Raw genomic sequence first — 40641 nt, 5'->3', positions numbered from 1 at the left:
ATATTAGGGTATCAACGGATAAACAAACCACCGAAAATCAAAGATTTGAAATAGAAAATTTCGCAAAATCAAAAGATATAAAACACTTTACAATTCTATCTTCATATAATAATCATCCATTACATAACCTCTGCCAATATCTACACTATCTTCTCTATAGATTTTAAATCCTAATCTTTTATAGGCTTCTATTGAATTCATATTCTGTTTATTTACAGTGAGCCAAATGCTATTGCAAGATGATTTTTGAGCAATTCTTTTGAGATATGCGACTACAGATTTTGCTATTCCTTGATTTCGAGAGGTTTTTTGAATATAAAGTTTGCTTAAGAAAATAGAGTTATTTTTGCTCAAGTCACCAGAATCATTTTTTTGTACAAATGAAAAATATCCTACAAGCGTATTCACTTCTCTGCCATCAATTTCATTTTTTGATAAAATCTGGAAATATTGATACCCTTCTTTGAGTTGTGTTTCCATAGCATCTGGGCTTTGGAAATTACTCACCATATATTGGATTTGTCCATCTGTAAGGATATTTGAATAGTGCTCTTGCCAAATTTTTTGGGCAAGTTTATGGATATCTTCTAAATGTTCTCTAGTTATAGCTTCTGTAAAATGCACCATGATATTTTCCCTTTTTATTTCAGGTTTAGTTCGCTTTCTAGTTTTGAAACCAAATTCCAAGTAGATATGACAGAATCAGGATTTAAAGAAATCGAATCAATTCCTTCTCTAACTAAAAATTCAGCAATTTCTGGATAATCACTAGGTGCTTGACCGCATATTCCACAATATTTTTTATGTTTTTTACAAGCACTGATAGCTCTTTTGAACATTTCAAGCATTGCAGGATTTCTTTCATCAAAAATATCACTAACAAGTTGTCCATCTCTATCCACACCGAGCGTAAGCTGTGTGAGATCATTTGAGCCGATAGAAAAACCATCAAACATATTAAGAAAATCATCAGCTAGAATAACATTTACTGGAAGTTCGCACATTACATAAATCTCAAGGCCATTTTTTCCAGATTCTAGCCCATTTCTTCGAAGTATCTCTAAGACCTTCTTGCCCTCTTCTGGAGTTCTTAAAAATGGAATCATAATCTTCATATTGGTGAGTCCCATCTCATCTCTAACCATTGCTAGAGCTTGACACTCCCATTCAAACGCACCTCTATATAAGTCTGAATAATACCTACTCGCACCACGATATCCAAGCATAGGATTTTCTTCTTGAGGTTCATAAGCAGTTCCAGCTATCATTCCTCTATATTCATTGGATTTAAAATCACTTGTTCTTACGATTACAGGATTGGGGTAGAAGGCTGCAGAAATCATTCCCATGCCTTCGGCGATTTTTTTGATGAAAAAATCTTTTGGGCTTTCATAACCTGAAATGAGCTTTTCAATTTCTTGTTTTTCTTTGATATTTTTACCATTTTGAAGATCTAGAAGTGCTAGAGGATGGGCTTTGATTTGATTTAAAATGATAAGTTCCATTCTTGCTAACCCTACCCCGTGATTTGGAAGCTGTGAAAAACTGAAAGCTTTCTCGGGATTTCCTACATTCATATAGATTTTTGTTTTAGTTTGTCCTAGATTTGAAAGTTCGATAGTCTCTACTTCGTATTCATGGATTCCGGCATAGACATAACCCTCTTCTCCTTCAGCACAAGAAACCGTTACTTCCATTCCGGTATAAAGCCTATCGGTTGCCCCAACAGCTCCAACAATAGCAGGAACACCAATTTCCCTAGCAACAATTGCAGCGTGGCAAGTTCTACCGCCACGATTAGTGATAACAGCAGAAGCTTTTTTCATTGCAGGTTCCCAATCAGGATCGGTGTTATCTGTGACTAATATCTCACCTTCTTTAAAACTATTCATATGTGCAATATCATTAATGATCCTGACTTTTCCTGCACCTATTTTCCCTCCAATAGCTTTTCCATTAATGATGATTTCTTTATCCTCATCTGTATTTTTAAATCTAAACTTTTCAATCCTTTGACCATTTAGTTTTTTGATATTTTGACTTTGGACGGTTTCAGGCCTAGCTTGAACGATAAAAATTTCGCCACTTTCCCCGTCTTTTGCCCATTCCATATCCATCGGACGATATTCACCTGCTTCTTTTGTGTAATGTTTTTCGATAACTATGGCATATCTAGCCAAAGTCAAGACATCTTCATCAGTAATAGAGAAAGTTTCAAGTTCTTTTTGAGTTGTCTTAATGTTTTTGGTAGGATGATCACTTCCTTTTGGAGCATACACCATTTTGAGATGTTTAGTGCCTAATTGACGTTTGATAATAGGTCTTTTGCCCTGCTCTAAAGTAGGCTTAAAAACATAGAATTCATCAGGATTTACTGTTCCACCCACGACATTTTCACCCAATCCCCAGCTTGAAGTAATAAAAACAGCATCTTTAAAACCTGTCTCTGTATCTATAGAAAACATCACCCCTGCACTACCCTTGTCCGCTCGTACCATTTTTTGTATCCCTACACTCAAGGCAACTTTAAAATGATCAAAACCCCTAGAAGCTCTATAACTAACAGCTCTATCGGTAAAAAGAGAGGCAAAACAAGACTTGATATAATGGATCAACTCAGTTTGACCTTTTACGCTCAAATAAGTATCTTGTTGTCCTGCAAATGAAGCATCTGGGAGATCTTCGGCAGTAGCTGAACTTCTTACTGCCACATCAGCTTCATTCATTCCATATTCATCGCTTAGCATTTTGTAGGCTTGGAATATCTCATCTCTAAGATCTGCAGGAAATGGAGTTCCAAATATCAATTCACGGATTTTTTTTGATCTGGTTTTTAAAACATCTATTTCTGTAACATCTACATTTTCAAGTAAATCAACGATTTTTTGCTTGATGCCTCCACTATCTAGTAAATACCAATACGCATCGCTAGTGATAGCAAATCCATTTGGAACTTTAATCCCCACTGGTACGAGTTCTTGGAACATTTCCCCGATACTTGCATTCTTTCCGCCCACCAAGGGGACATCTTTGTTGTTCAGTTCCTTAAAAAACTTGATGTATTTCATATTCGCACTCTCCTAATCATCTCTTAATTCTTAGCATTTTAATAGATAAATCTTTATTTGATACTTAGGAAATACTAAAATTTGATAAATTTCTCATTTTTCTTTGTTTTATTTCTAATTTTGATAAAATTAGCACATTGTTAATAGCTAAAAACTCAAGGAAACTCAAAAAATGAATCAGCCATTAGAAAATATTTCTGAAATTCTCAAAAATCACAAACTTGATCAAAACGATTATGAACAAATCAAGCAAATACTGCATAGAGAACCTAATTTACTTGAAATAGCTATATTTTCAGCGATGTGGAGTGAGCATTGTAGCTATAAATCGAGCAAAAAATATCTAAAAGGATTTCCAACGACTGCACCTTATGTTATTGTTGGACCTGGAGAAAATGCCGGAGTGATTGATATAGGCGATGGATATGCAGCAGTATTTAAAATAGAATCGCACAATCATCCTAGTTTTATAGAACCTCGTGCAGGTGCAGCGACAGGAGTAGGTGGAATTATGAGAGATATTTTTACGATGGGGGCAAGACCTGTGGCAAATCTCAATTCTATTCGTTTCGGAGAGATTTATAGAGATGATGAAATAGGCAAAAAACATAAATATCTACTTCGTGGTGTGGTAGATGGAATTGCTAGTTATGGTAATTGTATGGGTGTGCCAACTATAGGAGGAGAGACTAGTTTTGAAGCCTGTTATAATGGAAATATTTTGGTGAATGCTTTTACATTGGGTATCGTAAAAAATGAGGAGATATTTTATGGAAGAGCTGAAGGAATAGGAAACCCTGTTATTTATGTTGGGAGCAAGACAGGGGCAGATGGACTTGGGGGTGCTGTTATGAGTAGTGATAGTTTCAACGAGGATTCAAAATCTTTACGTCCTACTGTGCAGATAGGCGATCCATTTACCGAAAAACTTTTACTTGAAGCTTGTTTGGAATTATTTGAAAAAAAATTGATAGTAGGTATTCAGGATATGGGTGCAGCAGGATTAAGTAGTTCAAGTTTTGAGATGGCTGGTCGCTCTGGAAGTGGTATGATAATGCATTTAGATAAAGTTCCTGTCAGAGAAGAAGGACTAGGACCTTATGAATTAATGCTGAGCGAATCTCAAGAAAGAATGCTTATTTGTGCAAAAAAAGGTTTCGAAAAAGAAGTGATGGAAATATTCCAAAAATGGGAACTTGATGTAGAGATTATCGGCGAGGTTACAGATACTGGGAATATGGAGTTGTTTTGGAATGGGGAAAAATGTGCTCAAATACCCATTGAGGCTTTGAGTGAAAATGCTCCTATTTTAGATAGACCTATTAGTAAACCAAAGTATTTAAATGAAATTAATAAAAATGAGTATAAAAGAAACACTTTTTCTCAACAAGAAATCTTTAAAAAATTGTTATCTAGTTTGGATATTTCTGATAAGTCTTGGATATATTCTCAATATGATAGTACTGTGCAAACAAACACAATTGTTTCAAGTGGTCAAACTGATGCTAGTGTAATTAGGATCAAAGAAAATGGTACTTCATTGGCGATGAATGTAAATTGTCCTGTTAGATACTGCTATTTAGACCCCAAACAAGGTTCGGCAATCGCTGTTGCAACCGCAGGAAGAAATTGTGTGACTAGGGGTGCAAAGCCTTTAGCAATCAGCGATTGTTTGAATTTTGGAAATCCTCAAAATCCAGAAGTGATGTGGCAGTTCAAAGAGGCTACTGATGGGATTAAAGAAGCTGCTCAAATACTACAAACACCAGTAATTAGCGGGAATGTTTCCTTGTATAATCAGACTGATTCAGTAGATATTTATCCTACTCCAACTATTGTAAGTGTGGGGCTAATACAAAAAGGATACACCCCTATCACTTCAGGTTTGAAAGAAAAAGGAAATCTACTAGTATTATTAGGTGAAATACGGGAGGATTTTGGGGGAAGCGTGGTCCAAAAAATAATCTATAACACCTGCGAAGGAAAACCTCCCAAAATAGATCTTGAAAAAGAAAAACATCTCTGGGAGTTGATGAAGGATAATTTTGATAGCAAAATCATCAAAAGTGCAAAAGATATCGGTAAAGGTGGGCTTAGCATCGCTCTGGCAAAAATGGCGTTATTGGGAAATATGGGCATAGAGATAAAAACTGCATTCAACAGCTCTGATGGAGTGCAAAAAGATATGATTTTTAGTGAATCTCAAAGTTGTATTGTTGTTGAAATAAACCCTGAAGATTTAACACTCTTACAGAAGAATTGCAAAAAATATCAGATCCCTTGCTCGGTATTAGGAAAGGTGGGTAATAAGAATGGTGATATTTGTATTGATTCCATTGCTATGAGTATGTCTGAAGCTAAAAAATTATTTTTCGATAGCTTTTGCGAAATTGTGAAATTATCTTAGCAATCTGGAGCATCAAGTGATAAAAAAAAATATTTTTGTCTTTATGTTGGTATTTTGTGGGATAATATTTGGAGATGATAGGGTATGTGAAACCCAGTTAGTTCCTTATCAAAAGCAATTTTTCAATATATTGAGCGAAAATGACGCCTATGTCAATCAATTCGTAGATAGATATTACACAGCAGGGACAATATTGGGATATACAAGCAAGGAATATGATTTTGACTGTCAAAACAAGGATTCTAAGATACATTGGCTTAAGTATATAAGTTTTTTCCCAAATCAACCAAAAATAAGTCGTTTTAAAATCTCCTTGGCTCAAGATATTTATACACCCTACTCTAGAACAAATCCTCCCGATATCGGAGATCATCCATATGGAGGATATTTGAGATTAAATTTTGGGCTCTCACACAGACAAGAGAGTTTGCTAGAGAATATTGTTTTGTCAGCTGGAATGGTGGGTCCTAGTTCTGTTGCTTATGAAACTCAAAAATTTATTCATTATCTTACTAATAATCCTATTTTCTATGGTTGGGGAACGCAGCTAAAGAGTGAGTTTATCCTCAATCTAGACTATCAGCTTATCAAAAAAATTTATTTATGGGATAGTAGATATATTTCTTCAGATATTCTACCTGCACTTGATGTGGCACTTGGAAATGCTGATACACATTTTTCACTAGGGGGTCGCTGGAGGATTGGCTATAACCTAGATTCTGATTTTGGAGTGAATAAGGTAAATTCTAGCTTTAGTGGAGGAATGCCTTATAATAATAGGTTTTCCTTCTATGTTTTTGGTGGAATCTCTGGAAGATATCAAGCTAGAAATATTTTTATACAAGGCAATAGCTTTGGAAAATCTACGGGTATTGATATGGAGTATTTGATTTATGATGGCGAAATAGGTGGAGCACTTCTATATAGAGGCTTTCGACTTGCCTATACATTCACACACACGAGCAAAACTTTCAGAACAGAACCACAAGGTGGGCATAATTTTGGAAGCGTTGAGCTTAATATAGCATTTTGAAAAAGTTTATTTTCCTTCAATACCGATATTTTAGGATATTTTTAGCATTTGGTTTGCTAGAGTGCTATTTTTATACACTAGAGGCAAAAAATGCACAGGATTATCTCTATGAAAATATCCAAATCCTAAAATCTTACTATAAACAAGTCAAAGTTCAATCGATCCAAAAAAAATATCCTATTTTTCGCAAAAGATATATTATCGAACATTCAGTGTATTCTGGACTTTCTGAAAATGAGAAGCAAAAGCTTAATGGGCAGCTTGTGCTGACTAATTTCATACTCAAGAATTTTATCAAATATAGCAATTTTGGAGGAATTGGTGTAGGAGGAATCCTAGCAGAACAATATGATGACAAAAAAGCAAAAACTTTTTATCTAAGCTTTGATGGAAGATATTTAACTGATTTGGAGTTCTTGGGACTTGGAAGTGAGTTATATGCCTATTGTGTTTTACCGAATTTTAATCACTGTGTATTGCTAGGTATTGGAGAGGATTGGAAATAATCCCCTCTTTTTTATTCCTAGAATACATATTTTAAAGATGCTAGACCTGTGGCGATGAATGTCTTTTTATTGGAAGCTTTTGTGGAGAGATTGAGATTGAATAATAAAGAATCATTGATATTCATTTCTCCGCCCAGTAATACTGAAGCAAACATTTCTTTAGCAGGAGGTGCTATGGAGATAGTGTTATTTAGAAAAACTACTTTTGTTTCAGTTGCATTGCTATAGATATTAGCTTCATAAGAAGGACGAAGGAAAAAATATCCATTTTTGAAAGCTCTCTTATATTCTATTCCGATGACCTCGCTCAAATACACGCTATCTTTGAAATCATATGAACTTGCAAACACCTCTGTATCTTCAGTCACATTTGCTCCTGTGTAAAAATTCAGATTGACTCCAACAAATGGTTTGATAGAGTTTTTACCCAAGATAAATTTCGGACCACTTTGTAAAAGCACATCAAAACTTTGAGTGCCATATCCTGAAGAGGTACTGTAGATGTTATCTAAGATGGTAATTTTTTTTGTATTTTTGTTATACGCATAGCCTTGATTGAGGATTAGATCTGTTTCTAATATGGAGGTTTCAAACCTTCCATACACTCCTATTTCAAATCCTTGAGTTTGATTTGAGAGCATATCAAGTTTTTGCCCTCCTCCGATATAAGCTAGATATGCCCCAATAAACATCTTATCTTCAAAGTTTCTATCATAACCTACAGAAAGTCCATAGCCGTATCCATAGCCACTACTAGAGGTTTGAAAAGCTCCTAAGACATTGACATAGAGGTTGTTAGGTTTTTGGGATTTTGTAGATTCTTTAAAGATATTTACCACATCAGTAGGTGGGGCTAATTTAGTATTTATGGCATAGCGATTAGAAGGATTGTAGAGTAATACATCTGATCTGGCTTGATGATAAGTCGCACTAGAACTACCTCCTCCTATCATACGAGAAAATACATTGGCTTTGATAGCTTCAAATCCTCCATTTAAAGCAGTATCTTTGGAATGAGAGTAATACTCTAGTCCATCATTGATATTTTTGGATATGGTTCTGATTTGATTCATACTCAAGTTTTTGATGTCAAATCCTGGAATTGGATTTTCTTTGCTAAATGCGTCGATGAAGGCTATTTCGCTAGAGGTATATTTGTCTTTAATGCCGGGTATTTTAGCAATGGTATCGGTGTTGTTGGTGATAGTTGTGCTGGTGGTGTTTCCTGCAATGGTGGTGTTATCTGTGTTACTGGTGGTGTTATTATTGCTATTATCTGAAATATTGACTTCTTTTTGAGGTTCGGTTGTTGCTACGTTGGTTGTGGTATCGGTATCACTGGTGGTAGTATCAGTGTTGTTATTGCTTGAAATACTCACTTCTTCTTTGGATGGTTGGATAGTTCCTGCACTGGTAGTATTACTAGCGTTTGTTGTGCTGGTATTATCTGAAATATTGACTTCTTTTTGAGGTTCAGTGTTTGCTATATTGGTGTTGGTATCAGCATTGGTTGTAGTGGTGGTATCGGTGTTGTTGGTGATAGTTGTGCTGGTGGTGTTATTATTGCTATTACCTGAAGTATTGACTTCTTTTTTGGGTTTTTTAGTTTTGTATCTATAGGTAACTTTTAGAGTTCTTGCACCATGATCGTCAAAGCCAGTTCCTACTACCGCTTCATAGAAATCATTCATGCTTCCATCATCTGAGATAACATCTTGCACCCCTAGTAGCGAAGTATCATAGCTGAATATACCAGTTGCAACTAGAAAATCATAAGGTCTATCTAATATAGTCTCTCCTTTTAAAAAATATACTGAAGCTCCTTTGATATCAACATCTGTGGCTTTTATGGCTCCATAATAGGTATATCCTCCAGTAAAATAAAGTTTGCTCCCTTCTTTGCTAATAAAATTTTTACCGACATAAATCCCATGATCATCCATTATTGCAGCTAAATGTATCTCCCCTTGATTGATCATATTTCCGTATACGCTAAGCTTAGATCTATCGCGATAATTATGAGATGGATTGATATAAACATCACTATAAGCTCCATTGATAAAATCTCCACTAACTCTTAATTCAGAGTTGTTACTAAGAATGACGTTTGAGCGATTGTCTTTATCTACCCCTTCAGAGATAAGATTTTTTTTTATAGTCAAAACTGCATGTTCTAGCACGATACTTCCACTAAAATATTCCTGGCTACTGCTGTGATCTACGCCATTATAAAAATCCCCTCCATTTATAGTTATGTATGGAGGTGTCTTATATTCGCTAGGTCCTGTGATATTAAGTTTTGAATCATTGCTGAACTTTCCTGTGAGATTGATAGTCACATCCCCATCTACACCGCTAATTTTTGTATTACTAACATTAATAAAATCTCTAAAGTTCAAATTGAGTTTATGATTTACTATAAATTCTCCTTGTGAATAAAAATCTCTACCATTTAAAATTATTCTCCCATACTGGATATTAAATAAACCACCATCTAAATAATAATCGACATCAGGCATATCAAAAGTAAAATTCCTCCCATTTGCAAAATTAAAATTTCCTAGATTATGAAATTCAGTGAATTGTGATTTTGGATTTTTGTATATCTCAACATATGTACTTGAAAAATAAGAATCACCCAAGTCGCTTTTGTTATAAACAGGAGAGGCTGAATCATCTTCTCCAATTGTGATACAAGCACTTGAATTTTCAGGTGTAAGGCTAGAAGGGAATTCATTTCCCCAATTCACAAAAGTAGCACTTGAACTATAACAGTCCCATGCTTCAAGCGAAAAAGGAAGAGAAAGTGTGCAGAGAGCTAGGAGTTTAAGAAGTCGCTTTTGAGTCCCCCCCCCCCATAGAAAAATTAGAATAAGACATTTTATAATCCTTTATAAGATAAATAATAATTGTATTTTATCTCAAAAGGCTTATCTCAAGCTTAAAAATATCTCTAAAGGTTGATTATTTTCTTATCAAAAAAGAAATCACACAACCTTCTTGGTTGATTTGTAGTACTTCATAGCCGTGATTTTTCGCATCTAGGGGGATGTTATTGATACTCTGAGCACAATCACTCAAAACTTCTAGCACTTCGCCTTTTTGAAGCTTTTCCATCGCATCTATCGTGGCTATAGCTGGATAAGGACAGGTTTCTCCAAACAGTTCTAATCTATAATTAGGAGTGATTTTTTTATTTTGCATTGTCTATCCTTTGGCTATTTCTAGCTTTAATGGCAAAAAATCTCTTTTGGAGCCAAAGGATCACAAGAAAACTCAAAAATAAAAGTACATAATTCACTATCAGCCCTCCATGGTTTCCAAAAACTTCAAGCAAATTGATCTTGGGCCAAGAGGTGGCTAATGCTTCGCCATAATAGTCCCAACTAAAGGCTAATAACATCGTACCGATGATGTTCCCAACACCTACTATCCAGTAATGCACCTGCCCTTCTACTGCTCGATACATCCAGCCACACTCACATCCTCCAGCTAGGACGATACCAAATCCAAAAAGCAATCCTCCTAATATGATATTGGGTCCCATCCAAGAGAGCTTAAGCTCAGTTCCTAGCATCACATAGCTAAAAACTCCTATACTAGAGACCGCCATTCCAGCAATCACCGCTTTTGCCATCTGGCTTCTTCCCATAATAAAAAGATCTCTAAAAGCCGAAGTAAAACAAATCTGTGCTCTAGCCACAATAAAACCAAATGAAATCCCAAAGCCTAGCGCCATTCCTAAAATAGGCATTGTTTTGTTTTTTGGAATAGGTGAAGTATAGGTGAGATAAATCATCCATGCTAATGAAAGAAGAAAAACTATACACCCAAGTGTAAATAAAATCTTCCCTCTTTTTTTATTAGATACGATGGATTTTTGAGAATCTACCTTAAATGGCGTAGCTTTTGGAAGAAAACAGGGGAGTTTGACGACTTTTGTTCCAAAATAAACACCTACAATCATACAAATGGTAAAAACCCAAGTATGGAGTGAAAAATAAGGGATTCCTGTAAAAAAATTTGCTAGATTACAACCCATAGCAAGTCTTGCTCCAAATCCAGAAATAATGCCTCCTATGAGAGCTTGGGCTATTCTGATAGGACTTGTAGGAAACCTGAGCTTAAAGTTATTCGCCCATAGACTTGCTATGAGGCAACCCAAAAACATTCCAATGACCATAATCCCATCGTTTCTAGTCAGTGGGGTTCCACTCATGTTTTGGATCTTGTAATATCCAAATCTACTAATATCTACGCCAAAAAACTGCAGTATATGCCCTCCCCAACGAGTAAATTCACCTGTAACTGCCCACAAACTTCCACTCAATCCAAAATAATAAGTCGATAATATTCCAAGTGCAATAACTGCAGGGAGTGGATTCCAAAATTTTACAAGATAAGTTTGCCTAAAATATTCCAAAATTTTTTCCTTAAAAATAATTTTACATATTGTCGCGTTCGATCACATCACACAAAATATGTATGATAAGAATATGAGCTTCTTGAATGCGGGCAGTATCATTGCTAGGAATAACTAGATTAATATCGCAGACTTCATTCATAACCCCCCCATCTCTTCCGCTTAATCCTATGGTTTTACAACCTATATTTCGACCTATTTTTAGTGCATTGACAACATTTTTAGAATTGCCACTTGTAGAGATTCCAAATACAATGTCAAAAGGATTTGCAAGTGCTTCAACCTGTCTGGAAAATATATATTCATAGCCATAATCATTTCCTATTGCTGTGAGTGCAGAGGTATCTGTAGTAATGGCAATTCCCGCAAATGCTTTTCGCTCTCTTTTGTATCTACCGCTTAATTCTGCGGCAAAATGCTGTGCATCTGCTGCACTTCCACCATTGCCACAAAATAGTATTTTTCCTCCACTGAAGATGCACTCACTTAAAGTAAAAGCAACTTTTTTAATGTCATCCTCTAGGACTTCTAAGGTTTTTTCAACGGTAGCTATATGGGTTGAAAATTGGTTTTTGATAAAGTCTTTCATTTTGTCTCCTTATATGAGCTTGGCTTTATTTAAAATATTAGTCGTAGATATTCCATCAACAAAATCAATCAATCTAGTTTCTTTGGCATATTTTGATCCTGCAATTTGCTTCCCTTCATAATCTTTGCCCTTGACCAATACATCTGGAGAAATCAAAGAAATGATGTCTTCTGGAGTATCTTCATCAAAAATCACAATAAAATCTACACATTCAAGTGCTGAAAGGATATAAGCTCTATCATCTTGAGGATTTATCGGTCTAGCTTTTCCTTTTAATCTTTTTACAGAAGCATCGCTGTTAAGTGCCACAATGAGAATATCTCCCATTTTTTTTGCTTTTTGCAAATATGAAATATGCCCTCTGTGTAAGATATCAAAACAACCATTAGTGAAGATAATTTTTTTATTTTTTAAAGACTGGAGGGTTGTTAGAAGAGAAGTTTTTGAAAGAATTTTATCACTTGAATCAGAGTATGCACAAGAATGCAGATGTTGAGCGATCTCTGCGTGTGTCGCGACTGCACTTCCAACTTTTCCTACCACTACTGCAGCTGCAGCATTGGCAAATTCACAAGCCTTATAAATATCAAGACCTCCTGAGAGTGCAAACCCCAAAGCTGCTATCACTGTATCCCCTGCTCCAGTAACATCATAAACTTCTTTTGCAATGGTTGGGATTTTTGTGAGCTTATTTTTTTTATCAAGCAAAGCAATACCATCTTCACTTAAAGTAATAAGTGAAATACTAAGATTGCAATCTTTTTTCAAACTTTTAAGGGCATTAGTGAGCGTATTATCGTCAGTAATAGCTGTTTTTGTGGCTATTTGTGCTTCATTTTTATTGGGTGTTAAAAGAGTTGCACCTTTATATTTTTCAAAATCATTTCCTTTAGGATCGCATAAAATAAGCTTATTTTCACTTCTAGCTAGTTTAATGATTTTTTGTGTAAGAAATGAGTTTAAAACCCCTTTATTATAATCAGATAAGATGATGCAATCATAATTTGAGATTTTGTGTTCAAGAGTAGCAAATATTTCTTTTGAAATCTCTTCAGAAATAGCTGATTTATCTTCTTTATCTACTCTCAAAACCTGCTGATTGGAAACAATAACACGTGTTTTTTTTGTTGTAGGACGATGATTTTGAATAAATATATTTTGAATATCAATCCCCAATGAATCCAAATTTTTAACGAGCCATTTTCCTGTGTCATCATTGCCTATCACTCCACACATTGAAACTTTTGCTCCTAGTGAAACGAGGTTGTTACCAACATTACAAGCCCCACCTAGTCGATTGCTTTCGTCTTTTACTTCAGCAATCTGAACAGGAGCCTCTGGAGATATGCGTTCACACTTTGCCCAGACATAATGATCTATCATTAGATCCCCTATAACCAAGATATGAGGATTTTTATCTTCAAGCCCAAACATTTTTTATCCTTTGATGAATTTTGTTTTATAACGATACTTTTAAATCACTTCCCTAATAAGCTAATCATAACTTCCAATGCCCCATTCACAGAAAATACGGTATGGACACCTTTGTCATTCAAAATACCTTCGTTGGTATTTTTTAAAAATATCTTGTGCCCAATATTGGCATTTTGTCCAGCCTCAATATCGGTGGATTTATCTCCAATGATGAAACATTCTTTAAGATCAAGATTATAATCTTTTTTTGCTTCATCTATCATACCTGTTTTAGGTTTTCTACACAGACAGTTTTCTTCAGGAGAATGTGGGCAAAAATAAATACGATCAAAGCCAAATCCAAGTTTCTTTTTTAGTTCATTTTGCATATAATCAGTAAGCTCTTCAAAATCTTTGAGTGTGTAATATCCCCTACCAATTCCAGATTGGTTTGTAATAAGCAAAAGTAAAAATCCTTTATCCTTGCAATATTTTAAGAGATTAAAAATATTATCTACAAAAATAAATTCTTTAGCTTCATAGACATATCCAAAATCTTGGTTTATTACTCCATCTCTATCGAAAAATACAGCTTTCATTGCATATCCATCTGATGAGATAAATGATGATCTGTATGATTCATATTCATTTGATGTTCCATAGTATGAGATTTTCCTTGTAATATAGAAATACCTTTATATACACTAATTCCACCAAAACCCAACATCAGAACAAATGAAATTTTTAAAAAAATATTACGAAAAGAAGAAGTATTTATTTTTCCAGTAATAAAACCTAGTGTAAACATCGGCAAAATAGTAGCAAGACCAAAGACCACCATTATGAGACCTCCAGCAACAGCACTAGGTGCAGTGAGGGCATAACTAGCAAAAAAATAAACCATTCCACAAGGTAACAAACCATTCAAAATGCCCAATCCGTAAAAACTACTCAAATTTTGAGATTGCATAAGATAAACAAAAAATCTTTTAAAGCTCTGTGATAATATATTTTGTGGATTTTTTGGCAAAGAAGGTTCGATATAAGAAATCGCTTTTGGAAAAAAAACATATAATATTGCAAATAAAATCAAAAATACCCCCACAATAATAAACAATATGCCCTTAGCTTGAATAGAAGCTGAAATCTTGTATCCAACATAAGCACTCACAACGCCAATTATTGTATAAGAACTTACTCTGCCTAAACTGTATAAAATGTGAGAAAAAATTTGATAAGCCTTGCTTGTATCTTTGTGAATTTTTGCACTTGAATACGCGATTACAATTCCTCCACACATTCCTACACAATGGCTAAAAGACATACTCAATGCCATCACAAATAAAGAAATCAAAGAGGTTTCCATCATCATTCTCCAATAGATTGATTCATAATGTCTTGAGCTTTTTTAATGGCTTCCATTTTGGAATCTTTTTTTTGAGAGGAGCTGGGTGTTTCTACAGAAATTTCTGGGGCAAATTCACTTCCTTGAGGAATCACTCCTTTAGGCATTTTAACAAATACATCTTCGTAATTTTTACCATTTTTCTTATAGCGAATATATACTTCACCTGTAATAGTGTTATAAAGATAGGTATCTGTTTTATCACTAAACATTTGCCATTGGGAAAAAAGTGGAGACAAAAAGAACAAAAACAGAAAAAATATTTTTTTCATTTTACTGCCTTTATTGATGAGTGTAATTGTGCTTGCAAATCAAAGATAGCTTGTTTTTTAGCATAGAAGCTATTTTTGTTGGCAATAAGATAGACACTTGATTCCATGATTACTTCATCGACCTTTAGGTTGTTTTGTTTCATCGTTGCCCCTGTCTCAACAATATCTACAATTCCATCAGAGAGCTGCACCAATGGTGCTAGTTCGATTGATCCATAGAGTTTGATAACATCTACAGGGATAGCTTTTTTGGAGAAATATTTAATGGTGATATTGGGCATTTTAGTGGCGATTTTTATTCTAGATTTTCGATAATCAATATTTTTTCCTATTTCAGATCCCACAACAACCTTGCATTTTCCGATACCTAAATCAAGTAAACGTAATAAATCAAGCTCACTTTCTTCCAATACATCTAGCCCTACCACACCAATATCGGCAGCCTGATAATGCACATAGGTAGGAACATCTTGACTACGTACAAGCAAGAATCTAAAATCCGAACATTCTAAAATAAGTTTTCGATCTTCAAAGACAAACTCTTGCTTCAAGATTTTTTGAAATAATTCTAAGGTTTTCTCGGCAACTCGACCTTTTGGCAGTGCAATAGTTATCATTTTTGCTCCTTGTGCTTTTTCAAGGCTTTGTCTATAGAGATTTGCATACCATTGAAGACTAACATTTCGCTATAAATAGCTTTTTCAAAAAACTTTGCTAGAAATTTCCCATCACCACCTGTAAAATAAGCTTTTTTATCGCCGACGATTTCTTTTATAGTCAAAACTACGCTTTTTATAGCACCATAACTGATAGCTGATTGAGTATTCAAAGGGAGTTCATCAAAGTCCATTCCAAAATTGATACGTTTTTCCAATGCAGGAGAAATGCTTCTATAAGCCTGTGTATAAGCCGCCAATCCTGGCAATATAATTCCACCTAAATGATTTCCAGCATCCATTACATCCACTGTAATTGCACTTCCAGCATCTATAATCACTCCATTTTCTACACCCAAACAAGCAGCTTTTCTATCTATCCCCAGTCCTACATAAGGAGTATCAAGATTGACAATACTAGCAATGTTATAAGAGTTTTTATGAGCCTTGAGAAGTTTTTTCTCGTTGATAGAATTCACGCTAATATAATAAACATCTGAAGAAAGTTCTTTTTTGTTTATTTCATCAGGAAGATTTTTCCAAATTTTATATGTATCACAAAAATGAATATAAGTATTTCCTATATCGCAAAGTATCATTTATTACTCTTTAGTAAAATCAATATAATATTGGTCGTAGTAAATTCTATTTTTGTCATAAAAATTTATTTTATCAAGTTTCTTTTTCCCAAACATGCCTTTGACCTCAATCACCTTATAGGTAAAATTATCAATATTTAGTTCAATAAGATAGCCTGTTTTTTCGATAGTATATAATTTATTACCTATCACAACTATGGCATTCAAAGTCGCAAAGGGTAGCTTGACTTTATTTGTTTCTCTTAAGGTTTTATCAAGCTGAATAATTTGACCTTCAAGAGTCAAAACATAAAGGTAATTCTTATCATATAATATATCCCTAATATCTGCATCATAGCTAAACTCTCGTCCAGAAATAATAGACATGATACGTTTTGGAGTAGCGGCAAACATATTTTCTCCATCTACCATTAGATAAATCACATTATTGAAAAATTTTTCACTATTAATAATAATATTTCTAACAATACTATAAGATTTTTCATCCACCACCAAAAGTCTTCCATCTAAGGTTGGAAAAACAACCAATGTATCCAAGAAAATTGGGGCACTTAAGAGGGAGTTGATGGCTATACTAGGGGTACCTTTTTGGGAAAAGAGAATTTCTTTTGTTTTGATATCATAAATGTTAGTAGAGTTATCAGCTAAAATAACTGCGAGTTTATCCGCTTTTATTGAAGCACTCAAAGCACAAGTATCTACAGGGATAAAAATGGACTCTTGAGTTTTTTTGTTGATGAGCTCTATTTGATCGCATTTTTGAGTAATGATATAATAATCATCAGAGTCATTTAAAAACAAAGAATTTTTATCTAGCTTGATATAACTAACCCCATTTTGGGTTATAACTGAACCATTTTTCAATACAGCCCCGAAACGATTAGAGGTTTGTATATGATCGGTTAGTTTGTCTTTAAATTTCATAAAACTATCTATTTTTGTAGGTTCAAAAAACTTTTTTGAACTGCATCCCACAAAAACAAATAAAATCGCAAATATAAGATAAACAAAACTATTTTTTATCACTTTTATCCTCGTTGTTAGTGGATTCTTTATTTAAATTATTTTTTATTTTTTCAATTGAACTAAAATCTTTGACGCCATAATGTTTCAATAGATTTGCTATCTGGAATGTGCTTGAAGAAGCACTTATTTGATTTAGCAAGTTTTGAGCTTCTTGTATTTTTCCATTTTGTTGTAGTAAATAAGCCTCTTGAAGTATCGAAAAGTCTTTCATTCCAGTATCTGTCATAGCTTGTAGTGCTTGAGGATTTTTTAAATAAGAAGCGTATTGATACTCTGCTAAGATTTTGATTATATCAGGATTTTTTTTATCCATAGAACCCCTAGAATCTATGATTTCTTTAAGCTCTTTTACATCTGCATTTTTCATAGCTTGTGTATACCTATAGAGATCATATAGGTCTTTTGATTTGGATTTTAAGTTATCAAGCAATGCTTGATTGTTTGGATCTTTTAATAACTGATTATAGATTTGAGTTATATTTTGAGCTTTTTTGTTTTCTTGATAGATTGAAAATTGGTAATACAAAAACCATACCAACAACGCTATGATAATTGCAAATAAAATATATTTATACTTATTGTAAAACCTCTCTAGTTTGAAAGCACTTTCTAAAATTTTTTCATCGCCCTTAAATTCTTCTTGTATTTGTTTGATATTATCTTTAATGCTCACTTTTTTTACTCCTCTTTATTTGATTCCACTGCTACCAAAACCACCTGAGCCTCTAAGAGTATCATCAAGTTCTTCAACTTCTATAAAATCAGCTTGATAAACCTTGCTAACTACTCCTTGTGCAATTCTATCACCTTTTTTGATTGCAAACTCTTGTGTAGAGTGGTTGATTAAAATTACCATAATTTCCCCGCGATAATCGCTATCAATAGTGCCTGGAGAATTTAATACACTGATAGAATGTTTGAGTGCGAGACCACTTCTAGGTCTGATTTGTAATTCATATCCATTTTGTATAGACATGCTCAATCCGGTTTTGATAAGCTTACTCTCTTGTGCTGCAACTATAGTATCCTCAATGGAGTGAATATCAAAACCTGCTGCTTGCAATGTTTGATATTTTGGCACAAGTGCATCTGGATGCAGTTTTTTGATTTTTATATTCATTTTTCAAACTTTATATCTTGATAAAAAACTTCCAAAATTTCAAAACTATTTTCTCCATTAGGAAGTTTTATATTTACTTCATCGCCAGGTGCTTTTCCGATCAAACTTTTTGCAATAGGAGAGCCAAAAGAAATAAGACCACTAGAAGGATCGCTCTCTACGCTTCCAACAATACTATAAATAAACTCTTTATCGTTATCTAAATTTAAAATTTTTACAGTACTACCAAAACTCACCTTATCGTGTGGAAGTTTTGAAGGATCAATAACTTGAGAGTTATTTAGAATTTCACTCAAATCATTAATTCTAGCTTCTATAAAAACCTGCTTTTCTTTTGCGGCGTGATATTCAGCATTTTCTTTGAGATCGCCATGCCCTCTAGCAATATCTATTTCTTTGACAATATTTGGACGCTCCACCTCTTTGAGGTTTTTTAGTTCTGCACAGAGCTTTTCGTACCCATATTGACTCATAGGTTCTTTATTCATTTCTACAATCTCCTATAACTTAAAAAATGTAATCATATAAAATTTGAGGTTAATTCAATGTTAATTTTATCCAATTCGCAATATTTTCTGCACTTCCATGTCTTAGATACTCTCTAATTTTTTCAGATTCTATCAAAAATTTTTCTCTATTTATGGATTCATAGGCGTTTATTAGATTTTCACAATTGAGATCTTCTTGAACTAATTCTTGATGTAGCCTTGTTTTTCCCTTGCCAGGATATTCATTATTTAGTGCATTGTAAAATATATTTGCTAGACCAATACAAGAAAGCTTTACAAATATTCTTGTTATAAAAAAATCAATTTTTTTCATTTTGTAACCCAACACAAAAGGAGTTCCAATCAATGTTGCTTCAAGTGTTGCTGTCCCACTACAAATAAAAGCAAATTCAGCCTCATAAAGACTTTTATGTGTGTCAAAGGAAATATCAAATTCGTCAACATCTTTTCCATAAATTGAATAAAGATCAGAATTCTTAAAGGAGTGAGGGATAATTAGAATCTTTTTTTTATTCTTTATTTTTTTTGCAACTTCTAGGAAAATAGGAAATATCCGTTTTATCTCCCCTTGTCTGCTTCCGGGCATAAAAACAATACTTCCATCACTTTGTTTTTTCTTATAATGTGGTATTTCATCTAGTAGTGGATGTCCTACATATTGTGCTTTTTTTTCATAAAAAGTTGTTTCAAAGGGAAGTATTGCACCAAGTCTGTCGCAATATTTCTCAATTTTTTTTGCCCTCCATGCCTTCCATGCCCAAACTTGTGGCAATATGTAATAGATAATAGGTTTATTCTGATTTATTTTTTTAATACCTTTTGCCAGTGGAATATTAAAAGAAGAAGAATCCAATAAAAGCACCAAATCAGCATCCTTGGATAATTCTATCATTTTCTTATTTGCTTTATAGAAAAATTTTATTTTTTTAAGTACATCCAAAAATGCCATAGTAGAGAATTTTTTTGGGCTATATAGGGGGGAACCTAAATCTTCATCAAAAATACCTATAAATTCAATATCCTTTAAATATTTCTTAAGTTCTCTTAGATGAATATTTGAACTAGGCTCAAGAGCACTGATTAGTATTTTTTTCATTTTAATCTTAATCCTCTTTTGATTTATTATTGGTTTTTAACATATCTTCGGTATAAAAATCTCTTAGTTCTATTTTTAATTTGGAATTTTCGAGTTCAAACTCCAATATCCGATCTTTGAGAGATTTGTTTTCCTTGAGAACCACTCTGTATTTTTTATACAAAGTATCCGTATAAACTTTTTTTGTAGGTCTTGCTTTTGCTACACTGCCATCTTTTAGATAAATATCAATCATTTCTACAGGTTTAGGTAATATCTCATCTTTTTTTTCATGCTGTATCTCATCTTTTTCAACCTTTAGTTTGGAAATTTTCTTTTTTATTTTTTGTTTAAAAACCTCTTCTCTAAGGGCTTGTATTTCTTGGATTCTTTTAAGTTTTAACTCTTCTAGTTCTTTGATTTCTTCTTTTATTCTTGAAGATTCTGCTCTAAAATCTTTTAAGAATTTTTTTGCTTGTTTGATTTCATTTTCATAGTTTAGGAGTTCTTGCTTGAATTTTTCACGTTCTTCTTCAAATAATTTTGCAATCTCCCAGGTTTCTTTTATCTCTGAACTCTTTTGAACAAACTCTTGAAAAATTTGCCTATCTTCTTTCATTGATCTTCCCCTATCATTTCTAGAGATAACAAATTCATATCCCTTCCTTTGGTAATTTCTAGATTAGAACTTTTGCATTGAGGGCAAATTCCATACTCGATCTTATCGGGAATAAATATATAACCACATTTTTTACAAGTAAGCTCAACTTTTTCATCAACGATATCCAAAATAGCGTCTCTGCAGACTTTAGATTCTTCCTTAAAAGTTTCAAAAGCACTTAAAAATAGACTTTTATCCATTCCGCTTCTTTGACCAATTCCAACGACTATTTTTTCAATTTTGATGGCATTATTTTTTTGAACATGCTCTTCGCAAAGCTCGATAAGAGAAGATACAACAGAATATTCGTGCATTTATGTCCTTTCTATGATTTATTCAAAATGATAATACTTTGAATATGGTTAATATTTCCAGAGATTTTTTTAGGAGCATTTTCTATATCTTGAAGGTCTTGGAGAATTGCTTTGAGCCTTTCTTCGGTCTTGCAGAGTTCGCAGATTTCATCATCTTTCCCATATCTTTTGATGTATTCAATCAAACTTTCCTCCCAATCTACATCTGTTCTTTCAAGTTTGAGGGCTTTTTTGATTTCATAAAGATAAGCTATTTTCATTGTAATGTCAATTTTATTTTTCCAATACTTAAGAGCAGAAAATTTCTGCAAAACAGAATAAACTTTGACGGTCTCGCCTTTTTGAGCTATTATTTTGGTTTCTTCAAAAACCTTATTTATTTCTTCATAGAGGGCTAGATATTCATCTGAAGAGTCTATTTCAGGACATACTTCAAGTATTTTATAACACCCCAAATAATCCTTCTTTTTATAAAACTCTGTAAATTTTTCAATGTTATTCAAATAATTTTGAAATTTGTTTGCAAACTCTCTAAAAGGGTCGATAGTAGCCAAGAAATTTAAATATTCTTGAGCTTTAGGATATTTTTTTGCTGCAATGAGATCTTGTGCTTGGTGAGTCATTTTCTCACATGTGAAATACATTTTTTGATAAGTTTGCGTATTTTTAAGAAAAGGGCATTGTGTGATAAGTAAAAAATAATTCGTAAAATCTTTTGCTTTGGCATATTTTTCACCTAAAAGATATTTATCACACTCGTTAATAAGGGTTAGAATTAGAGGTTTCTTCTCTGGTATGTGTTCAAATGGCAATAAAAAATCTTGAATTTTTTCTTTACTAGAGGCAATGTCTCTTGCAATAAGCTGTTGGGCTAGATTGTAAATATCATCAAAATAATCCTCCATCACTTGATATTCATTAAGACTTTTGATACAAGGATGATCTATTGCTATTTCGTATGCTTTTGGATAATCATTCTCTCTAAAGGCACCTAAAAAATTCTGTATGAAAGATTTTTCTTCTATGTATTTTTTAATTTCTTTTTCTTTGGCTGGATCTTCAAAATAAGGAGCAGTAATGTTGAGTATTTCTTCAATTTGGTTTATTGTTAGAAGCTTGGTAACACTTTTAAGAACTTCCTTCCAAGAGTTGTTTTTAACTCTGGTATATACTTCTAGGGTTTTAAGCAACACATTATGTTCATTGGCAAAAATTTTTGCAGCTTCAAAACCTTCTTCATTTAAAACCTTCAAAAATTCATCTAGTTTATAAAATCTATCGATAATATGAATACTCCCATCTGCAAAACAGATGAAAATAAAATCATCAAATCCTTTTATACAGGTAACCCCTTTTGATGAAAGATTTATGGTAAAAACTATAGAGGTTTCTTTAAGACTTTGAATATATAAAATATCTTCTCTAGTACCTATATAGGCAAAACTTTCATCAAAATTCAACATCACCTTGGTTGGCCAGTAAGAAAGACTCATTTGATGTTTATCTTCATTGGTTTTGAGGTTAAAAATACCTGTTTCACCACTTTTACAAACATAGAATATCTTTGTGTCTTTTTGAAAAAAAATCATATCCTCAATAACGCTCGGAGTATCGATAGTGCATATCAAAGAATCCTTTTGCAAATCATAAATTGTTAGTGTCAAATCATAAGAAGCATAGCAAACAATCTTAGATTGTGAGTCAAAAATAATACAAGAAATATAATCAGGTCTTCGCGGTAAAAATGTGCTAAGCTTATGGCTGGGATGTGCATAGATAAACATTCTTCCATCTTCGCCACCTGTTGCTAAATATTTGCAATCTTTTGAAAATACTGACACACTTATATCAGCTCTATGCCATTTTAGTCTAGAAGCTACAGAAATACCATTTTCGTCAATTTTGTAAATACTGCCTATGGAGCTTTTGGTTTTAGGCATACAGACATATCCATCCATAGAACAACTGACTGCTTTTGAATATCGATGATGAGGTTCAATATTTTTAGCAACCTGTTTACTAAAGGAAAAAATAAATTCTTTTAAAGAAAATTTATAAATTCGATAGTAATGATCTGCAAATAAATATTCTTCTTCACACAAACCTATATCTAAAACATTTCCGATAAGATTGATTTTGTTTTTTATTTTAAGCATTATTGCCCCAACTACCTATTAACTTAATGTTTTAAAGGTGGAATTTATGCACATAATGATAACATAAAGCTAGAAGTTATTTTTAAATTTTATCGAAGATGCTATGATATGCAAAATTCAAGTTTAGCTTCATAATAAAGGAAAATTAATGTTAAAACCTCGTTATAAGACCAAACAAATTTTCATAGGAAATGTTCCTATTGGTGGTGGAGCTCCTATCAGTGTGCAGAGTATGACTTTTACAAAAACAGCTGACATAGAAGCTACAAAAAAACAAATTGATAGATTACATTTTGCTGGGGCAGATATTGTGCGGGTTGCAGTGAGTGATAAAAACGATGCTAATGCCCTAAGTGAGCTAAAAAAAGTTTCTTCTTTGCCTATTGTTGCAGATATTCACTTTAGACATCGTTTTGCCCTTATCGCTGCAGAGAGTGTGGATGGTATTCGCATTAATCCTGGAAATATAGGGACAAAAGACAGAATCAAGGCGGTAGCAGAGGCTTGTAATCAAAGAAATCTTCCTATACGAATAGGTGTTAATAGCGGGAGTTTGGAAAAACAGTTTGACAAAAAATATGGTCCTACTCCTAAAGGTATGGTCGAATCAGCCCTTTATAATATAAAATTATTAGAAGATTTTGGTTTTGAAAATATCAAAGTTTCGCTAAAAGCTAGTGATGTAGAAAGAACTATTGAAGCATATAAAATGCTTAGACCCTTGGTGGATTATCCCTTTCATTTGGGGGTAACAGAGGCAGGAACTATTTTTCATTCAACGATAAAAAGCTCGATGGCACTAGGAAATCTCTTAATGGATGGCATTGGAGATACCATGAGAATATCTATAACAGGCGAACTAGAAGAAGAAGTCAAGGTGGCAAGGGCTATCTTACGCTACAGCGGAAGACAAAAAGATGGTATTACGATTATTTCCTGCCCTACTTGTGGAAGAATTGAGGCGAATTTAGTAGATGCGGTAAAAGAAGTAGAAAAAAGACTTGCTCACATCAAAACTCCTCTTAATGTGAGCGTAATGGGTTGTGCAGTAAATGCTCTAGGAGAAGCTAAACATGCCGATATTGCTATTGCGTTTGGAAATCATGAGGGGCTTATCATCAAAGAAGGGGAAATATTGTGCAAACTTCCTGAAAATAAAATATTAGAAGTGTTTATCACTGAGGTTGAAAAACTTGCACTTATGCGTTCTGAACATTAGTAAAAATAAATTTGAGGAGATGGGAAAATGAAGTATTGGATACCTCTTATTTTGGCAGTTATTTTTGAGGCTTTAGCAGCACTATCTCTGAAGACCTCTACAAACACAGAAAATCACCTTTATACCGCATTATATGCAATACTTTTTATTATTAGTTTGGGAATGTTTTATATAGCAAGTAAGGGAATTCCTTTAAGTATAGGCTATGCAATTTGGGCGGGGTTAGGGCTTAGCATTGTCTCTATAATTGGAATTTTTGTTTTCAAAGAAGAAATCAGTCTGATGAAAATTGTATTTTTGTTGATGATTATCATAGGTGTTGTTGGGTTAAAACTAGTTTCAAAATAAGATTTTAAGTTTCAAAAAGTTTTATAGCACTACAATTAGAACTTCAAATTTTTCTACAGGTGTTCCTATGCTTTTGGCATTGTATGGAGTTTTTTCATTTATTGGACTTGGCTATTTAGCAAAATCTTTGCGTATGGTTAGCAACAAGCAAAGTGGTATTTTATTGGGATTTTTGCTCAATTTTGCTCTCCCAGCACAAATTTTTAATGGAATTTATCATATAGAGCTTGATATTAAACTCATACTTATTTTGCTTACAACCTTGAGTTGTTCTTTTGTAGGTGGGATAACAATGTATTTTTTTGCTAAAAAAATTCTAAAAAGGGAAAAAAATACAGCAGTTTCGATGGCATTCTTGTCAGCATTGGGAAATACCTTATTTTTAGGGGTTCCGCTCGTATATGGTGCTTTGGGTCAAGAATACTCCAATAAAGCAATTCTATATGATCAAATATGTACAGCTATTCCTCTTGCAATATTGACTCCTTTGATTATGAGTATTGGTGGCAAAGGAGTATTTACAGTGCATTCAGTTACAATGAGACTTTCTTCCAACCCACTTTTTTTAGCTCTGATTGTAGGGTTGGTTTTTAAATTTATGCCATTTGATATTAGTGATTGGATATTTGTGCCTATTAAGCAGCTTGGAGCATGTGCCACTCCTGTAGCTTTGTTTGCCATAGGAGTTCAGATAAGTATAGGCGATATAAAAACAGAATGGAAAAATACTTTTATTGTTCTTTTTTGGGGAATGATTATTGTCCCTGCTCTAGTGTTTATGCTTATATTTATTGGTAATGTGGAATTTACAGATACTTGGAGGATGGCACTTTTAGAATCAGCCATGCCACCTCTTATAAGCTCTGCAGCTGTAATTATGAGGGCTGGATTGAATAATAAAATAGCGGTAAGCTCTATAGCATTTGGAATCTTTGTTAGTGCTATTACAATACCTATGTGGTTGTGGCTGAGCTATTTGTAGATTTTAAAAATGAAATCCTGTTGATTTAATTGATTATTCAATCAAATAACACTATAAATAGCTTTTATATTAAAGGAGATAAAAATGATAGAGAAATTCAAAAATTTTGTAGATGCCTACCAAAAATCAAGCTCCTATAAGGTACCTTTAGGATTTGGGATAGCTAAGGTTGAATTAGGGCAAAAATCAAAAAAGGTAATTTGTGCAACCTACCCTGTTTTAAATTGGAAAGATGAAAATTTAGGATCTTATGCTGTTTTTGCAAATGCTATTAATCCTGACAGATTGATTTATTCAAGTGAAAATGAATCTATTTACGGCATCGATCAAGACTTTGTTTGCAAAGCTATTGAGCTATATACTCCATTTTTGATAGAAGCTATTCAAAATAAAAGTAGTCATAAAAATATCCAAGTTATTTTGGAGTTAAAAAAGGCTCTTGATGAAGACAGGCTTGTAGATGAAAATGGAGAATATTTATTTCGTTTTGTAACCCTATATAAAGATGCAAAGTGCGAAAGTGTAGAAACAGCTTATATGAAACTATTAGCAATGTCGCTCGGAAAAGCAAAATTGCGCACCCTTATGCTTGATGGGATTTTTGGATTATTGCAAAATGTTGCATGGAGCGGCAATAAGCCCTATGAACTTGAATGGTTGAGAGAAAATGAAATACCATTAAAAATGAGATCAACTTACCCAGCGATTGATTTTGTGGATAAGTTTCCTAGATATTTAATGCAAGTTATTCCGCAGTATGACAATATTAGACTTTTAGATACTGCTAAAACCAGATTCGGGGCTTATCTTGGAACGGGTGGATATACCCAAATGCCAGGAGCTAGTTATGTAAATTTTAATGCTGGAGTACAAGGGGCTTGTATGAATGAGGGCAGAATCTCATCTTCAGTTATTATTGGAGAAGGTACAGATATTGGTGGCGGAGCTAGTATTTTAGGAGTTTTAAGCGGAGGTAATTCCTCTCCTATTAGTATTGGAAAAAATTGCCTATTGGGAGTAAATAGCTCGACGGGAATCAGTCTAGGAGATGGATGTATTGTAGATGGAGGAATTGCTGTTTTGGCGGGAACGGTTTTTGAAATTTCCGAAATAGAAGCTAAAAAAATCCTCGAAATAAACCCTGATTTTGAGATTCAATCAAACAATCTCTACAAAGGCAAAGAGTTATCAGGAAAACATGGACTACATTTCAGACAAGAGAGCACGACTGGGAAAATGATAGCATTTAGAAGTAATAAAAAAATCGAGCTTAACAACCTTCTGCATTAAAAAATGGTATATTTTTTGCTTCCTGTGTTAGCAATATCGTACAACACAGGAGTGCAAAAAATGTTCAGGATGAAAAATTTTATTTTTATAGCTTTATTGACCGTATCCTCACTAGTAAATATAGGCTTTGGGGCAGATGAAGAAAACTCTACTAGTACTCAGAATCCTGGCACACAAAGCATTACTCCAAAAGACAATTCATCTAAAGAGGAATCTCCCATTTCTGAAAATCCAGGTATTTCTAATAACCAATCATCTAATGACGTCTCATCAAATCAAAACACTTCTAACTCAAACCAAAATACACAAAATTCTAATTTAAGCAAATCTGAAAATCCACCCACTCTAGCACCCAACCCAAAATCAGATACACCAAGAGTGGCTAAACCTACCCCTCCTATGATGAGCGATCATCTAAACTCCCCAGATAGTGCCGAAGGTTTGCTTGAGGCAGGAATTGCAGCTGCCAAAGAAGGTGATTACAAAAGTGCATTTAAGTTATTTGCAAAATCCTGCGATGAGGGAAATCCTGCAGGATGCTTTGCTATTGGTACAATGTATATGAATGGTGTTGGCATTCAAACAAACATTCAAAAAGCACAACGTTATTATGAGATGGGTTGTAGCGGTGGAGATGCGACAGCTTGTGCAAATTTGGCAATGATTTATGATTATCAAAAAAATGCCGATCAAAACGATAAGGAAAAAGCCGCTCAACTTTATATGACAGGCTGTCAAGGTGGAGATGTTTTAGCTTGTAATAATTTAGCTTGGATGTATGCTAATGGCGAAGGAGTGCCAAAAGATTATTTCAAATCATTGCAATATTATAAATATGCTTGTGAAGCAGGGAGTGATTTGGGCTGCTACAATCTGGGGCTGATGAGCAATACAAATAATATCTATGGGGTTGATAAGGCAAAACTAGGAATCGTTGATTTAAACTATTTGGCTTGTAATGCTGGTGATGTCAAAGCTTGTGCAAATCTAGGGTGGATTTATACTAATGGAAGTTCAGGAGCTCCTGTGAGTTATTTTTATGCAGCAAAATATTATCAAGTTGCCTGTGATGGTGGTATATTAAGCAGTTGTAATAATCTAGGCATCTTATATCAAAAAGGATTAGGCGTACCTCAAGATACGCAAAAAGCTTTAGATCTTTTTGCGTATGTATGTGATACAGGTCTTCAGTCAGGATGTGATAACTATCGCATTTTTAAACAACAGCTTTTAAAGCCAAAAAGAGACACTGGGAGCTTTTTTTTACCAAAAAATCCTAGATACCAACGCTAAACTATTCCAAAGAATCCAACAAGCTCAAATATAGCTTGGTGTTTTTCTTAAGCGTGGCTCTCTTTTTTTTCCAGTTCAGACAGTATACACCTACATAGTCCCAAAAATTTTTAGAATGGTCTTTATATCTAATATGGGCTAATTCGTGAATAATGACATAATCAATCAATTCCTTTGGAGCACATACAAGCACGAGTGAAAAACTTAGATTGTTTTGATAAGAACAACTTCCTAATCTGCTTTTGTTTTCCCTAATATTTATTTTATTATATTCAACCCGCATCTGATTTGCCTTATCCCTAACTGTGGAATTTAGATACTCTGATAGTATTTTTTTGAGATGTATTTTTATTGGTTTTTTATCTATTTTTTCCCACACACCAAAAATCAAAACCTCATTTTTATGCTCATCTAATATGTTTTCTATATCTCTATAATTTTGTGTGATTTTTTGAAGATGTTTTTCTATCCAGCTTTGATGATTGCATAAGAGTTGAGAAATATTTTTTTGAGTGTAAAAGAAAGGGACACTTACATAAATTTCTCCTGATGGTTTTAGAGTGATTCTAGCATTTTTGGCAAAAGTCTTTTTGATTGTAATTTGGTGCTTTGTGTCCAAAGATTCCATAAGCCTTACTCTTTTTTGCTAAAATTTAGGGTATATTACCAAAAAAAGGATCAAAATGAAAATTTTATTGATGGAAGATGTAAAGGGGCTTGGAAAAACCGGCGAAATACATGAAGTCAAAGATGGCTATGGCCAAAATTTTTTGATCGCCAAAGGAAAGGCAAAACATGCCACTAATGAAGTCATCAATAAATATAAAGCCGATCAAAAGAAAAAAGAAGAATTACAAGCTTTACAGATGGCTGAGAGAAAACAACTTGCAACGAGCTTAAATGAATTAACACTAAATATTACTAGAAAGGTTGGAGCTAATGGATCTTTATTTGGTGCTATTACAAAAGAAGAAATAGCAGAAGCCTTAGAAAAATCTCATCGTATTTCTTTAGATAAAAAAGATATTGAACTTAAATCTCCTATTAAAAGTACAGGTATCTATGAAATAGAGGCAAAATTGGGATATGGGATTTCAGGAATTTTTAAAATTGATGTTATGGCAGAGTGATCAAAATGTTTGAAGCTACTACTATTTTGGGTTATAAGTGTGAGTTTAAGGGTAAAAAATATGCCGTGATAGGAGGGGATGGGCAAGTAACCTTTGGAAATTGTGTTTTAAAGGGGAATGCGACAAAAATTCGTGCGTTATATAATGGAGCAATTTTAAGTGGTTTTGCAGGAAGCACCGCAGATGCTTTTTCTTTATTTGATATGTTTGAACGCATATTAGAAGGTAGAAAAGGAGATTTAGTCAGAAGTGTGCTTGAATTTAGTAAAGAATGGCGCAAGGATAAATATTTACGAAAGCTTGAAGCAATGATGATAGTGTTAAACCAAGATCATATTTACATTCTGAGTGGAACAGGCGATGTGGTCGAGCCAGAAGATGGAAAAATAGCTGCTATTGGAAGTGGGGGTAATTATGCCCTAAGTTCCGCTAGAGCATTGGACAAATTTGCTTCTTTGGATCCAAAATCCCTCGTAGAAGAATCTTTAAAAATAGCTGGAGAGCTATGTATCTACACCAATACAAATATTAAAATCTTGGAGATTAAATGAAAAAGAAAAATCGTTTGAACATGACTCCTAAAGAAATTGTTGCTTATTTAGATGAGTATATTATCGGACAAAAAGAAGCAAAAAAATCTGTTGCTATAGCTCTTCGCAACCGTTATAGAAGACTGCAACTTCCCTTAGAAATTCAAGAAGAGGTCACTCCTAAAAATATTTTGATGATAGGCTCTACTGGCGTAGGCAAAACAGAAATCGCAAGACGTATGGCAAAAATAATGGGGCTTCCTTTTGTTAAAGTAGAAGCAAGTAAATATACTGAGGTAGGTTTTGTAGGCAGAGATGTGGAATCAATGGTAAGAGATCTAGTTTTAGCGAGTGTAAATTTGGTCGAAAGCGAATACAGAGAAAAATCAAAGCAAAAAATAGAAGATTTCATCATAGAGAAAATCACACAAAAACTACTTCCCCCTCTTCCAACTGGTGTTAGCGATTCTAAAAAACAAGAATATGAAAATAGCTTTGAAAAAATGAAAAAAAAGGTCAAAAATGGAGAAGTTGATGATCTCAAAATAGAAATCGAGATCAATCGAAGAATCATAGGTTCTGATAATGGAATGCCTCCAGAAATTATCAATGTACAAGAAAGTATTATTAAAGTACTAAATAGAGAACAGGAAAAAATTAAAAAAGAAATGAGCGTAAAAGAGGCAAAAGAAGCTCTCAAGCAAGATGCCTCTGAAGCAGTGTTAGATACCGAAGCTATCAAATTTGAAGGACTAAAGAGAGCCCAAGAGGCTGGGGTAATTTTTATTGATGAGATTGATAAAGTTGCAGTGAGTTCAAAAGATAATTCTAGGCAAGATCCAAGCAAAGAAGGTGTTCAAAGAGATTTGCTTCCTATTATAGAAGGAAGCGTGGTAAATACTAAATATGGTCAGATTAAAACCGATCATATTTTATTTATAGCTGCTGGGGCATTTCATCTCAGTAAGCCTAGTGATTTGATTCCAGAACTTCAAGGGCGATTTCCTTTGCGTGTTGAATTAGATAGTCTTGATGATGAAGCGATGTATCAAATATTAACCCAGACTAAAACCTCTATTATTAGACAATATCAAGCCCTCTTAAAAACCGAAAATGTGACTATTGAATTTGATGAAAATGCTCTCAAAGAACTTGCAAAACTTTCTTATAATGCCAATCAAAAAACCGAAGACATCGGTGCTAGAAGACTTCATACAACACTTGAGCGAGTGATAGAAGATATTAGCTTTAATGCTGATGAATACAAAAATCAAACCTTGCGTATAACCAAAGAACTAGTGAGCGAAAAACTACAAGATTTGGTAGAAAATGTTGATTTAGCAAGGTATATTCTTTGATGCAAAATAGCTTTAGATCGGGTTTTGTTGCCGTTGTAGGTCGTCCAAATTGTGGGAAAAGCACTCTTTTGAACAAATTATTAAAACAGGAAATTGCTCTAGTCTCTCATAAAGCAAATGCTACAAGAAAAAAAATGAATATCATTATTCCTTTTGTGGATAAAAACGGAGTGGATTCTCAGATTATTTTTGTGGATACACCCGGATTACACCATCAAGAGAAACTATTGAATCAATTTATGCTAAAAGAAGCTCTTCGTGCAATTTCAGATTGCGATTTATGTGTTTTTATGTCTTCAATACATGATGATTTGAAATATTATGAAGAATTTCTAACTCTAAGTGAGAAACCGCATATTCTTGTTTTGAGCAAAACTGATACCGCAAACAATGAAGAAATACTAAAAAAAATCGCAGAATATCAAAAATATGATAATAAATTTCTCTCTCTTATACCAATAAGCACTCAAAAATCCCTCAATCTCGAAAGGCTTTTAGAGGAAGTTAGTAGGCATCTTCCATATTCTCCACCATTTTTTGACACAGAAATTATCACTGATGAAAATCTCAAGCAAATATACAAAGAAATTATCCGTGAAAGTGTTTTTAACAATCTTAGCGATGAAATTCCTTATGAGAGTGATGTTAGGATTGAAAAATTTATTGAGAGTCCTCGACTTGATAAAATATTTGCAAAAGTTTTTGTAGAAAAAGAAAGTCAAAAAAGCATGGTAATAGGTAAAAATGCTCAAACCATCAAAAGAATAGGTAAACAAGCACGGGAAAAAATGGAGAAAATAGGCGAAAAAAAGATTTTTTTAGAACTGAATGTTTTTGTTCAAAAATCTTGGAGCAAGGAAAAAGAAAATCTAAAAAAATTTGGATATAATTTTGAAGATTAAAAGCAACTAGGTGAGAAATATGAAGTTTTTTTTGAGTATTAGTTTAGTAGCATCTTGTATGCTCTATGGAATGGATAATCAGACTATTGATATTATCCAGACATATCGAACAAAGGGCATAGAAGCTACAAAATCGATGTTAGAAAATTATCTAACTCAAAAAGATTTCTGGATGGGGGTTTTGCAGAACAAAGATACTGATTATGGATACTATGAAAGCGTAAATTTTATATTTGTTGCTGATAAGTCTATTCCCGATCTTGCTCTGTATGAAAACGACAATGGAGTGCTAACAAAAATAAACCAAACAAATGCTTTGGTTGGTTCTGGAAAGGGAAATAAAAAAGTCGAAGGCGATCTTACAACCCCAATAGGTGTATATGATATTACAGCAAGACTTAGTGGTCTTAATCAGTACTATGGTCCATTGGCATTAGTAACAAGTTATCCTAACACTTATGATAAGATTCGTAAAAAAACAGGGTATGGAATATGGATTCATGGACTTCCACTTAGTGGAAATCGTAAAGAACTCAATACAAAAGGTTGTATCGCAGTCGAGAATAATACATTGAGTCAATATGATAAGACTATCGGGAATAAAAAAGCGATTCTAATAAGTTATGAACAAAACTTCAAACCTGCCACAAAAGAAGAACTTGCAACTATATTGAGCGATTTATATAAATGGCGAGATTCATGGATAAAAAATGATTTACAAGATTATTTATCCTTTTATGGGAATGATTTTGTTCGATATGATGGAATGAAAATAAATGCGTTCAAAGACTATAAAAAACGTGTATTTGACAAAAAAGAAGAGAAGACTATTTTGTTCTCTAATATTAATATTTCACCCTACCCTAATGAAGAAGGTAAAAATATATTTAAAATTAGCTTCTCTCAAGATTATTCTGCTTTTAAGAATAATAAAATCACCTACACTTCTAATAGTACAAAAGAACTCTATGTTAGTCTTGTTGATGGGAAAATGTCTATCTTAACTGAAAAATAATCCTAGCTTTAAATTATCCCAAGAAGCTCTATAGCACTTCTTGACCTATTTGGCAGTACCTCTCCCAGTACCATTGTATAAAATCATCGCCATTTTTTAAGTTTGAATGATATATGCCCCCGTCTTTCTTTGTAAAACGATTCAACCACTCTCCCGCAGGAAATTTTTGTATGTAGTGTTGTGCTAGAGATTGATAGATTTGAATATACCAGTTTTTAAGCTCTTTGTATTTTTCTTTATGCACCCTAAGGACAGGTTTTTGATTTGCAACAAACTCTAAAACACCACTCTCAAAAGCCCCATACAGATGAATCAGTCCTTCACAATAATAAGGCAAGACCTCCTCTTGCTCTCTCCAAGCCATCAAAGAAACTCCCCTACGAATACTATCACTCATCACCGCTTCAAACTCAACAGGAGTGTGTGAGGATTGAAAAAATGCCACCAATCCGCCACAAGTAGCCTTGAATTCTTCAATATTTTTAAACTCCCCATCAACATTCATCTTTCTTTGCGTATCTTCTTGTATCCACAAAATATGACCAAATTCATGACCATTAGTTGTAATATCATATACTAAATGCCACAACTCTTCATTGTCAAATAATATTTCTCTAGCTTCCTTCAGATAGTCTTCTTCAAAGGTTTCATAGCTAAGCTTCATCTTTGGTTTGCTTTTAGCTGATTGGATGATTTTATCTCCAAAAGCAAAGATTTTTTTTCCAAATTTTTTTGATATAACTTCATCATTAGGAACAACTTGGGCTGAAAATAGTCCGTTCATATCTGCCCCATAATACAAGGTGGGTAATCCATTGTATATCTTTACATTTTTTAGGGCATCTTCAACGAAATTTATCAAATTTTTTGGCGTATCTAGTTCTTGAGCAAAATTCAAAAACATCTTTTTAATACTAGAAGAAACTCTACAATCTGATAATTTATCAGGATTGCTCACTCTCAAATCCCATTCAGGAGCTACAGAATGCCTATATCTATCTTCATAGTATTCAAGAGGGTGTCCCACTTGAAAAGGGGTATCTATTTCCATCCAACATCTATCTACTTCACGCCATTTTTGTATCAATTCATCTGCATTCCTTTCAGCAAAAGCATTCTTCAAAGCATTGAAGTAATTTATATAGGAATCCTTTTTGTCATATACTTCATCTTCTAATCCCTTGAGTTTTAAGATAAGTTTTGAGATAGCCTTAACAATCCCTTCGATTTCAATATCAAAAGCAAGTGCATAAGGAAGAGATATGAACTTATCTCCAAGTTTTTTTGGAATAGAATAGCTTCTATCTGAGCAAATTAATTTATCTTCAACTTTCTCTTTATCAATACTGGGGGCGAGAAGTTTGAGGGTTTCTTCATCCCCATATATTTTTTGCATATCTTTGTTGATTCCATCGATGAGAACATTTTGCCAACTTTCAAAAAACTGATTCATCACTAATCCGATCTGATGAACACCTAAGAGAATTTCTCGATAAAATTCATTAAATAGATTTCTTTTTGTCACTTCAGATAATAACTCTTGATGTCTTTTTGCATAGAATTCACTTACAAAATTCAGTAAAAATCTCCTTGCGATCAAAATCTCAGAATTACTTTTTTGATTTTTTTTTAATATCTGAATAATCGATCCTTCTTTGAGGTTTGCCACCCTATCACAAATCGCCATCAAAGCATCTTTATCAGGTTTTAGTCCCATTCTATCACACAAATATTCCAATGTTGGTAAGTATTTGGATTCTTTATTAAAGTTTGAATCAAAAATCTCATACATACTATTAATATCTTTGCTTTGATCTTGTATAAGAGTATAGAAAACCTTCAAATCTCTTTGAAATTGCATTAGTGCGTTTTCATTCATTTTTTTCTCCAAATATTTTTGAAATCCTAAAAATTATAATCGTTAAGTATGAATATTCAAATACAAAAAACCATGCCTTAGCAAATCCTAGGTAATATCTCGCCCTGCGGATATTCCAAATATCTTTTTGTCCCCCAGTCATTTTTGAGTATTACTTTAGGAGTGGCTATATTATTTCCTTCGACTCTACCAATAATTGTAGCTTCTTTTCCTTTGGAAGAAGAATTTAAAATATCACAAATCTTTATTGCATCACTAGCAGTAGCAGAAAATACACAAACCCCCTCATTAGCTAAGACATATGGCTCAAGCCCTAATATTTCACATACCCCTTTGACTTCTTTTGAAATAGGAATAGATTTTTCCTCTAATATAATATTTACTTTTGAAGCATTTGCCCATTCATTCATCACAGCAGCTAATCCTCCCCTAGTGGCATCTCTAAGAGCATTTATAGAAATATCACTCTGAAATATCTTATCTAGCATTGGATAAAGTTGTTTGCAATCACTCTGTAAATTTGAATGCAAGTCAATCTCACTTCTAGCACAGAAAATCATCGAACCATGTCTTCCAATATCTCCACTTAAGACAATACAATCTCCTTCTTTGAGATTTTTTGCAGAAATTCCCTCTTTTACTATTTCTCCAATAGCAGTTGTGTTAATAAAAATTTTATCAACATTACCTTTGGGAACAACCTTCGTATCAGCTGAAATGATTTGCAAGGATGTTTGCTCAAGTTCTTTTTTTATACTTACAAGGATTTTTTCTAGCTCAATGATCTCAAAACCTTCTTCAATAATAAATCCAATACTAATATATTTTGGCTTTGCCCCCATCATTGCTACATCATTAGAACTTCCACAAATACTAAGCTTTCCTATGTCTCCACCAGGAAAAAAGATGGGAGAGATAACATAGGAATCTGTACTCATGCAGTATGATTTAGCATTATTGATAAAAATCCCTGCATCTTCGCCATCTGCGCATAGAAAATCTCCTAAATATTTTTTGAAAACTTTCTGGATAAATTCATTTGTCTCAACTCCCCCATTACCATGCGCTAGAGTAATCTTTTTCATTTTCTGATTCCTTGTTTTTTGTTATAAAATCTTAGCATAATTCCTAACAGCTAAAAATTAGTGGTTATATTGCGAGTAAACAGCCTGACCAAATGAAATGCACATATCATTTGGTGGCAAAAGCTTGTGCATATAAAACTTTTTTTTATGCAAATCAAAAAGTTCTCTAATATCATCACACAAAATTTTGTTTTGAAATACCCCGCCACTAAACATCACCGGAAGTTCCGGATATTTTTTTGCAAAAGCAAATGCAATATTAGCTAGAGTATAGATAAAATTTCTAGCCACTTTTATCCTCTCGCCATTGAAAACATCTTCTTGTATCTGTAAAATCATCGGACAAAAATCAATCACACCATCAGTGATGATAAAATCATAAGATTCCTTTTTTGAATAGTTTTTAAAAACAGACTCAAGAAGCATTCCAGCTTCACCTTCAAAGCTATTTTTACTTAGCAATCCACACAGACTTGCCACCGCATCAAAGAGCCTTCCAACAGAAGTAGTTTGGAATGTATTAATCTTTTTTTCAAACATTTGGTGAAGTATTTTGGCTTCACTTCCAAATTCAATTTCATATCTTTTTGTAAATTCTTTGGCTCCACACTCTAATGCTAAGGCATAACCTATCTTATAAATATTCTTAATGGCATTTTCTCCACCAAGTAAGCAAAACTCCTTAAAATGACCCACTCTGGAGATATTTTGCATATTGCCAACAAAAAACTCCCCTCCCCAAATTTTGCCATCTTCTCCTAGACCTGTACCATCCCATATAATTCCAAGTGCTTTAGTTTGAGCGGTGATTGTGTTATCTTGCTTTATTGATTCGGCAAAAATAGCACAAAAATGTGCATGATGATGCTGAATTTTTTCATTTCTACAAGGGTATTGTATAGATTTTTTAGCACTTATTATGCTTGATTGATAATTTTTGTGTAAATCACTGATTAAAACATCTGGATATTTCAAATAGGTTTTATTAAAAAAATCTAGCATTTGCTCGTATCGATCGATCGTGCCAAGATTATCAAGATCCCCAATATATGGAAAAACCATATATTTATTTCCTACACTATAAGTCAAGGTAATTTTTTGCTGTGCCCCCATTCCTATAATCGTTTTGGGTGCTAATTTTTCTTCAAATTCTACATTCAAAGGAGCTAGTCCCCTTCCTAATCGAATTATTCTAATTTCTCCAGCAACAAACTGCATCACACTGTCATCAATGGGATGAATGATCTCTCGATTATAATCTAGCACTCCATCAATGATATTGCTCATTTTTTCTTTCAGCTCAGCAATAGAACTAATAATTGGCTCACCACTTAAATTCGCACTAGTAAAAACAATAGGAAAATCAAGTTTTTCTAAAAGCAAATGATGTATTCCACTATAAGGAAGCAATATTCCTATTGTGGAGAGATTGGGAGCTATAAGTTTTGAGTGTAATTGATTAGATTTTTTAGCACCTAAGATGATAGGAGCTACATTGGAATTCAAAGTGTTTATTTCTGATGGATTGAGTTTTGCTACTTTTAATGCCATATCAATATCTTTTACCATTAGTGCAAAAGGTTTTGTGGGGCGATCTTTTTTCTCTCTAAGTTTTAAAATTGTTTTATCATTTCTTCCATCACACACAAGTGCAAATCCTCCTATTCCCTTAATGGCAATAATTTTCCCGGATTTTATCGCTTTGATAGTATCTTTGAGTGCCTGATTATCAAAACTACGACGAGAGGACATATGAAACTCCAAAACGATCCCACATTCAGGGCAAGAATTTGGTTGAGCATGGAATCTTCTATTACTAGGATCGTCATATTCTTTTTGGCATTTTGCACACATCTGAAAGGGTTTCATAGAGGTATTATCTCTATCATAAGGAAGTGAGTTTATGATAGAGTATCTAGGGCCACAATTTGTACAAGTGGTAAAGGCATAGTAATAGTGTCTATCTTTTGGGTTTTTGATTTCATCAAGACATTCTTGACATATCGCAATATCTCTAGGTATAGCACTCTCTAGTCCTATTGTCTCAATTTTACTTTCAAGAATTTCAAAACTCTCATATAGTTTTTTTGATATAGTTTTTTTGATACTGATTTTATGTATCTCTGAATGAATGGGGGCTTGTAACTTCAGATATGAAATAAAACTATCACAATCATCAGTATTTAAAAGTATCTCTACCTTCCCTCCTACATTTTTGACCCAACCTTTTAGACCCATTTTATGAGCTAGATGATAAACAAAAGGACGAAATCCAACGCCCTGCACTACCCCTTCAACAATAATTTTAGTATATTTAGCACTCAATATTGCTACCTGCTTAAAATATCTGCATCGTTACACAATGTAGGCTTCCATGTTGTCTTATAAGCGTAGAGCAATCAATCCCAATCACTTCTAAATCAGGGCAAGAGTTTCTAAAAATCTCTAACACTTCTTCATCCTTTTTGTCTCTATAAGTGGGCACAAGGATCGCTCCATTGATAAAAAGAAAATTTACATAACTTGCCGGTAGCCTCTCTCCATCATAAAAAATAGCATTTGGAAGAGGAAGCGGGACTAGAGTATAGGGTTTTCCTTCTCTTGTGCGAAGTACCATCAACTCTTCTTCCATTTTTCTAAGCTCTGCATAATGTTCATCGTTTTTATCTTCACATTTCATATAAGCAATGGTGTGAGGATTGACAAATCTAGCTAGAGTATCGATATGACTATCAGTATCATCTCCTGCCAAATAGCCTGAATGTAGCCATAAAACCTCATTTATCCCTAATATTCGTTTTAAAAACTCCTCAATCTCCCCTTGTGATAAATGTGGATTTCTGTTAAGCTCCAACAAACACTGTGTATTTGTAAGCAGTCTTCCTTCACCATCTGTGTCAATGCTTCCCCCTTCTAAGATGATGGGCATATTCTTAAGTGTATTAAACACACCTCTATCGAAAAGATTTTGATTGATTTGATTGTCTTTGTTGGCAGCAAACTTCAAACCCCATCCATTAAAACCGAAGTTCAAAAGCTCTATGGAATGATTTTGTTCTATAGCAATAGGTCCAAAATCTCTCGCCCAAGTATCATTTGTTGGTACATTAACAAATTCAATATTGCTTAGATTTGATTTTTGCAATATTTCCATTCCTTCTGAATCTTCTACATCTACACATAAGATCACCTTTTCAAAACGTGTTATTTCTTTTATGATAGCTAGAAAATTCTCTCTAGCTTCACTGATATATTCTGCCCAATCACTATTTTTGTGTGGGAATGCAAGTAAAACCGCTCTTTGTTTTTCCCATTCTGCTTTTAATCTTTTCATTTTACTCCCTAGTTTTTAGTTATAATTTATCAAAAAATTCTTATAAAGTGGATTTTACTATGAAAATGGAAAAAATATGATTTTAAGTATCGAAAGTAGCTGTGATGACAGTTCGATAGCCATAACTGAAATCTCTAGTTCCAAACTACTCTTCCATAGAAAAATATCTCAAGAACAAATACATAGCACTTATGGTGGAGTAGTGCCAGAAATAGCTTCAAGACTTCATGCACAAGAACTTCCAAGAATCCTCTATGAAGCAAAAAGATTCCTAAATGATTCATTCTCATCTCTAAAAGCTATCGCTGTTACCACAGAACCTGGACTCAATATCACTCTCATAGAAGGTCTGATGATGGCAAAAGCTCTGGCTTTTTCTACAAAAATTCCGATCATCTCTATCAATCACCTCAAAGGGCATATTTACTCTCTTTTTATCAACCAACCCAAAAGCACTTTTCCTTTATCTATTTTACTAGTCTCTGGAGGTCATACTCTTATTATAGAGGCAAAAAATAGCACAGAAATGTCCATCGTGGCAAAAAGCATGGATGATAGCTTCGGAGAGAGTTTTGACAAGGTTTCTAAAATGCTCTCTATGGGTTATCCTGGAGGCCCCATCGTAGAAAAAATAGCACAGGAATATATTCAAACTTATTCTATAGAATCCGCATTTAACTTCCCTTTGCCACTAAGAAATTCAAAAGAACTCGCCTTTAGCTTTTCTGGTCTAAAAAACGCCGTTCGTATGAAAATACTGGAGTCCCAAGAGATCGGAACTGATATATCAAGTGATGAGTTTAGAGGAAAAATCTGCTATGGATTTCAAAGTATCGCTTGTGATCATCTACTCATACAGCTTAAAAAATATTTTCAAATAAAAAAAGAGTGTGGGAACCCTATCAAACATTTTGCTATCGTAGGTGGAGCAAGTGCAAATAATCATCTCAGAAATAAAATCTTCAAACTCTGTAATGATTTTCAAGCCAAGCTATTACTCACACCTCTAGAGTTTTGTTCTGATAATGCTGCGATGATAGGTAG

General features: G+C 33.6%; 38 protein-coding genes and 1 pseudogene. 14 read left to right on the top strand and 25 right to left on the bottom strand.

Going from position 1 to position 40641, the window contains the following annotated elements:
* Positions 1 to 87: 87 nt before the first annotated feature.
* Together Q5I06_RS08110 and ppsA are read right to left on the bottom strand one after the other, a co-directional pair.
* A complete protein-coding gene (locus Q5I06_RS08110) occupies positions 88 to 627 on the bottom strand; it encodes a GNAT family N-acetyltransferase (RefSeq protein ID WP_305517684.1) in 540 nt (179 codons plus the stop codon).
* Positions 628 to 641: 14 nt separating this feature from the next.
* A complete protein-coding gene (ppsA, locus tag Q5I06_RS08105) occupies positions 642 to 3068 on the bottom strand; it encodes a pyruvate, water dikinase (RefSeq protein WP_305517683.1) in 2427 nt (808 codons plus the stop codon).
* Between the two features lie 172 nt (positions 3069 to 3240).
* Between ppsA and purL the strand changes: the two genes are divergently transcribed.
* From purL to Q5I06_RS08090, 3 genes are read left to right on the top strand one after another with little or no spacing between them, the layout of a single operon-like run.
* The gene (gene purL / locus Q5I06_RS08100; protein WP_305517682.1) at positions 3241 to 5475 is read left to right on the top strand and encodes a phosphoribosylformylglycinamidine synthase subunit PurL; all 2235 of its coding nucleotides are present in this window, start codon (positions 3241 to 3243) and stop codon (positions 5473 to 5475) included.
* 16 nt (positions 5476 to 5491) lie between these two features.
* On the top strand, positions 5492 to 6508 hold the full coding sequence (locus Q5I06_RS08095) for a lipid A deacylase LpxR family protein (RefSeq protein WP_305517681.1): 1017 nt from the start codon (positions 5492 to 5494) through the stop codon (positions 6506 to 6508).
* 53 nt (positions 6509 to 6561) lie between these two features.
* Entirely contained in the window at positions 6562 to 7014 is a 453-nt protein-coding gene (locus tag Q5I06_RS08090; protein WP_305517680.1) for a hypothetical protein, read from the top strand.
* 17 nt (positions 7015 to 7031) lie between these two features.
* Here Q5I06_RS08090 and Q5I06_RS08085 read toward each other — a convergent pair whose 3' ends face one another.
* The 18 genes and pseudogenes from Q5I06_RS08085 to Q5I06_RS08000 form a co-directional block, all read right to left on the bottom strand.
* Positions 7032 to 9764, bottom strand: a complete 2733-nt coding sequence (locus tag Q5I06_RS08085; RefSeq protein ID WP_305517679.1) for an autotransporter outer membrane beta-barrel domain-containing protein — start codon at positions 9762 to 9764, stop codon at positions 7032 to 7034.
* A 214-nt stretch (positions 9765 to 9978) separates the two neighbouring features.
* Positions 9979 to 10218 carry a sulfurtransferase-like selenium metabolism protein YedF gene (yedF, locus tag Q5I06_RS08080; protein WP_305517678.1) on the bottom strand — a complete coding sequence of 80 codons (240 nt, stop codon included), beginning with the start codon at positions 10216 to 10218 and terminating at the stop codon, positions 9979 to 9981.
* Positions 10208 to 11437 (bottom strand): selenium metabolism membrane protein YedE/FdhT, encoded by a 1230-nt coding sequence (yedE, locus tag Q5I06_RS08075; protein WP_305517677.1) that lies wholly within the window; start codon positions 11435 to 11437, stop codon positions 10208 to 10210. The genes yedF and yedE overlap by 11 nt, the downstream gene beginning before the upstream one ends.
* Before the next feature lie 22 nt (positions 11438 to 11459).
* Entirely contained in the window at positions 11460 to 12026 is a 567-nt protein-coding gene (gene gmhA, locus Q5I06_RS08070) for a D-sedoheptulose 7-phosphate isomerase (protein ID WP_305517676.1), read from the bottom strand.
* Positions 12027 to 12035: 9 nt separating this feature from the next.
* Entirely contained in the window at positions 12036 to 13460 is a 1425-nt protein-coding gene (rfaE1, locus tag Q5I06_RS08065; protein WP_305517675.1) for a D-glycero-beta-D-manno-heptose-7-phosphate kinase, read from the bottom strand.
* Between the two features lie 44 nt (positions 13461 to 13504).
* Positions 13505 to 14038, bottom strand: coding sequence for a D-glycero-alpha-D-manno-heptose-1,7-bisphosphate 7-phosphatase (locus Q5I06_RS08060; RefSeq protein ID WP_305517674.1), 534 nt, complete (start codon positions 14036 to 14038; stop codon positions 13505 to 13507).
* Positions 14035 to 14808 (bottom strand): sulfite exporter TauE/SafE family protein, encoded by a 774-nt coding sequence (locus Q5I06_RS08055; RefSeq protein WP_305517673.1) that lies wholly within the window; start codon positions 14806 to 14808, stop codon positions 14035 to 14037. Before Q5I06_RS08055 ends, Q5I06_RS08060 begins: the two co-directional genes overlap by 4 nt.
* Positions 14808 to 15116, bottom strand: coding sequence for a hypothetical protein (locus Q5I06_RS08050; protein WP_305517672.1), 309 nt, complete (start codon positions 15114 to 15116; stop codon positions 14808 to 14810). The genes Q5I06_RS08055 and Q5I06_RS08050 overlap by 1 nt, the downstream gene beginning before the upstream one ends.
* Positions 15113 to 15733: an ATP phosphoribosyltransferase gene (gene hisG / locus Q5I06_RS08045; protein ID WP_305517671.1), complete on the bottom strand. Its 621-nt coding sequence runs from the start codon at positions 15731 to 15733 to the stop codon at positions 15113 to 15115. Before hisG ends, Q5I06_RS08050 begins: the two co-directional genes overlap by 4 nt.
* Positions 15730 to 16371 carry a type III pantothenate kinase gene (locus tag Q5I06_RS08040; protein ID WP_305517670.1) on the bottom strand — a complete coding sequence of 214 codons (642 nt, stop codon included), beginning with the start codon at positions 16369 to 16371 and terminating at the stop codon, positions 15730 to 15732. Before Q5I06_RS08040 ends, hisG begins: the two co-directional genes overlap by 4 nt.
* Positions 16372 to 16511: 140 nt before the next feature.
* Positions 16512 to 17127: pseudogene (locus tag Q5I06_RS08770) on the bottom strand (hypothetical protein); the annotation flags it as partial.
* Positions 17128 to 17383: 256 nt separating this feature from the next.
* Entirely contained in the window at positions 17384 to 18070 is a 687-nt protein-coding gene (locus Q5I06_RS08030) for a hypothetical protein (protein WP_305517668.1), read from the bottom strand.
* A gap of 15 nt (positions 18071 to 18085) precedes the next feature.
* A complete protein-coding gene (gene dut, locus Q5I06_RS08025) occupies positions 18086 to 18517 on the bottom strand; it encodes a dUTP diphosphatase (protein ID WP_305517667.1) in 432 nt (143 codons plus the stop codon).
* Positions 18514 to 19005, bottom strand: a complete 492-nt coding sequence (gene greA, locus Q5I06_RS08020) for a transcription elongation factor GreA (protein WP_305517666.1) — start codon at positions 19003 to 19005, stop codon at positions 18514 to 18516. The genes dut and greA overlap by 4 nt, the downstream gene beginning before the upstream one ends.
* A gap of 49 nt (positions 19006 to 19054) precedes the next feature.
* A complete protein-coding gene (lpxB, locus tag Q5I06_RS08015; protein ID WP_305517665.1) occupies positions 19055 to 20122 on the bottom strand; it encodes a lipid-A-disaccharide synthase in 1068 nt (355 codons plus the stop codon).
* 7 nt (positions 20123 to 20129) lie between these two features.
* Complete coding sequence (mua, locus tag Q5I06_RS08010; protein ID WP_305517664.1) at positions 20130 to 20720, bottom strand: nickel-binding protein Mua; 591 nt, start codon at positions 20718 to 20720, stop codon at positions 20130 to 20132.
* The gene (gene hypA / locus Q5I06_RS08005) at positions 20717 to 21076 is read right to left on the bottom strand and encodes a hydrogenase/urease nickel incorporation protein HypA (RefSeq protein WP_305517663.1); all 360 of its coding nucleotides are present in this window, start codon (positions 21074 to 21076) and stop codon (positions 20717 to 20719) included. The genes mua and hypA overlap by 4 nt, the downstream gene beginning before the upstream one ends.
* An 11-nt stretch (positions 21077 to 21087) precedes the next feature.
* Positions 21088 to 23232, bottom strand: a complete 2145-nt coding sequence (locus Q5I06_RS08000; protein WP_305517662.1) for a WD40 repeat domain-containing protein — start codon at positions 23230 to 23232, stop codon at positions 21088 to 21090.
* A gap of 148 nt (positions 23233 to 23380) precedes the next feature.
* Between Q5I06_RS08000 and ispG the strand changes: the two genes are divergently transcribed.
* From ispG to Q5I06_RS07975, 5 genes are all read left to right on the top strand, one after another.
* Positions 23381 to 24451, top strand: a complete 1071-nt coding sequence (gene ispG / locus Q5I06_RS07995; RefSeq protein ID WP_305517661.1) for a flavodoxin-dependent (E)-4-hydroxy-3-methylbut-2-enyl-diphosphate synthase — start codon at positions 23381 to 23383, stop codon at positions 24449 to 24451.
* Positions 24452 to 24478: 27 nt separating this feature from the next.
* Positions 24479 to 24799, top strand: a complete 321-nt coding sequence (locus Q5I06_RS07990; protein ID WP_305517660.1) for a DMT family transporter — start codon at positions 24479 to 24481, stop codon at positions 24797 to 24799.
* 67 nt (positions 24800 to 24866) lie between these two features.
* The gene (locus tag Q5I06_RS07985) at positions 24867 to 25781 is read left to right on the top strand and encodes an AEC family transporter (protein WP_305517659.1); all 915 of its coding nucleotides are present in this window, start codon (positions 24867 to 24869) and stop codon (positions 25779 to 25781) included.
* Between the two features lie 84 nt (positions 25782 to 25865).
* On the top strand, positions 25866 to 27071 hold the full coding sequence (locus tag Q5I06_RS07980) for a 2,3,4,5-tetrahydropyridine-2,6-carboxylate N-succinyltransferase (RefSeq protein ID WP_305517658.1): 1206 nt from the start codon (positions 25866 to 25868) through the stop codon (positions 27069 to 27071).
* A gap of 60 nt (positions 27072 to 27131) precedes the next feature.
* A complete protein-coding gene (locus tag Q5I06_RS07975) occupies positions 27132 to 28364 on the top strand; it encodes a tetratricopeptide repeat protein (RefSeq protein ID WP_305517657.1) in 1233 nt (410 codons plus the stop codon).
* 1 nt (position 28365) lies between these two features.
* Here Q5I06_RS07975 and Q5I06_RS07970 read toward each other — a convergent pair whose 3' ends face one another.
* Entirely contained in the window at positions 28366 to 28983 is a 618-nt protein-coding gene (locus tag Q5I06_RS07970) for a M48 family metallopeptidase (protein WP_305517656.1), read from the bottom strand.
* Between the two features lie 64 nt (positions 28984 to 29047).
* Here Q5I06_RS07970 and rplI point away from each other — a divergent pair, with 64 nt between their 5' ends.
* From rplI to Q5I06_RS07945, 5 genes are read left to right on the top strand one after another with little or no spacing between them, the layout of a single operon-like run.
* Positions 29048 to 29494, top strand: a complete 447-nt coding sequence (gene rplI, locus Q5I06_RS07965) for a 50S ribosomal protein L9 (protein ID WP_305517655.1) — start codon at positions 29048 to 29050, stop codon at positions 29492 to 29494.
* 5 nt (positions 29495 to 29499) lie between these two features.
* Complete coding sequence (gene hslV / locus Q5I06_RS07960; RefSeq protein ID WP_305517654.1) at positions 29500 to 30045, top strand: ATP-dependent protease subunit HslV; 546 nt, start codon at positions 29500 to 29502, stop codon at positions 30043 to 30045.
* Positions 30046 to 30065: 20 nt separating this feature from the next.
* Positions 30066 to 31382 (top strand): HslU--HslV peptidase ATPase subunit, encoded by a 1317-nt coding sequence (hslU, locus tag Q5I06_RS07955; protein ID WP_305517685.1) that lies wholly within the window; start codon positions 30066 to 30068, stop codon positions 31380 to 31382.
* A complete protein-coding gene (gene era, locus Q5I06_RS07950) occupies positions 31382 to 32284 on the top strand; it encodes a GTPase Era (RefSeq protein ID WP_305517653.1) in 903 nt (300 codons plus the stop codon). The genes hslU and era overlap by 1 nt, the downstream gene beginning before the upstream one ends.
* A 19-nt stretch (positions 32285 to 32303) precedes the next feature.
* Positions 32304 to 33299, top strand: coding sequence for a L,D-transpeptidase family protein (locus Q5I06_RS07945; protein WP_305517652.1), 996 nt, complete (start codon positions 32304 to 32306; stop codon positions 33297 to 33299).
* A 28-nt stretch (positions 33300 to 33327) separates the two neighbouring features.
* Here Q5I06_RS07945 and ciaB read toward each other — a convergent pair whose 3' ends face one another.
* The 4 genes from ciaB to Q5I06_RS07925 form a co-directional block, all read right to left on the bottom strand.
* The gene (gene ciaB, locus Q5I06_RS07940) at positions 33328 to 35178 is read right to left on the bottom strand and encodes an invasion protein CiaB (RefSeq protein ID WP_305517651.1); all 1851 of its coding nucleotides are present in this window, start codon (positions 35176 to 35178) and stop codon (positions 33328 to 33330) included.
* 77 nt (positions 35179 to 35255) lie between these two features.
* Complete coding sequence (gene hypE, locus Q5I06_RS07935; RefSeq protein WP_305517650.1) at positions 35256 to 36263, bottom strand: hydrogenase expression/formation protein HypE; 1008 nt, start codon at positions 36261 to 36263, stop codon at positions 35256 to 35258.
* Between the two features lie 57 nt (positions 36264 to 36320).
* Positions 36321 to 38588, bottom strand: a complete 2268-nt coding sequence (hypF, locus tag Q5I06_RS07930; protein WP_305517649.1) for a carbamoyltransferase HypF — start codon at positions 38586 to 38588, stop codon at positions 36321 to 36323.
* A 13-nt stretch (positions 38589 to 38601) separates the two neighbouring features.
* Positions 38602 to 39597, bottom strand: coding sequence for an agmatine deiminase family protein (locus tag Q5I06_RS07925; RefSeq protein ID WP_305517648.1), 996 nt, complete (start codon positions 39595 to 39597; stop codon positions 38602 to 38604).
* A gap of 76 nt (positions 39598 to 39673) precedes the next feature.
* Between Q5I06_RS07925 and tsaD the strand changes: the two genes are divergently transcribed.
* Positions 39674 to 40641: tRNA (adenosine(37)-N6)-threonylcarbamoyltransferase complex transferase subunit TsaD (gene tsaD, locus Q5I06_RS07920; protein ID WP_305517647.1), on the top strand; the 968-nt coding region annotated here is incomplete at its 3' end.

Source organism: Helicobacter cappadocius (genome assembly GCF_030688855.1).
GTDB classification, from domain to species: domain Bacteria; phylum Campylobacterota; class Campylobacteria; order Campylobacterales; family Helicobacteraceae; genus Helicobacter_J; species Helicobacter_J cappadocius.
This window is presented reverse-complemented; position numbering and strand designations above follow the sequence as displayed.

Excerpts from the sequence above, each read along its gene's own strand:
- Q5I06_RS07975 (WP_305517657.1), top strand. The coding sequence starts at position 27,132 with ATGTTCAGGATGAAAAATTTTATTTTTATAGCTTTATTGACCGTATCC.
- hslU (WP_305517685.1), top strand. The coding sequence starts at position 30,066 with ATGACTCCTAAAGAAATTGTTGCTTATTTAGATGAGTATATTATCGGA.
- hypE (WP_305517650.1), bottom strand. The coding sequence starts at position 36,263 with ATGAAAAAGATTACTCTAGCGCATGGTAATGGGGGAGTTGAGACAAAT.
- gmhA (WP_305517676.1), bottom strand. The coding sequence starts at position 12,026 with ATGAAAGACTTTATCAAAAACCAATTTTCAACCCATATAGCTACCGTT.
- ciaB (WP_305517651.1), bottom strand. The coding sequence starts at position 35,178 with ATGAATGAAAACGCACTAATGCAATTTCAAAGAGATTTGAAGGTTTTC.
- Q5I06_RS08050 (WP_305517672.1), bottom strand. The coding sequence starts at position 15,116 with ATGAAAAAAATATTTTTTCTGTTTTTGTTCTTTTTGTCTCCACTTTTT.
- purL (WP_305517682.1), top strand. The coding sequence starts at position 3,241 with ATGAATCAGCCATTAGAAAATATTTCTGAAATTCTCAAAAATCACAAA.
- rfaE1 (WP_305517675.1), bottom strand. The coding sequence starts at position 13,460 with ATGTTTGGGCTTGAAGATAAAAATCCTCATATCTTGGTTATAGGGGAT.
- Q5I06_RS07985 (WP_305517659.1), top strand. The coding sequence starts at position 24,867 with ATGCTTTTGGCATTGTATGGAGTTTTTTCATTTATTGGACTTGGCTAT.
- ispG (WP_305517661.1), top strand. The coding sequence starts at position 23,381 with ATGTTAAAACCTCGTTATAAGACCAAACAAATTTTCATAGGAAATGTT.
- lpxB (WP_305517665.1), bottom strand. The coding sequence starts at position 20,122 with ATGAAAAAAATACTAATCAGTGCTCTTGAGCCTAGTTCAAATATTCAT.
- Q5I06_RS08055 (WP_305517673.1), bottom strand. The coding sequence starts at position 14,808 with ATGATGGAAACCTCTTTGATTTCTTTATTTGTGATGGCATTGAGTATG.
- Q5I06_RS07925 (WP_305517648.1), bottom strand. The coding sequence starts at position 39,597 with ATGAAAAGATTAAAAGCAGAATGGGAAAAACAAAGAGCGGTTTTACTT.
- hypA (WP_305517663.1), bottom strand. The coding sequence starts at position 21,076 with ATGCACGAATATTCTGTTGTATCTTCTCTTATCGAGCTTTGCGAAGAG.
- Q5I06_RS08060 (WP_305517674.1), bottom strand. The coding sequence starts at position 14,038 with ATGAAAGCTGTATTTTTCGATAGAGATGGAGTAATAAACCAAGATTTT.
- mua (WP_305517664.1), bottom strand. The coding sequence starts at position 20,720 with ATGAAAGAAGATAGGCAAATTTTTCAAGAGTTTGTTCAAAAGAGTTCA.
- hslV (WP_305517654.1), top strand. The coding sequence starts at position 29,500 with ATGTTTGAAGCTACTACTATTTTGGGTTATAAGTGTGAGTTTAAGGGT.
- rplI (WP_305517655.1), top strand. The coding sequence starts at position 29,048 with ATGAAAATTTTATTGATGGAAGATGTAAAGGGGCTTGGAAAAACCGGC.
- greA (WP_305517666.1), bottom strand. The coding sequence starts at position 19,005 with ATGAATAAAGAACCTATGAGTCAATATGGGTACGAAAAGCTCTGTGCA.
- dut (WP_305517667.1), bottom strand. The coding sequence starts at position 18,517 with ATGAATATAAAAATCAAAAAACTGCATCCAGATGCACTTGTGCCAAAA.
- yedF (WP_305517678.1), bottom strand. The coding sequence starts at position 10,218 with ATGCAAAATAAAAAAATCACTCCTAATTATAGATTAGAACTGTTTGGA.
- era (WP_305517653.1), top strand. The coding sequence starts at position 31,382 with ATGCAAAATAGCTTTAGATCGGGTTTTGTTGCCGTTGTAGGTCGTCCA.
- ppsA (WP_305517683.1), bottom strand. The coding sequence starts at position 3,068 with ATGAAATACATCAAGTTTTTTAAGGAACTGAACAACAAAGATGTCCCC.
- Q5I06_RS08000 (WP_305517662.1), bottom strand. The coding sequence starts at position 23,232 with ATGCTTAAAATAAAAAACAAAATCAATCTTATCGGAAATGTTTTAGAT.
- Q5I06_RS07980 (WP_305517658.1), top strand. The coding sequence starts at position 25,866 with ATGATAGAGAAATTCAAAAATTTTGTAGATGCCTACCAAAAATCAAGC.
- Q5I06_RS08040 (WP_305517670.1), bottom strand. The coding sequence starts at position 16,371 with ATGATACTTTGCGATATAGGAAATACTTATATTCATTTTTGTGATACA.
- Q5I06_RS07990 (WP_305517660.1), top strand. The coding sequence starts at position 24,479 with ATGAAGTATTGGATACCTCTTATTTTGGCAGTTATTTTTGAGGCTTTA.
- Q5I06_RS08110 (WP_305517684.1), bottom strand. The coding sequence starts at position 627 with ATGGTGCATTTTACAGAAGCTATAACTAGAGAACATTTAGAAGATATC.
- hisG (WP_305517671.1), bottom strand. The coding sequence starts at position 15,733 with ATGATAACTATTGCACTGCCAAAAGGTCGAGTTGCCGAGAAAACCTTA.
- Q5I06_RS07945 (WP_305517652.1), top strand. The coding sequence starts at position 32,304 with ATGAAGTTTTTTTTGAGTATTAGTTTAGTAGCATCTTGTATGCTCTAT.